A 57,671-nucleotide genomic window follows, 5' to 3' on the forward strand; every position below is an offset into this window, starting at 1 on the left:
CTGTTTATCGTTACCGGGCTCACAAAACGGATCGTGAACATACACGCAGTGCTCATCAAGGTGCGTAACACACACCCAATGTGGCGATTTTTTACCATCAAAACTGTATGTGCTAATTAATAACAGCACGCTAAAGCCTTTACTTAACCACTGCTCAATATGCTCAAGCTCTACATCTTTATGTGTAAGGGGTATATTTGCCTGTGCAATACTATCTACAAATTGCTGATGCACTGTGGCAAGTACCACTTTTTTATTTTCGTTGCGTACGCCATCTAAAAATAAAGGCTCGGTGGTATTAACCATTACCTCGCTTTTAAAACCACGCTTATTAGCCGCAAGTGCCAAACCAAATGGATGGCACCCTCCATGACCCGATGTCATAAAAATGGTGGTACCTTCACGCCAAAGTGCCAGCTCATGTGATTGGCTAAGCTCAGTAGTAGGCTCAAGTGCGCCCATTGCCATTAATAGTGCAGCAGGTCCGCACGTAAACTCGGTAGTTTGCTGATACCACGGCGTTAAACGCGCCACTTTTAACTCACTCGTTTGTCGAATGTTTTTTTGCATTCGTAGTGCGTCACTGTGGTCGTCGTAATAATCGCTATATTGACCAAATACTCTGTAGCCTAAGCTTTTATAAAGCCCAATCGCACCTTCGTTATTTACAGCCACTTCTAAACGAAGGTAAATACGCCCGCGCTCATACGTTTCTTTTTCTAGACTAGTAAGCAATGCTTTTGCAATGCCCTTACCTTGCATTGTGGGTTTTACAGCAAGCGAATATAAACGCGCTAAGCGAGTGCCTTTATGGCACCACACTAGCCCATAGCCGCATATTTGCTCGCCACTTTCTGCAACGAGTAAAATACCGTGTTTTGCACTAAGCCAGCGTTTTAGACTGCGCGGGCTCAATTTATCGTTATTAAAGCAGGCGTTTTCAACGTCAATCAGTGCGTTTAAATCACTGCTAAGCGCCTTTCGAATAACAAGGTTGCTCATGTTATTACCCACGGCCTCGTGCTTCTAAGCGTTGTTTAAACTCATCCATAATGATCATGTATAGCTCATCGCCTAAATAGCCGTCTTCTACTTTGTGATCAATACTTGGGTTATCGTTTACTTCAAGCACGTATGCTTTGCCTTGATGCTCTTTAACATCTACGCCATATAAACCCCTACCCACTGTTTTACATGCTTTTAATGCTGCATCTAACACCGCTTTTGGTAACTCAAAGGTTGGTAATGTTTCAAAGCCACCAGAGAAAAACCGTTTAGCGTCGTGGTTATAAATTTGCCAATGGTTACGCGCCATTAAATAGCGGCATGCATAAATTGCACGGCCATTTAACACACCCACTCGCCAATCGTATTCGGTATACATGTACTCTTGTGCAAGCACTAATGCGCTAAACTCAAACAGCTCTGTAAGCTTAGCGGCAAGCTCATCACGGTTTGAAACTTTAAACACACCTTTTGAGAACGACCCTTCAGGCATTTTTAAAACAAGCGGGTATGTAAACGCTTCTTCTAATTGCTCAAGCGTTTCACTTGCTTGATCAGCCACTACAACCGTTTTTAAACTTGGCACTTTTTGATAATTAAACGCATCGTGTAAATACACTTTATTACAACAACGTAAAATAGACTCTGCATCGTCAATAACCACTAAACCCAGGCTTTGCGCTTTGCTTGCAAGGCGATACGTTGGATGGTCAATCGCTGTAGTTTGGCGAATAAATAACGCATCAAACTGGGCAATGTTATCAATTTCGTCAAAGCTTAATGCTTGTGCATTAATACCGTGTTTAGCCGCTGCTTTAATAAAACGTGCAATGGCGTCTTTATCACTCGGTGGTACTTTTTCGTTATGATCAACAAGTATTGCCATGTCCCATCTAAAACGACGTTGCACCGAACTAATACGCCACTGCGTTTTAGTAAAGTTATCTAGCTTGGCTACAAATTCGCTGTACTGCTGATCGTTTAAAGACGACATCGAGCCTTGTTGTAATAAGCCTTGTTCATCAACAAATAAAATAGGCGCTGGGTATTGTTTAAATACCGACTTTGCTGCTTTTGATTGTAAATCATTTTGGGCATTGCCAAAGTAAAGTGTGCCATCTATTTGGCCCACATTTAACATAGGTGCTTGGCCACTACGAAGAGCATTAATGGTTTTTACACTGGGTAAAACTTGGTGCTTGCGCGCCTCTGCAAGTAACGAGCAATAGTAACCTTTGCTCAAGTATTGGCTTGAGTCGCACAGATTAATAATGCGTGTTTTTGGTTCGTTATGTTTTGGGTAATCACGTAAGTAGGTATTAAACGTAATTACATTTTCGAACGATTGAGCAAGCGTTTGCTCGTTGTTATCAACCACAATTAAGGTTTTAAACACGACTTTTCCTAGTTAAGTCAAAATATAAAAAGCATGCTTAGTAAAATACTAAGCATTATAAATAGAAACACCCATCGTACTAAGTGGGCATTGCGCGAATCACTTAATATGATGGGTGCTTTAACAGGTACCTACTGTACGAGTTAGCGCTTAAATTGCTTAAGCGACATGTGCTTTATATGCCCTTTTTTAAAAACGCACAAACGAGATATTTTTAGCGTGAAGATAAAAAATATTGATTAACTAATAACGCAGATTAAAATACGCAAAACAATACCTTATGAGAGTTAAAAATGTCGCTGCCTGCTTGCCAAAAATGCCAATGTGAATATGTTTACGAGGACCAACAATTGCTTGTTTGCCCCGAGTGCGCCCATGAGTGGAACCCTAATAATACAAGCGATGAAGACGCAATTTTAGTTAAAGATGCCAATGGCACTGTGCTAAGTGATGGCGACAAAGTGACAGTAGCCAAAGATTTAAAAATTAAAGGCAGCTCGCAAGTAATTAAAATTGGCACCAAAGCGGTAGTTAGAAGAGTACTTGATAAAAAAGATCACGAACTTGATTGTAAAGTAGAAGGCATTGGCGAAATGATGGTAACAGCAAAGTTTGTGAAAAAAGCCACCTAAAATTAGATATTTAAAATATAAGGATGTTAGATGAAAAATCATAAAAATAAATTCATCCAAGCCTTATGGTCTGTTATTGAAGCTTATTATTAGTGCGTGTAATAGATTTTGTTTAACTGCTATTAGTTGGTGTATATCTAAAGGTCCACCTACATTTAATAAGGTGAATTATCGCTTAGGTGTGTTTAAGCATTTAACCTCCTCACCTTAATGAGGAGGTATCTCTTGAACTGATCAGTTTACATTTCAGTTAAAGTGCTTTTTAAGCTTCGATTACCCAGTAAAGAAATCAAATACGTTACCAAGTGTTGATGATGAACCTTTATAAAATTCAGTAAAACTATATCGACTGCATGTCACAGCGGTGTACTTTTTATTTTGAACATCAAAAATTCTGGACCAAAAGCCACCCGAAACTCTTATTTCACCGGTATCAAATTCGTTATTATTACACTTAGAGCAAGACCAATTGTTATGTCTCATATTTCAACCTCCATATTATTTATGTACGGTATATTAAACACTTAAGGAACGTGTGTAGCAATTTTTTTAATAAACAAACTATAATTTAGTTCTTATATTGGTTAAGTTGGAATTTTGATAGATGTTTGGATGGCTTTTTAATAATTGCTTTTTATAATAATTAGTATGGGGGTCATACTAATTTCACTCAGAGATTATCTACTTGTTAGCTGTATATTGCGTTAGCAACAAAAATTTTCGTAAGTCTCGTTCTTGTCTCATCACGTGCAAAATATATACTTTATCGTTATCTTTTTTGTAAAATATACGACAAGGATTCACGACCAGTTCAAGAGAATTTAGGTTAGCTAACTCAATTGGTTTTTTACCTGATTCAGGAAAGAGTTCGAGACGTTCAACTTTTTCAAATATTTTGGAAACCAATTTTTTCGCTGACTGCAAATTGCTTAATGCGATATATTCAGCGATATCGTTAAGATCATCCAAAGCTGGATTAGTCCAAATTATTTCAGCCATTTATTCATTTTATCTTTAGCTTCAACATTCGAGATGGTTTCACCACGACTTATTGCCTGCTCTGCTTTTGCAAGAGACTCAAGAATTTGCATACGCTTTTGCATAAATTCATAATCATCAACATCTACTAAGTATGCAGATGGTTGTCCATGTTCAGTTATCAACACAGGTTCTTTAGAGGAATGAAGTTCAGATAATATCTTCGTTGCTTGACGCTTCAATGTTGTTACTAGTTCTACTCTCATAATAATCCCCAAACAAATGTATCACTATAGTAGCACCGAGTAGCCAACTTGGGAAATACAACTAACGAGGCTATAAACCACTAAAATCAATTAAAAAGGGAGCACCTAACGTCAACCCTGATCATTTTTAAACTATTAGGTACCTCTCATTATATGCCTTTGTACAAATTGAAGTACACACCACGTTACGCTATAAAAGCATTGCTTTAGGTTGGATAAATGGTGAAGCCATGCCATCCGACAATTAATTTATGAATATAAATAAGCGTTTATTTCGTTAGTATAGCTCTGCCAGCAAACGCTTCTCTTAAAAACCAAAGCTTTATAAGATCTCTACCACCACATACTCGTGGACTTTACTTGCAATTTTTAACGTAATTTCATCGTCAATTTGTTTATTTAATAACTGCTTACCCATTGGTGCGCCGGGTGTTACAACAGCAATTGCGTGCAGTTTAACGTTTACCGTTAAACCACCAGCTGCAGGGCCTAAATAAAACCATTTTTGGGCTGCGTTATCATCTTCTAAACATACCAGCGAACCGATAGCTATTTTGTCGGTTGGTTTTTCGTTAAAGGCAGGTTCGAACAATTCAATGCTTTTATAGCAATCGTTTACGCGCTGGGCTTGGCCTTGTGCTAAATAAGCGGCTTCGAGCCCGAGGGTATCGTATTTGTTTTCGGCTATGTTTTCTTCATGTGTGGCGGTGTCGTGCGCGGTTTTTGCCGCTATTTTTGCTGTTGTAAGCTGTGCTTCTAACGCAAAGCGAAGATGTTCGATAACGTGGGTTTTATTCATGGGGATTAGTACAATACAGGCTGTAAAAATAAGGCAGCTAGCTTAACATTTTTGCGGGGCTTAAAACCATTGTTTTAAACCCCGCAAGCTTGGTGGGAATACTAGCGGGGCTTGAATTTGCATTAAACAAGCAAAGAGCGGTTGGTTGATGCTACTCTTTGCTTGTGCTTTATTAAAAACCTTATGGCATATCTAATAATGTTTGCGTGTGGGCATCTACTTTAACTTCGTAGTTTTTAGCGCTTAAGCCCAATAGCTCCGGCAAGGTTGCCGCTATACAAATAGACGAGAACGTACCCACTACAATGCCGGTAAATAATGCAATAGCAAAGCCTTGCAGTGGTGCGCCTGCAAGTAACCAAACGCTGGCAACCGTTGCAAGTGTGGTACCCGACGTTATTAAGGTACGTGTTAGTGTACTTTTAATCGCATTATTAATAATAGTCGCTGGGCTAAGTACATTGTTTGATTGAACACGTAAAAGCTCACGTACTCTATCCCCTACTATTATTGAGTCGTTAAGTGAGTAACCAATAATAGCCAGTAAACTTGCCAGTACGGTTAGGTTAAACTCAATTTGTAATAGTGAAAATAACCCAAGTACGAGTATTAAATCGTGCACTAGCGCTACCACAGAGCCAACGGCTAAGCGCCATTCAAAACGCACTGCAAGGTAAATCATTACCGCAATCATTGCAGCAAACATTGCTAAACAGCCTTGATCAAATAACTCATCGCCCACTTGTGAGCCAATATAAGCTGACGATAATACCTGTGCGTTTATATCATCGTTTTGTGTAACAGCGCTTTGCCAATCAAGGCTATTAGCTGTTGTTGATGTAGTTGATGCACTTGGCGCTTCTCTTAATTGAAAATGACTATTACCTTGCGCGGTTAGCTCAAACTCACCGTTGTGATTTTTAGCAATAAACGATTGAAGCTCTTTTAGTTCAACACTTTGACTGGTTGTAAACTCAGTTAAATAACCGCCGGTAAAATCTAGGCCAAAATTTAGACCTTTTTGCGTAAGCGTAAATACCGATAGCAGCACTAAGATGGCGCTTAAAAGCATGCCCATAAAACGTAAACGTGTACCCTTTTCACCTTTCAAAAAATAATTAAGCATGTGCTTTTACTCCTGCTTTTTTACCCATTTTTAAATACAACGTTTGGCTTAATACTTTTGATACGTACACACCTGTAAATACAGATGTTAAAAGCCCCAGTGCGAGTGTAATGGCAAAACCTTTAACTGGCCCATAGCCTATGCCGTATAAAATAAGTGCGGTGATCATGGTGGTTATATTGGCATCAAATATTGTATTTGCGGCTTGTTTATACCCCTCTTGAATAGCTTGGTATGGTGCACGGCCTTGGCGCCGTTCTTCTTTAATACGTTCAAATATTATTACGTTGGTGTCTACCGCCATACCTATGGTTAGCACCAGGCCTGCAATACCCGGCAGCGTTAACACAACCCCTGGTAATAATGACATTAAGCCCACAAGCGACGTTAAATTTAATATAAGTGCTACGTTTGCAATAAGGCCTAAACGGCGATACCAAAGCGCCATAAATGCAAGCGTAATACCCATGCCTAACATAAGCGCGGCTAAGCCATTACTAATATTTTCGCTGCCGAGGCTTGGCCCTATTGTTTGTTCGTGCACAATTGTAACGGGCGCTGTAAGCGAGCCTGCACGTAGTAATAATGCCAGATCGGCTGCAGCTTGTTGGCTTTTCATATTGGTAATACTAAAACGCGAACTTAAATGCTGAGCAATATTGGCAACATTAATAACTTCGCTTTTTTTAACTACTTCGCCTTTAGCGTTTTGAGAATACTCAGAGTAAACTGTCGCCATTGGCTTACCAATGTTGGCTTTTGAAAACGCCGACATTGCATCGCCACCTTGGCCGTCGAGGCTTAGTTGTACTAGTGGTTTACCCCAATCGTCGCGGCCTATGTTTGCATTATTAATATGGTCCCCTGTAAAAATTGGCACAGGATCGAGCTTTATGGTTCCGCCCGATTGCATATTAAATGTTTGCCCGCCAATTTCTTTTAATTGATAAAAACCAAGCGATGCGGTTGCACCAATAATACGCTTGGCTTCGGTTGGATCTTGCACGCCAGGAAGCTCTATACGAATGCGATGTTTGCCTTGTTGCTGTGTTACCGCTTCGGTAATGCCTAACTCTTCAATACGTGAACGAAGGGTTGTAAGTGTTTGCCCCATTACTTCTTTATCAAAGCTGCTGCGGCCTTGCTCTGAATAACTAAATTTGGCAGTTTTAACGCTGCCGTTATTGCTTGTTACAACGGCTAAATTAGCAAATCGGCTTTGTAGCTCTTCAATAACTGGGGTTAACTTGTCGGTTGCATTAGGCAATGCGTTTATTTCAAACCCGTGCTGAGTTTGCTGCGCTTTTACGCCATGTGCTTTTTGCTTAATAATAATTGATTTAGCTTGTTGATATGCACTGACTAACTGCTCATCAACGGCTTTATCTAAATCTACGTCTAGTACAAATAGCACACCGCCATTTAAATCAAGGCCCAGCTTTATTGGTGATAAACCAAAATCTTGTAACCATGAGGGGCTGGTGGCATGCTCAACAATTTTAACTTGCATGTTTGGGTACTGTGCTTTTATAGCCGCTTGCGCCTGAGCGCTTTTAGTTGGCTCGTTTAAAAGTATATTAATAGTGGGTTGCTTATCTAAACCCTGCTCAACCTCTAGCCCTTGTTTATTTAAAAAAGTAACTAGCGTTTTAGTGCTCGGTAAAGATTGCGTTTCGCTGTGCGGAGCAGCACTGATGTGCAACCACGATTTATTTGGGTATAAATTTGGTAATGCGCTGATAGCTAATAAAACCAATACTATCAGCATGGCTATATAGCTTAATTTGAACTTAGCCGTAGACGGCTTTTTATCTTTTTTAAAACTTAACATGTTGAATCCTTATTGCCAGCAAAGCTAGCAACGTACTTTTTAAAAGCACAATTAATCTGCAGGCTAAAACTTTAAAAGTTAAAACCTAATAAAATTAAATAAGGAAAATTAAGCGTGGTAGGTAGTTACAGCTTTGTAGAGTAAATTAACGTCTTTCCAGCCACTTAAGCGCGACTTTTTACTATTAGTTACAAGTGTATACCAAGGCTGTATAGGATTAATCGCTCTTGGTCGTAAGAATATATGCCTAACAAGATTTTGAGCAAAAAATTCAAAAACCACATCGTATTCTGGTTCACTTTGAACAGTGTGCAAAAACAGTGATGAATTATTGGCAGTTAACCGTGGTTGGTGCGCGTCAAAATCGGTTTGATGCGTTTTTTTATGCTGCGCAGTATCTACAGACTTACTAATAGGCTGTATTTTAGTTAAATCGCCAATATCAATAAGCGAAACCTGCGTACTAATATTGATATTTAAATTTTGTGAGGCGCCCATAGCATTGCTCTGCACACTAAAAAGTGCAGCAAGTAGCAAAAAAGCAGTTAAAAACACTCTAAATTTAAACATTCACGTTTTAAAACTAAAATAAGGGATGCACAGTATATTAGGGCTAGTATTTGAAATACAATAGCCTGCTATGTATTTAGTTTAACTTTCCCCATAGCTTTACTTTCGCCTCAGAGCGCTAAAGTTACTTTAGGTCGAGCGAATTATTTAAATTTTCTTTTGAAAATCTAATTTACAAAATATGTTACGTTTAAATCTACTACTTCGGCAACATACCTTCCCCTTACCTAATGAAAACCGAGTAATGATTTAGGCTTGCTAAACTTCTAATATTTGCAGTTTTATTATTCATTTAACATTCATTTAGTGGTTTTTTTTGGTAAAATAACAGATAACCTATGATGCTTCGTACTATTAAATGCGTAAGTTGCAGCGGATATACGAAATTAGTATAATTAAATGTAAACAAATAGCTAAATTTTGATTTTCTTAATTATGTTATGGATAGTAAATAAGGCAGGGAAAGTCATTATGAAAAAAAACATATTTAGTAAAATTGTCGCAAAATTTTACAATAAAAGCTTAAAGCTAATAAATACCCTAAGTAATGACACTGACCTAAAAAAGCTAATAGACAACAGTGAAATAGTCTCTTTCGATATTTTCGATACAGTGATCCTCAGAAAAGTCCTCGAACCAGCTGATATTTTTACAATAGTTGAAAATTTATATAATGATGAACATAAAAAGCTAGACATAGATTTTAAAAGTGTCCGAAGTAAAGCAGAACCAGAAGCGACAAAGATACTAACTGAGCTGAATGGTACTCAATCCATAGGTTTGGATGAAATATATGCACACATACAAAAAACACAAGATCTAGATAGCAAAACAATAAATACATTGAAAGCGCTAGAAATCGAAATAGAATTAAAATTTTGTGTTAAAAATGAATATATGCACTCTTTTTATCAATACTGTATTGATAATGATAAAAAGGTAATTTTCACCTCAGACATGTACTTACCAGAATATGTGATAAAAAAAATTCTTTACGATAATGGTTATACAAAATTCCATCAATTATTTTTATCTTCTGTAATCCGTAAATCAAAGTCTAAAGGTGGATTATATCCACATATACTTAAAGAACTATCCTGTAAACCATCTAAGCTATTACATATTGGCGATTATTACTTCGCCGATGTAATTAATGCGATGAAAGAAGGCATCAAACCTTACTATTACAAAAAAACCAGTGAATATGCGCTTAGCCATCATTCATTTAAAAGGCTAAGGGAGCTATATCCTTCGAAACTCTCTATAGAAGAATCTATTTATTTTGCGACTATCATCAACAAAACGTTTACCCAAAGAAATAATAACAATGAAAATATTTGGTACGACTTCGGTTATGTTTATTGTGGAATAATATATTTTGGCTTAACTCGCTGGCTTACTAGTCAGGTAATACATCAAGAAATAGAACATATATTTTTCCTTGCGCGCGACGGCTATATAATGCATAAAGTGTATAGCCTTATGAATCAAGGAATTAAAACCCCTGTTAGTAAATATATGTATGCATCAAGGCGAGCTATAAACATCCCCACTATATACAATGGCATCGATGAATATTCGATAAAGGTACTTTGTCATTTTGTTCCTAATTTGAGCGTCGTAAACTACCTTGATAGAGTTGATATAGAAGCGGAAAAACATATTGAAAAAATAAAAAAAGTAGGCTTTTCTGATCAAAATCATACAATAGAAACAGATAGCGATAAGGATAAATTAGCAAAACTCTTTCATTTATTAGTTGATGATATATGTAGTAATGCAGCGGTCGAAAGAGAGAACCTATTAACTTACCTAGATCAAATTGGGTTTATGGATACCAAAAAAGTCGCGATTGTTGACATTGGATGGCAAGGGACAATCCAGAATTCACTGAATAAGCTAATGCTATTAGAAAATAATGAAATAGATATTCATGGTTATTACCTAGGCACATTTCAAACTGCAATGAAGTTTTCTGAAAAAGGGTTTCCGATGTCTGGCTATATGTGTAACTTTTCAGAACCTAAAAATAATTTTCAAGTGTTATCGGAAGGTGTGCATATGCTCGAATTTATTTTTTCGGCACCTCACGGCTCTGTAATTAAATTCGATAAAAAAAATGATGACATAGTAGCTATATTCGAACCTAATGACTTTTCTAATGATAAGCTAAATACAATAAACGAATTTCAAAAAGGGGCTATGGACTTTATTTCTGATTTTATGGCTATTGAGAGGGACTATAAAAAAATAAATATCGCTCCTGAAACGGCTATAAAACCTATATCTCGACTATTAAAAACCCCTACTTATAGCGAATCCGTAAACTTTGGTAATCTAAAACACTCTGAGTATGTCGGAGCAAATAACCATGAAAGTTATTTTGCTAAAACGTCCGATCCATTAAAAATGTTTCTTAACCCGATTAAGTTTAAGCAAACCTATAGCAAATCATTATGGAAAGCTGGTTTCAGAAAACGTTATATGCGATATATTCTACCGGAAAATATATACTGCTATTTTAGAAAGCATTAAGTTGGTAACTCCATTTTAACGCTTATAAATTAATATTCAAAAAAACTTAAAAATATCTTCCCTTGTTTCAATTTACTGCGTTTACTTAACTTATAAGTGATTTTATCTACCCACATATCAATTCTGAGATACTGAATGCGCCCCAGACAAAGCACAGAAAAACGACCAGACGCCATGAACCTACGCCAAAGTGTAAAAACGCTTTGGCCCTACCTTACAAAATTTAAAGGCCGTGTTTTTATTGCACTTATGGCTCTTATAGGCGCAAAAGGTGCCACGCTTTTAATGCCTTGGGCACTAAAAGAAATAATAGACTCTGTAGATAAGTCAATTAACCCACTGTTAGTTATTCCAGCTTTATTATTGTTGATGTACGGTGCACTGCGTTTTGCTAGCGTATTTTTTGGTGAAATAAGAGATGCTGTATTTTCTCGTGTAACCGAGCACGCCATGCGTGATATTGGTTTAAAAGTATTTAAGCATTTGCACTCACTTGAGCTGGCTTTTCATTTAGATAGGCAAACCGGTGGCATTAGCCGCGATATAGAACGCGGTACGAGCGGGTTAAGCTTTTTAATGCGCTTTTTAATGTTTAATATTGTGCCTACTTTGTTTGAAATACTGACCGTTGCGATTATTTTTGGCACGTTGTTTTCTGTTTGGTTTGCGCTTATTACATTACTGGCAGTCGCTATTTATATTACCTTTACTGTGGTGGTTACCCAGTGGAGAAACCGCTTTATTAGAGAAGCAAATGCTGCCGACAATCAAAGTAATACCCGCGCAATAGACAGCTTGCTTAATTATGAAACTGTAAAGTATTTTAATAACGAACAGTTTGAAGCAAAAACGTACGACACCTTTTTAGCAAACTGGGAAAAAGCCCGTTTAAAAAATAGAATGTCGCTGCTCGCCCTTAATTCAGGCCAAGCACTTATTATTGCTTGTGCTATTACCGCGTTAATGTGGTTGGGCTCAACCGAGGTAGTTGCAGGTACGCTTTCTATTGGTGAACTTGTGATGATTAATGCTTATATGATTCAGCTATTTTTACCGCTCAATTTTTTAGGTTTTGTGTACCGCGAAATAAGGCGCGCCCTAACCGATCTTGAAAACATGCTTGGGCTACTTAACAAAAAGCCACAAATAACCGATGCACTTAATGCTAAAGAGCTCAATATTAGCCAAGGTGAAATAACATTTAACAATGTAAGTTTTAGTTACGATGCGCACCGCCCGATCCTTAATAACCTTAGCTTTAGTGTTAAAGCTGGCAGCAAAGTAGCCATTGTTGGTGCCAGTGGTGCTGGTAAAAGCTCATTAGCCCGACTGCTTTATCGTTTTTATGATGTAAGCGCTGGTGAAATTAGTATCGATAATCAAGCAATAAACTCAGTAACACTTAATAGTTTACGAAAAGCCATTGCAATAGTCCCGCAAGACACCGTGTTGTTTAACACCACTATTCGTGAAAATATCGCTTACGGTAGACCATCAGCAAGCGATACAGAAATTGATGAAGCCATTGCTATGGCGCATTTAAAAGACTTTATAGCGACACTTGATAAAGGCGATAAAACACTGGTTGGCGAACGCGGTTTAAAAGTATCAGGCGGCGAAAAACAGCGTATTGCCATTGCCCGCGCTATTTTGAAAAAGTCCCCTATTTTAATTTTTGATGAAGCAACTTCTGCACTCGATTCTCATTCTGAGCAAGCAATACTCGCAGCAATGCGTGAAGTTGCCAGTAACCATACGAGTATTGTTATTGCTCATCGCCTTTCTACTATTACCGATGCAGACACCATTATTGTGCTCAAATCCGGACAAATTATTGAGCAAGGTAAGCACGATGAGTTACTCACACTCGCCGGAGAATATGCCCGTATGTGGGAACTACAGCATACAAAATAAAGAGTGTGTAACCCCTCTTAGCTCGGATACTTTTAAGCATTCGAGCTAAATAAAGCTTTTATAGCGCCTATCGACCTTTCTCTTTTCTTCTATATTAGTTTTATCGAGCACTGTGGTGATTCACCTCAAATGGTTTGTTTGTATGATTAATATCAATAACAATCGATAAGTTAAATATTCGTAACAATAAATGATTCACTCCTATTTGAATCAAAAAGCTCCTCAGGGGAACATAATGAAAAAGAGTTTAATTGCAGCAGCTTTAGCTGCCACATTTATTACCGGTTGTTCAGAGCCGCAAACAACAAAAACAGACGAGCAACAACCTAAAATAGCCACTGCAGCAGTGACAAAAAAAGCAGAGTTAGGTAGTTTTGGTGTTGACCTAACAGCGCGTAACGAAGCCGTTAAACCAGGCGATGACTTTTTTATGTATGCCAGTGGCACGTGGTATGACAACTACGTAATGCCTGCAGATAAAACCCGCTACGGTGCATTTTCAGGATTAGCAGAGCGCAGCGAAGACGATGTTAAAGCTATTTTTGAAGAAATAGCCGCACGTAAAGATTTAAACGCAGAAGAAAAACTAGTTGCTGATTTTTACAATGCGTATATGGATACCGAAACACTTAATAAACTAGGTGTAGCGCCTATTAAGCCATTGTTAAGTGAAATTAGTGATATAGCGTCAACTGACGATCTAGCTGAAATGTTTGGTAAGTCTTGGTTAACCGGTAATAAAGCCCCTTTTGGCGGCGGCATGTGGTTTAACCGCTTAGACCCTAACAAATATGAAATGTCCCTCGGTGCTGGTGGTTTAGGCTTACCCGATCGCTCTTACTACCTTGAAGACGCTGAGCGCTTTGTTAAAACACGTACAGCTTATGTTGCTCACATTGCTGAAATGCTTGAGTTTGCAGGCACTGAAAATACCGCTGAGCGCGCTCAAGCTATTCTTGACCTTGAAACCAAAATTGCACAAGGTCACTGGCCACGTGAAAAGCGTCGTAATCGCGATTTAACCCTAAACCAAGTTGAACGTGCCGATTTAAGCACTGCTTACCCTGGCTTTAACTGGGATTTATACTTTGCGCAAACAGGTTATAAAGTACCTCAGTTAAATGTGTCTCAGCCTGAACCAATAAAAGCGATGATTGAGCTAATCAATCAAGAAGATATTGCAGTATGGAAAGACTACCTAACGTATCACGCTATTAGCGGTAACGCAGGTTTACTATCAGAAGACGTATTTAATACTAACTTTGCTTTTTTTGGTAAAGAACTAAACGGACAGCAAGAGCCTCGCCCTCGTTGGAAACGTGCAATAAGTGAAATGTCGGGCACAAGTTCGCTTGGTTTTGCTATTGGTAAAATATACGTAGCGCGTTACTTCCCTGAGTCATCAAAACAACAAATGTCAGAGCTGGTTGAAAACCTTCGAACAGCCCTTGGTGAACGTATTGATAATCTAGAATGGATGGGTGATGCAACTAAAGTAAATGCGCGCGCTAAGCTTGCTGCATTTGTACCTAAAATTGGTTACCCTGATGTATGGCAGTCTTATGATGGTTTGAGCATTACTAAAAACGATTTAATCGGTAATGTGAAAAACATGCGTGAGTTTTTCCACGCAGAAAGTGTTGAAAAAGAGCTACAAAAAACAGACCGTAACCGCTGGGGCATGACGCCACAACGCGTAAACGCTTACTACAATAGCTCGTTTAATGAAATTGTATTTCCGGCTGCGATATTACAACCGCCGTTTTTCGATCCAAATGCCGATCCGGCTGTAAACTATGGCGGTATTGGCGCTGTAATTGGTCATGAAATGGGTCATGGGTTTGACGATCAAGGTTCAAAATCAGACGAAAACGGTGTGCAACGTAATTGGTGGACTGATGCTGACCGCGCTGCATTTGACAAAAAAGCCGATCAACTGGCTGCGCAGTACAGTAAATACGAGCCAATTGAAGGTAATTTTGTTAATGGTCGCAACAGCCTTGGTGAAAACATTGGTGATGTGGGTGGTTTATCAATGGCTTACCACGCTTACAAGCTAAGTTTAAACGGCAAAGAAGCACCTGTTATTGACGGTGTTACTGGCGATCAACGTTTCTTCCTTGCGTGGGCACAAGTATGGAAAGAAAAACGTACTGAGCAAAGCATGCTTAACCAACTTCGTGGTGGCACACATGCCCCAGGTCGCTTTAGAGCACAAGCGCCACGTAACCACGATGCATGGTACAAAGCGTTTGATGTAAAACCAGGCGATGAGTTATACCTTCCTGAAGATGAACGTGTACGTATTTGGTAAGTAATATATGAGGCTATTAGTTTGCCTCGTTTAATTTTATTACTCAATGTAGGCAACTCATTAAATGAGTTGCCTTTTTATTGGGTTTTATTTGCTCTGAAAACCACCTTTAAGCCCCCCTAAAATCCCTTAATAAAATGCACTTTAGATGGCTTTTAAACGCGACAGTTTTAATCTACTCTAATACTTACTAGCCCTTGAATGCATTTACCTTTAGAATACGCATTATAATTTTATTCTATTATTTACATATATTAAGGCGAAACGCAGATGGGAAGAGCTTACCAAAACAAAAAAGATTCAATGGCTAAGACTGCGGGTGCTAAAACTAAAGTTTATTCTAAGTACGGCAAAGAAATATATATTTGCGCTAAAAACGGCGGTGTAGATCCAGATGGTAACTTATCATTACGTCGTTTGATTGAACGCGCTAAAAAAGACCAAGTGCCAGCACACGTTATTGACCGCGCAATAGATAAAGCAAAAGGCGGCGGCGGCGAAGACTACTCAGCAACACGTTATGAAGGTTACGGCCCAGGTAACTGTATGATTATTGTTGATTGTTTAACAGATAACAACAAACGTACCTTTGCTGATGTACGTGTTTGTTTTACTAAAGCAAATGCTAAAATTGGCGCTCAAAACTCTGTTTCACATTTATTTGATCACCTTGCTATTTTTGTATTTGACGGTGATGACGACGAAGCAGTACTTGAAGCACTAATGATGGCTGACGTTGATGTAACTGACGTAGAAGTTGATGACGGTAAAGTCACTGTTTTTGCTCCTCACACAGAGTACAACAACACACGTACAGCGCTTGAAGAAATGGGCGTGACTGAATTTGACGAAGACCTAATTAGCTTTGTGCCACAAATTGAAACGCCTATTGAAGGCGAAGACGTAGAAGTTATGGAACGCTTTTTAGCCATGCTAGAAGATTGCGACGATGTACAAAACGTTTACCATAACGCGCAATTCTAAAATTAGTTAACTAAGTTAGAACGACTTTAAGCCAGCAGCTATGTTGGCTTTTTCATTTTTAGAACGTGGTATAAATATATGAATAATCTTACGGAGCTTAAAAGTGGCAAACTTGTTGGTGCTACTCGCCTGCAATTAGTAGAAGAGCTAAACACATTCCCTGAAGAAATTTTTAGTTTAGCTGACACGCTTGAAGTACTCGATTTATCAAATAATAATTTATCAACACTACCTGATGAATTTGCCTGTTTAACACGCCTTAAGCGTGTATTTTTATCGTTTAATCAGTTTAAGCATATTCCTGCGGTTTTAGCTAAATGCCCTGCTCTGATAATGGTTGCATTTAAAGGCTGTAAAATAACTGAGTTTAGTGATTATTGTTTACCAAAAAATATTGAATGGCTCATACTCACCGACAATAATATTACTGAGCTTCCACAAAGTTTTGGCCAATTTACGAAGCTCAAAAAGCTCGCGCTTGCGGGCAATCAACTTAAGCAGCTGCCAAATAGTATGTCGCAGTGCAAAAGCCTTGAGCTTGTTAGGCTCTCTGCTAATAACTTAACACACGTAGACGACTGGCTGTTTGAATTGCCTAAACTTGCTTGGCTTGCGTTTGCCGGTAACGATTTTAATAAAGCTCAGTGCCTTACAAAATGCAGCCTAGAAAATAAACCTCTCAACGATTACACACTTAGTCATGTTATTGGCCAAGGTGCATCGGGCGTTATTCATTTAGCACAAGCTGCTGACAGCGCTGTAGCGATTAAATTATTTAAAGGTGCAATTACCAGCGACGGCTACCCGCTTGATGAAGTAAATTGCTGCTTACAAGCAGGCGATCACGCTAATTTAATTAAAGTACTTGCCTACATAGAACAAAGTGATCAGTTAGGTTTAGTGATGGAGCTAATAGATAAAAGCTTTGCTAATTTAGGCCTACCTCCAAGCCTTGAAACCTGTACGCGTGATACCTTTAATAATGATTGCCATTACTCAACTGAAGCTATTTTAAAAATTGCACAGCAAATGGTAAGCACCTTACGCCACTTGCATGTTCGTAAAGTAAGTCACGGCGACATTTATGCGCATAACACTATGGTTAACCAAACCCATAACGTTCTGTTTGGTGACTTTGGTGCTGCAACTAATTTAACAATGCTAAGTGAGTATCAGCAAAAGCAACTAGAGTTGATAGAAGTAAGCGCTTTGGGCTGTTTAATTGAAGACTTATTAAGCACGGTAACCGGCGATGATAGACAAAGCGAGCTATTTTTTAAAATGTCCGATATGGCAAAACGTGCTATTCGACCTATATTAAATCAAAGGCCTACATTTATTGAGTTATTAGAAGAGCTAAATGTATAACTCAGTATTAATTAAATAAATTCTAAAAGGGTGCAACGTGTAACACGTTGCTCCCTGTTAGTTTGTATTGTGTATTTATTCGATCATTCGAATTTATTTAGTGCGCTTAAACGGATAAACCTGTTGTTTTAGCATACCTATCGGCATGTAATCCCCGACTACACCATATGCTTCTGGCCACTCTTTTTGGCCTTTAACTGCTGTACCAAACGCATAATCTAAAAACGAAAAATGCGCAGCGTAATTACGGTCAATCGCGGCTTTATCTGACGCATGATGCCAATGGTGAAACTGCGGTGTAACCATAAAATATTTTAGCCAACCAAATCTAACACGTACATTTGCATGATTAAACACAGCCTGCAAACCCACAATTATTACGTATAAACTAATTATTTGCTGTGAAAATCCAAGTACAAATATGGGCGTGAGCACTAAGCTGCGAGTAACCAGTATTTCAAGAATATGTTGGCGAGAGCCCGCTAACCAATCCATTTCTTTAGCGCTGTGATGTACGCCATGAAAACGCCATAACAAAGGAATTTCGTGATAAGCACGATGCACCCAATACTGCATTAAATCGGCCACAAGTATTATTAAAAACAACTGCACTACAAAGGGTGTTTGCTCTATATAACCTTGTACTGTAGATGATACAGCCCAACCAAAACCATAATGTACAAAATGGTTAGTAACAAGTAATACAAAACCAATAATTAAATGATTTACAAAAAAGTGGTTTAAATCACCTCGCCACTCACTACGCAATATTTTTTGCTCTTTCCGATGCGGTAGCAGCTTTTCAATAACAATAAATATGAGTGTTGAGCCGAGTAAGTCTAAAATAAACCAATCGAGCCCTATGTAAGGTGTGTCGCTGGCAAACTCGTTTACTTCAACGTTTGGTCCGCCAAACATAATAGCCAATATAATAAAAAACCACGCTGTAGCTCCTAAGCGCTTATTGGTATTACGTACAAAGTTAAGTAGTCCTAAACTGCCCGAGACCAATAATGATGCGAACATAAGCTGACGTAAAAAGTCGACGCTGTAGCTTTTTCTCAGTTCTGGTGTGGTTAAGTATTCAGGAAAGTGAAACGCTAATACGCCTAAGCAACTCAGTATTGCTAAAAAGCAGGCTATGTAGCCACTTATGTTGCCCTCACCTATCTGAAGGTGGTTTGTGCGAAATACCTTTCGTGATAAAGCTCTGATCATTTTTGTTATCCCTTGCTTCGTTGAGTTAATTAAATACAACGAAATTCCATTGATTTACACACCCACATATTAACAAAATTTAGGGTATAAAAAATACAAATAGTTCCCTCCATAGTCTGAGTTGCAAATATACAGATAAACCAAACGCAAAAAAGCCACGCAATGCGTGGCTTGGTTGGATAAAGCTAAAACTTTACATCATTAGGGCTGTATTATAAAAACGCACCTAATGCTTTAACTTGGTCTAACATGCGGTTTGAGAAACCCCATTCGTTGTCGTACCAAGCCATTACTTTAACTAGATTGCCATCGGCTTTAGTTTGCGTTGCATCAAAGATAGATGACGCTGGGTTATGGTTAAAGTCGATAGAAACAAGCGGAAGCTCATTATATTGTAAAATATCTTTCATTGAACCCGTTGACGCTTCTTTCATGATTGCATTGATTTCTTCTGCAGTCGTATCGCGCTTAGTAATAAACGTAAAATCAACTAAAGATACGTTGATTGTTGGTACACGTACCGACATACCGTCTAATTTACCAGCAAGTTCTGGTAATACTAAACCAACAGCTGCCGCAGCACCTGTTTTAGTTGGGATCATAGATTGAGTTGCACTACGAGCACGGTATAGATCTGGGTGGTATACGTCAGATAGGTTTTGATCATTCGTATAAGAATGAATCGTTGTCATACTACCTTTTTCAATACCTACTGTGTCATTAATTGCTTTTGCAAGTGGTGCTAAACAGTTAGTAGTACACGATGCATTTGAAATAATTTGGCTATCAGCGTTAATTACATCGCTGTTTACACCATGAACCACTGTTGCATCCATATCTTTACCTGGAGCAGAAACGATTACTTTTTTAGCGCCTGCTGTAATGTGCTTAGCAGCGTCATCACGTTTAGTGAAAAAACCAGTACATTCTAAAACGATATCTACGTTTAGTGCTTTCCACGGTAAATTTGCAGGGTCGCGTTCTTGCGTTAACGTAATTACGTCGTCATCAATTAACATGGTGTTATTTTCAAGTGTTACTTTTTTAGAAAATTGACCATGAACTGAGTCATACTGCGTTAAATGTGCATTAACGTTAGCAGGTGCTAAATCGTTAATTGCTACAATTTTAATTTCGCTGTTTTGAGCTGACTCATAAAGTGCACGTAAAACATTTCTACCGATACGGCCGTAACCGTTAATTGCTACATTAATCATTTTAGACTCCTATTTAAGTTCACTTGCTTGGCGAGCAAGCGCTTCAATTGCTTGCCAGTCTTTATTTTCAATTAGTTGTTTATCTAGCATCCACGTACCACCAACACAAATAACATTGTTAAGCGCTAAATAGTTCGGTGCAGTTGCTAGGCTAATGCCGCCAGTTGGGCAAAAAGTAATATGTGGTAATGGGCCACCGATTGATTTAAGCATTGATGTTCCGCCTGCAGCTTCTGCAGGGAAGAATTTTAAATACTTAAAACCATGCGACGCAAGTTGCATAACTTCACTTGCAGTTGCAGCGCCTGGTAAAAATGGTATATCTGATGTTTTAGCCAAAGCAATAAGCTCATCGCTAACACCTGGACTCACCATAAAATCTGCACCTGCGGCAACCGAAAGATCAAAGCTTGCTTTATCTACTACCGTACCAGTACCTACATAGGCTTCAGGTACTTCTGCTTTCATCAGCTTTACAGCTTCTGCAGCAATAGGTGTACGTAGTGTTATTTCTAAGGCTTTTAAGCCACCGTTATATAACGCTCTTGCAAGTGGTGCTGCATCTTCTAATTTTTCGATTACAACCACTGGCACTACGGGTGCCGATGCTAAGATTTTTTCAATACTCATTACTTGTTCCTCATTACCCAGTATGGCTAATATTTATTCAAGTCCAAAAGCACTCGCGCCTAAATCGGCACTGCTTACGATATTTCTAAATCCAGTAAATAATTCACGACCTGTACCAAATGTTGCACTTGGCAGGCTAAGTTCTGCTTCACGTTTAGCAAGTTCTTCGTCACTAACGTGTACTTTTAATATTCCGTTTGGCGCATCAAGTGTCACTAAATCACCTTCTCGGATTTTAGCAATAACGCCGCCTTCGACTGCCTCTGGTGCTAAGTGAATAGCTGCTGGTACTTTACCTGATGCACCCGACATACGACCGTCAGTAACAATGGCTACTTTAAAGCCTTCATCTTGAAGCGTTGCCATTACTGGCGTTAATTTATGTAGCTCTGGCATACCTTTCGCTTTAGGGCCTTGCTCTTTTAGCACGGCAATAAAGTCTTGGTTTAATTCGCCACGCGTGTATGCGTCTTGCAGAGCACTTTGTGAGCTAAATACTTTCGCAGGAGCAGTAACAACCTGATGTTCAATAGCAACAGCTGACACTTTAATAACAGCTTTACCTAGGTTACCCGTTAGGAGTTGCAGACCACCTTGCTTACTAAAAGGGTTACTCACTGGGCGAAGTACTTCTTCATCGTGTGAATTTGCTGGGCAATCTACCCATTTTACTTTAGTTGGGCCGGTTGAGTTGCTCATGATCAGGCTATCGTCTTTATCTAAACGAGGCTCTGTCATGTAAGGTGCTAAACCATCGCCTAGCATTGTTTTAACGTCTGTGTGTAAGTAACCAGCGCTTGCTAGCTCTCGCATTAAGAAACCCATACCGCCAGCTGCTTGGAAGTGGTTTACATCAGCTGAGCCGTTAGGGTAAATACGTGTAAGTAGTGGTACAACTTCTGATAAATCAGACATGTCTTTCCACGTAACCTGAATGCCCGCCGCTTTTGCTATCGCAACAATATGAATAGCATGGTTCGTAGAACCACCAGTAGAAAGCAAGCCGACTAAACCGTTTATGATCGTTTTTTCGCTGATCACATCGGCTAAACACGGGCTTTCTTTATCATCTGTAAGCTGCTTAAGCATGGTTTCTACAGCATTACCTGTAAGACCATCGCGAAGCTCAGTGTAAGGATTAATAAACGAGCTACCAGGAAGGTGTAAGCCCATTATTTCCATTAACATTTGATTTGAGTTTGCAGTACCGTAGAACGTACAAGTACCTGCGCTGTGATAAGACGCGCTTTCAGCCTCTAATAAGTCTTCGCGACTTACTAAACCTTGTGCAAATTTTTGACGAATACGTGCTTTTTCTTTATTAGGAATACCTGACTGCATTGGACCTGCTGGTAAAAAAAACACAGGTAAATGACCAAACGACAAAGCACCAATTAATAAACCCGGGACGATTTTGTCGCAAACGCCTAAACAAAAAACGCCATCAAACACATCGTGCGAAAGGGAAATTGCCGTAGACATAGCAATTACATCACGAGAAAAAAGCGAAAGTTCCATGCCGTCACGCCCTTGCGTAACACCATCACACATTGCAGGAACGCCACCAGCAACTTGTGCTGTAGCATCGTATTTAGTAGCAATGTCTTTAATTAAATCTGGGTAATCTTTGTATGGCACATGAGCCGATAACATATCGTTATATGAGTTGATAATAGCAAGATTTGGCTGCTCATCAGCCTTTAAGCGCGCTTTGTCATCACTGCTACATGCAGCCATAACATGGGCTATATTTCCGCAACCTAAACCGGCACGAACTCTTGTTTGTTTTTTTGCGTGCGAAATACGTTCTAAATAATCTTGACGGGTATTTTTACTGCGTTCGATAACGCGCTGGGTAACTTCTTGAATACGAGGATGTAACATAATTTAACTCATCTCTATTAGTTAGAGGATAAAGGCTCAGTAGCAACTACAGACTCCACGTAAATAACTGTACTGAGCATCTTTGATTTACCCGTTCAAAGGTACGCTACCAGGGAGCCTCTCACAACAGCCCTGACACCGGTGTCACTGTATTAACGCATAGCAATGACACCGGTGTCAACCCCGGGTAACAAAAATAGTTTAATATTTTAACATGACCGAATAATGACCTAATTGATTTTTAGGCACAAAGTATATTTTAGCAAGTTCAGAGCAAAAAAAAGCCCGAATAAGCGTCACTCATATTCGGGCTACTGTGAAAGTGTTTTTAACTCACTATTTTATCGCAGAGGTAGACTCGCGTGTAATCAAGCGTGACTCAAGCGTTACCTGATACGGCTGTTCTTGCGGTTGAGCTATGTGTGAAATAAGTTGAGTTACGGCTTGTTTAGTCATTTCTTCAACAGGCTGTGCAATAGTCGTTAAACCAGGCCAAATATGACGTGCAATGGGTGCATTATCAAAGCCGGCTATTGAAATGTCATCAGGCACTTTTAATTGGCGCTGGGTAGCTAATTTTAATACCGCTGCCGCCATGTAATCGTTTGATGCAAATACAGCTGTTGGCCTAGGAGACAAATCTAAAATACTGCGTGCACTATCTACACCTGAGTGATAACTAAAGTTACCCTCCTCTACTAAGCGCTCATCAAACTCTATTCCATGGCTTGCAAGTGAACGCCTGTAGCCTTTAAAGCGTTGTTGCGTGGCACTGTGATCCGGGTGTCCTTTAATAAACGCTATAGATTTATGCCCAAGGCTAATTAGATGCTCAGTAATTTCAAATGCGCCTTGTTCATCATTACTACGAACTGAAATAGAATCATCTTGAAGTAAAGCTGACGCAACTCTTGCGTAAGGAATTTTTTTAGATTTTAAAAAAGCAACAAGCTCAGCAAAATCACCAAAAGGAGGTGTTAGCACTATGCCATCTAATCGAGAAGTCTGTAGTAATTGCTCAATATTATTTATAAGGGCTTCACCACGAAACTCACAAGGATGTATCAATAAATTATAGTTATTTTCTTTACATGCTTCTAAAGCACCCGTTTGCACGCGAGTAATGTAGCTTTTACTTGGGTTATCGTAAAGACACCCAATAATAAAGCTACGATTTTGTGCGAGGCCTCGTGCAATTGGATTTGGGGTGTAATCGAGTTCTTTAAATACCGCAAGCACCTTTTCTCGGGTTGCAGCACTAACATTAGGCTCGTTATTTAAAACGCGTGATACGGTTTTTTTAGAAACACCAGCATGACTTGCCACACTGTTTATTGTTACTTTTTTCATCACTCTATTTTTCCAAATGCGAACAAGGAAAGCTCCTTATTTGCTGTTGTGCAAACACGCTGCGGCACCAATTAGTGGAATATTATCTTGTGTTACAAGTATTACAGGAATTTGCCCTGCGTACTGCGACATAATACCCTTTTGCGAAAATCGTTCAACAAAACGACTCTCTAGAAGTCTTGCTTGCATACGAGGCAGTATTCCACCGCCAATAAATAGTCCGCCTAAAGCACCGTAAACAACGGCTAGATCGCCAGCTACACTGCCGATCCAATCACAAAATTGATTAAGCGTTGCATCGCACACAGCACATTCACCGCTATTTGCTAGACTACTTATTTGCGCAGCATCTAAATTTTTAGCTGTTACACACTTAACCGCAGACATCGCTTTGTATAAATGCGTTATGCCAGGGCCTGAAAATACAGTTTCAATAGAAACATGGGGATGATCTTTACGTAACTCATTTAATAGTAAAGTATCGAGTTCATTAACTGGTGCAAGCGATATATGCCCCCCTTCTGAACTTAAAACAGCGGTAGATTGCGACGTTCTAACTAAGCACGCGGCACCAAAACCAGTACCTGGACCTATAACACCAATGTTAGCATTGTCATCAGCTTGGCCTGATTTAACAATGACATTTTGTTTAGGATCTAAGTAAGGAGCCGCATATGCAAAGGCAGCAAAATCGTTAATGACTTCTAGTTGCTGTAAATCAAAATGAGTTTTAAATTCACTAACACTAAAATGCCAACCTAAATTGGTTAAATGTACCTGCCCAGCTTTTATTGGACCTGCAACGGCTAAACATGCGCGTTTAGGTGTAATATGCGAGACTGTTTGTAAATATTGCTCAAGCGCACTTTCAAGTGAACCAAAATTAGCACTAGGAAAAATATTAATGTGCTCTATTACAAATTGGTTAGTATGTTCATTAAAAGCAGTTATTAAAGCAAAGCGGGCATTAGTGCCGCCAACATCAGCAACTAAGATGGGATCAAATTGGGCAGAAGAGTTTAGGCTCATAGTATTATCTCTTTTGTTAAGCGACTCGTGCTTATTATTTTACAATGGTATACCATTGTTATTTATACTTTGAGCTATCACCTCAAAGTAGCTATCACAGTAAAAAATGCTGCCTATAAAATATATAAACAGCGAATACGTTTTGACAACAAAATGATAAAACATTTATATTATGACACCGGTGTCAGCCGTTTATCAATAAAAATATACGTTAATTCACAAAAAGCTTGAAATTATTCATTAATAACCGAAAATGGCACAATTATTTATCAAATTAATTAAGTTGTAACAATGAAAGGTAAAGCCACCTCTTTTGATATTGCCCACTATGCAGGGGTATCTCAATCAACTGTATCTCGCGCTTTACGTAACAGCCATCTTGTTAATGAAGAAACACGTAAACGTGTTTTCGATATAGCTAAAAAGCTTAATTATAAAGTTGATAAAAATGCCAGCAACTTGCGTACACAACAAAGCAGCACACTTGCATTACTTCTTTTCGAAGACCCTACCTCTGATGAGTCACAAATTAATCCTTTCTTTTTAGCCATGCTTGGCAGCATTACCCGTGCTTGCGCTAAAGAAGGTTACGATTTATTAGTATCATTTCAATCAGCCAGTGCTGATTGGCAAGCAGACTATGAAGACAGTCACAGAGCCGATGGTATTATTTTACTCGGTTATGGCGATTACATTGATTACCAACCAAAATTTAACACCTTACTTGAACAAAACACTAAGTTTGTTTGTTGGGGTGCAACGGTTGATAATCGCCCAGATTTAACTGTTTGTTGTGATAACTACGGTGGCGGTAAGCTCGCCGCTGAGCACTTTATTGCTCACAGCAGAACTGATTGCGCTTTTATTGGTGATGCATCTGATCATAGCCCTGAATTCTTTAGTCGCTTTCAGGGTTTTAAAGATGAGCTACTGGCTAATAACGTAAAAATAAACGAACGTAAAATGGCTAATGCTATATCAACTGAAGAATCTGGGTATCACGCCACTCGTTCGCTTATCGCTAATAATATTAAATTTAACGCCTTATTTGCTGCAAGCGACTTAATTGCTATTGGCGCTATACGTGCACTTAAAGAAGCAAATATCAACGTACCAAAAGATGTTGCGGTAGTCGGCTTTGATAATATAGCCATTGCAAGTTATGTAAATCCACCACTGACGACTATAGAGCAAAACACCACTGTTGCTGGGCAAATGCTCGTAGAGAACTTATTAAAACTGATACGTGGTGAAGAAGTGCAAAGTACCCTACTTCCACCTGTATTAATTTCTCGAAAAAGTAGCAGTTAAACTTCAAATATCCTGATAGGACTTCAACATAATAAAAACGCTTCTAAATTTATTTAGAAGCCTTTTTTAATAACTACAGCATGCTTTATATTAGTTTTTTAGAGACTCGGCAACTACAGGATAGTAATCCCAAACTTGTTTATCACTGAGTGAGCGTACAAGCTTAATGTATTCTGCGTGTGTCCAAGCTAGAGGTGTTGCTGAGTTTGTACCCTCGCCTAACTCATAACCTGCTTTATTTACGCCTACGCCATCCCATACTTGCTCCGGTAGCATCATGCCGCTATTAGCAAACTGCTCTAAACCTTTTACGTAACTATTTTTAATGTCCGCTTGTTTTGCATCATCAAGCGCATTATTTGCATTTGCAGCTGCTATTTCATAATGCCCGCGCTCACCTGTAAAAAATGGCCATACACGACCACGTTGGCCTGGCGTGTTGCTCCCGCTTTCGGCGTAATTAGTACCTGTGGTTTCATCTTCGCCGTAACCGTCGTTACCATAACGGCGATAGCCTGCAAATGTGCCGCTACCATCGGTAAAGTTAAAGCTGTATTTAACTTGTAAGTTATCTTCAAGCGTTTCGTCGTCATATTCAGGTAAGGTTTTAACTATACTTGCATCCTTGGCACTTCTTACTCCGTAGCGGACTAATTCTAAAAACCCACCGTCTAAAATCTGCTTTTTGTTAAAACCTTCACGGCCATTGTTGGCGTTAATTTTAGTATTAGAGTTAGCGTCGGTGTCTTGACCTATACGAATAAAATACTCGCCATCGGTGCTATCACCTTTTAAATTACCTTGGGTGGTAAACATTTGCGATTCTATATTACTGTTGTACTTTTTAGCCGTTGCTAAATAACGATCAGCATTTTGAGTATCACCACTGAGTGTTGCTATGTCACTGGCTGTTATAAGGCCAGCAACAACGGCAGCCGTTGTAGAGGGAGAATAACCACTTTGCTCTTCCCAGCGCTCTTGTTGTGTTGCAGGTGGAGTGATTTGCATGTCGTTCCATAAAATTTTAGCTCTTCCGCCATTAACTAAAAAGTCAGCTGCCGGTTTTAGCATGCGTGCGTACCAATCTTTAAGTTCGTTATCACTTAGTACGTTTGCTTGATGTAACTTCCACGCGAGCATAATTGGCATAGCCGTTTGATCTAGCTGTACCCCTACCCATTCAAGTTCACCGTCAACATGTGTTTTTTGTAAAAACCAGCCAGTGTCGCCATTGTTACCGGGAGTTTTGCTAGTAACTTGTACTTTTTCAAGGTATTCGAAGGCCGTTTTTGCAGTGGCTGTATCGCCTAAGGCCATAAACGCCATAGCTACTTGATAAAAGTCACGAACCCATACCGCTTTGTAACCTGTAGAACCCTCTTTGGCTGAAACAGTTTCACCCCAAGGATTAGAAAGTGAAGCAATGAGCGCACCCGCATTGGTTTTGTCCTCTTGTGCCTTTAGCACCATTGCACTGGTATAAAGTAGCTTACCGTCATCGGCTGTTTGATTAACCATGGCGTTTAATGGCTCAAGGCTTTGTAAATAATCTTCCCAGCCTAGCGCTTCACCTTTACCGTTGTAGGCATCAAGCACATTTTGATAACCTTTAGATAAGCTCTGTGCACCTTGTTGATGGCTTTGCTGCTGGGTTTTACCAAAGCTTAGTGCTAAATCAAATGTGGTATTACTATCGATATTACCAAGCTCTGCCAGCAGAGTGACGTTACCTGCCTTATCGCCAGTGTTTGAATATTGTTTGCTTAGTGTGTGTTGTTTTTTAAGTGAGGTGATGCCATCGCTCACACCTGTAAAGCCTACACTTTGCATTTTGAATGGCGTAGATGATTGCAACGTTAAAAAGTTATCGTCTTCCCAGGCAACTAAGCCTTGCTCAGTGGTTTTTGCAAAATCACCTAAGCCGTTGTTGTTTATATAAGGGTTAACAGCAACATACGCTCTCACGCCTTTAAGTGATGTATTAAAAATACTGCGTACAAACAATGTTTGTCCGCCTGGATCGGTGAATATGTGTTTTTCGAGGGTAAAACGCCCTTGCTTATCTGTGCTTGTTACTTTGTAAGCAAGCGATAGTGGTCTACCTTTATCGTCTTTATGTAAGTAATCAATTGTAACGTCTAAGTCGTCAGCTTCAGTGACTGTGAAGTCTTTACCGGTTACTACAAACTGCATATCTTTAATTTGTGCTTGGTGAATGAGTCCAAACATAGTTTCGGTGATCATACCTTTAGCAATTGAAAACCATACCTTTGATACTTCACCTGTCGCAGCGTTGTTATTATATTGGCCGTTTTGGTATTGCTCAAAAGAAGTACCAATTCCGGTTTTACCCGCGTAAGCCCAAAATGGTTCAGCACCTGGTGCGCCAGGAGCGCCAGAAGCGGCTGAAACTGTAGCGTCAATATTTTCGTTATTCTTATTTTGTGCACCACAGGCTGTTAAACCCAAAGTTAAAATAGCAGTGGTAATAAGGTTATATTTTTTCATTGTGTGACCCTTAGTTTGAATTTTTAACGCGCATTACAGCAATTGCAGCAACAACGAATGATGCAGCACCAATTAATAATGCGTAAATAGGCTGATTAGAAAATACGTGTCGTAAAATAAGCCCTAAAATACTAGCGGCAAGCAATTGCGGTATAACAATAAAGAAGTTAAAAATACCCATATACACGCCCATTTTGTTACTCGGTAGTGCATTACTTAACATTGCATAAGGAAGCGATAAAATAGAAGCCCATGCAAAGCCAACGCCTATCATTGGAATAAGGAGCATTTTTGGATCTGTTATAAACATAAAGCTCGTAAGGCCCAATGCGCCTAGTAATAAGTTAAAGCAATGCGCGCCTTTTAATCCCATTTTTTTAACTAAAAACGGAATACACATAGCAGCAATAGCCGCAAAGCCATTGTAAGCTGCAAATAAAATGCCGACCCAATCAGCCCCATCGTTAAAGGCTTTACTTGTTGCATCACTGCTGCCGTAATGAAAGCTTGTTACTGCGGCTGTGGTGTATATCCACATAGCAAATAACGTAAACCAGCTAAAAAACTGCACCCAAGCAAGCTGCTTCATTGCCTCTGGCATGGTAAATACATCTTGTACTACTTGGTAAAAACCGCCTTGTATTTTGTTAGCAGCCTTTAATGCGCTTGCTATCCACTGCACAATACCAAACGCTAGTAAGCCACCAGCAAGTAGGTATAACTCTTTTTCAAGCGATAAACCCATTACTAAAGCAAGTGTTGCTAAACCTAACACCACAAAAATAATGGCACCTTTATTGAATTTGATATCTACTAATGCGGTGTTAGTCGGTTTGGCAGTGTGGTTTTCAAAAGCAGCTAATTGCTCAGGGCTATATTCTTTAGTTCGCATAACTGTCCAGAGAACTGCAACTAGCAATACAACCCCACCCCAATAAAATGAATATTTAACAGATTCAGGGATTTGCCCTGGCGCAGCGGTATTACTAACGTCAAACCAATTGGTCATCATCCATGGTAGTGCTGAGGCTAATACCGCACCAATACCAATAAAAAAGCTTTGCAAGCCATAGCCCGTAGCACGTTGTTTTTCTGGCAGGTTATCGCCTACAAGCGCTCTAAAAGGTTCCATAGTGACGTTGATTGATGCATCCATAATCCACAACATACCTGCAGCAATCCAAAGGGTTGGTGAATGCGGCATGATAAAGAGTGAGATAGTAGTAAGTACTGCCCCAATGAAAAAGAATGGACGTCGACGACCAAAACGCCCCCATGTTTTATCACTCCAATAACCAATTATTGGTTGCACTATTAAACCTGTTAGTGGTGCTGCAACCCATAAAATAGGAATATCATCAACTTGTGCGCCTAGGGTTTGAAAAATACGGCTCACATTGCCGTTTTGTAGTGCAAAACCAAATTGAATGCCTAAAAAGCCAAAGCACATATTCCATATTTGCCAAAAACTTAGATTTGGTTTGTTGCTGTCATAATTATTATTTTGATTATTCATGATTAGCCTTATTAGTTAAAACTGCGCTACTAAATGCATCTAGCGAAAGCATAAGCTTTGTAATTTCTTTGTCAGTGATGATCTTTACCGTATTTTGTTCAAGTAAGTCGTGTAGCGGTTTATTTCGCTCAAAGGTCTTTACTTGCTCTGGTGTTAAATTAATTAATACCGTTTGTGGCTCCCCACTAAAATTACTAAAAACATAAATAGATTGCTGTCCCAGCGTGCGTACAAAACCAACAACACGCTCGCTACCACTAACCGAAAGCGCTGTCATGGTTCCACCTACAACAGCGGGTAAACTATTAAGAGCCATTATTGCTTTATAATAATCACGAAGTGATGCTTGTTCGCTCGTTAAGTTAGCGCCGTCGAATTTGCCTTTATTCATCCATGCTTGATGCGCTGGTACACCAATATAATCAAAAATGCTGGTGCGAGTAGGTGTTCCAAAACCTGCTTTTTCAGATCCGTCCTCTCCCACATCTTGCGCAAAATATAATAAAGTGGGTGCGCGACTAATTAAGCTAGAAACTACCATTGCTGGTTTCCCCCAGCGTGCATCACCTGCAAAATCAGGGCTAGCAATGCGTTGTTCGTCGTGATTTTCTAAAAAGTGCAGCATGTGCGCTTCAATATCAGTAACTTGGCTTTGGGCTGCAAAAATAGTATTGGCAGCTTGCTTATTCTGCATAATGGCTTTTAATGTGTCGTAAAAGCCGACTTTGTCATACAAGTAATTCATTTTTCCTTGCTGAATATACGCTCTGTACATTTGTGGGTTGTAAACTTCAGCCAATAAGAACGCATCGGGCTTTTGCATTTTTATTGATGAATTTAAAAAGCTCCAAAATTCAACCGGTACCATCTCGGCCATATCGTACCTAAAGCCATCAACGCCTTTATCGAGCCAGTACAAAGTGATGTCTCTAAATTTATACCAACTATTAGGAAGCTCTTTATTTTGCCAAAACGCATAATGAGCTCGATAATCTTGGTTTTCTAGCTCTTTAGGTAATGCAGGAAAGTCATAGCTGCCATCAGGCTTAACACCATAATTCACTCTTACGGTTTCGTACCAATCGTTAATATCTGGCTTTGGTGCACGCGCACCATTACCCGTCCATTTTGCTGGGGTTTCATCAAAAAAACCGTCAGCTAAAGGGTGAGTATTACCCCCTAAAACTATATAGCTTTGTGATGTTGGAACCTGAAAAGACTGACCTGGTACATAATAAAAGTTATTATTTTTATCGTACTCTTTGCTGGTGTCGTCTTGTTCACCAAAGTCTTTTATTCCCTTGGGTTTTGCTACTGATTTATAATTACGAGCCACATGGTTAGGTACAATATCTATAACCACTTTCATGCCATGCTTATGAGTGCGTTCAATCAGGTCACTAAACTCACCCATTCTATTGGTCACATTTATGGCTAAATCTGGGTTTACGTCGTAGTAATCTTTTATTGCATAAGGTGAACCTGCACGGCCTTTAACTACATCAGGGTCGTCTTGCGTAATTCCATACTCGGTATAATCGCCCACTAGCGCATGATGTAAAACACCGGTATACCAAACATGGGTCGTACCCAATTCTTTAATACCTTTAAGTGCAGCATCGTTAAAGTCGGAAAATTTACCTACGCCATTTTGCTCTTTTGTACCCCAAGGCACATTCGCGGTCTGTGTGTTGCCAAATAAGCGTGTAAATACTTGGTATACAACGGGCTTTGTTAACTCATTTTGCGCCTGTTTAGGTGCTTGCTGTTGTTCGGTTTCATTATTGTCTGAGCACGCACTTGTTATAAGTGCGCTACACAGTAATGCAGGTACATAAACTGATTTTTTCATTGTGTGTCTTTTTGTCAGTAGTGTTATAGCTTTATACTAAAGATATCTGCAGCAAGCATACAGTTGCTGCATACGTATTCACTTAAACATTCACGGTGTATTAATCACTAATACCGCTGCAGCCATTGGCTTTAAGTTAATACTGTTAGTTAGTTTAAAAGTGTGTTGTGTGAATAATGCCTGCGCATTGGCATTTTTTGGTATAACTTCTTGCATGTAATCAAGATTATGCTTTTGTGTTACTTTGTTTTTATTCATAAAAACTAATACTGTTTGCGTATCACTAACACGAGCATAACTATACACACCATTGTTCGGACTAAAATGAACGAGCTTACCCTTTGTAAGTGCCGGGCTCTGCTTTCTAAAGTTAAGTAGCGTGCTTATAGTCTTGTGCATATCGCGCTGCTCTTTACTTAAACCTATTCCAGTAAACGCATTGGCGTTTTGATTTTTAAACCCGCCTGGAAAATCAATACGTATATCACCATGATCTTTACTCGGCGTGTTATCCAATAATATTTCGGTTCCATAATATATTTGTGCAATGCCGCGCGTTGTTAAAAACAAAGTCATCGCCATTTTAGTTTTAGCTAAGTCTTGCCCAAGCTCCGTATATACACGGCTCATATCGTGGTTATCAGCAAACACCATAATGTTATTGGTGTCTGGGTATAAAAAATCGTTAGCTAATGACTGATATACTTTAACCCAGCCTGTGCTCCAACTTTCATCTTCATTTAAAGCTCGAATTACCGCCTCTTGCAACGAAAAGTCCATCACACTGGGTAAGCTTGACACATACCCATCTTGATTAACTTTACCGCGCTGCCAATACGACGCTATTGCAGGGTTTGAAGTCCACTCTTCGCCAACAATATTAAAGTGTGGATATTCATCCATAATGGCCTTGGTCCAATCACTTAAAAACGCTTTATCTGAATAAGAATAGGTATCTACACGAATACCGCTTAAATCTGCGTATTCAACCCACCAAATTGCATTTTGAATTAAATACTCATTTAATAATGGTTGACGCTGATTTAAATCGGGCATGCTAGCGACAAACCAACCATCGCTAAATTGGCGTTTATCGTAGTTACTTGCGTGTGGATCTTGAATTGTTTGGCGCGCATGGCTTGTGGCATTTTTGCCATTTTCAAACTGCCCATTAAAGTTAATCCAATCTTGAGTTGGTTTATCCTTCATCCACAGGTGCTCAGAACCAAAATGATTAAGCACCATGTCCATAACAAGCCCAATGCCCTGCTCTTTAGCCTTTGTTGACAACGTTTTATACAACTGGTTTGAACCCATACGTGCATCAACGTTGTAAAAGTCTGTGATCGCGTAACCATGATAAGAGTAATCAGGCATGTTGTTTTCAAGCACAGGTGTTAGCCAAAGCTGTGTCACGCCTAGATTATTTAAATACGGCAGCGCATTAATTACACCTTGAATATCACCGCCATGTCGCCCGCCTTTAAAGCTTGTATTTACACTCTCTAACATACCTCTAACTGTATCGTTTTTTTCATCACCATTTACAAAGCGATCTGGGTTAATTAAATATAAAGCATCTGCATTTGTGAAACCTTGGCGTTGCGCGCTATGTTTATCTCGGGTAAGTAAAGGAAATTCAAAGCTATGTACTGGATCGCTACTCTTAAATTGAAGCGTTCCTGCTTTGGCGTTATCGCTAATATTTAAATGTAGAAAAGCATAATTAGGGTTGTCAGTGCGGGTTACGTTATTAAGATTAACCCCTTTATACTTATCTAATTTAAATTCTTCGTTCGCTATATTTTGCTCATGTACGAGTACTGTAATGTTATTTTTATTCATGCCTACCCACCAATTGGCAGGCTCTACATTAAGTGCATAACTAAAGCTTGGTAAGCTACATGCGCTTACTAGTAAAAGTGTGTTTAAAAATCGCATTGTTATACCTTTTTAATGCTGGCTAAAAAATTCTGGTGAGTTGGTAGCTGCGCAACTGTTGAGTTTATCAATGTTTTTAAGGTAGTGAATAAATCACTCAGTTGATCATCACTTAGCGAATCAACAATATTGTTATAGTCATCAGGGATAAGCCCTTGCCCTATCATGACTTGCTGCCAAGCAACTTCAGCGAATAGTTCATCATCTTCCCGCACTACTTTGCCTGTTTGTTTAAATAAACTCAGTTTATGGGTAAGGGAATTTGGTATATCCATTTGCATGCATTGACGCCAAAACGGGGTATCTTCTCGCTCGGTGAGTTTATAATGCAAAATAATAAAATCGCGTATATGCTCTATTTCAATAACGCTTTGTTTATTAAACTGCGTTACTAACGCATCGCTAATGCCATTATGTGGAAATAGTTTAATTAAGCGTGTAACCGCAGTTTGAATTAAATGAATACTGGTTGACTCAAGCGGCTCTAAAAATCCACTTGATAAACCAACCGCGACCACGTTTTTATGCCACTGCTTTAAGCGCCGACCTGTTTTGAATTTTATAATACGGGGCTCTGTAATTGACTCAGCGGGTAAGCTTTTTAGCAGTAACTGCTTAGCATCATCATCTGACAAGTATCTACTGCAATAAACAAGGCCATTGCCAATACGATTTTGCAGTGGTATTTGCCATTGCCAACCAGCACTATGTGCAATAGATCGCGTATAAGGTTTTAGCTCATTGGTACTTTGCGTTTGAACAGCCACTGCACTATCACATGGTAAGTAATGAGACCAATCAATAAACCCTGTATTAAGTGTTTGCTCAATTAACAAGGCACGCAGCCCGGTGCAATCTATAAATAAATCACCACTAATTTGACTATCGTTATTAAGTGTTAGGCTTTTAATATTGCCTGTATCGCATTGTTCAACATGGTCTATTTTTGCATCTATATGTTTAACACCGCGCGATATAGCCAACTTTTTTAGATATTCAGCGTAAAGCGTCGCATCAAAATGATATGCGTAACTCAGCCCAGGTAGTTGAGTATTTGGGATGGTATTTAAAGGGGCAAACCTATGCTGTTTAGCCGCTTGGTAATTGAGCGAAAAATCCCATAGTTCGTCTTCGCAGCCCGTAACTTGGCCTTTTAACCAAAAATTATAAAAATCACAAAAGGGAAAATCTTTACCAAACGAGCCAAACGCATGCATGTAGCTATGCGATTGGGTTTTCCAGTTTTCGAACTCTATACCTAATTTTATTGAAGCATTAGTGGCATTAATAAAATCTTGCTCGTTTATACCCAGCGCGTTATTAAGTTGAATAATAGGCGGTATTGTTGCTTCACCCACTCCTACCGTACCAATAGCTGATGATTCTATTAGTGTGATATTAATTACTTTACCTAACACTTTATTAAGCAGTGCTGCTGTTATCCAGCCTGCGGTACCACCGCCTGCAATTACCACGTGTTTTATTGGTTTCATATTATTATCCACGTTTTATTAAATTTAAGTACGGTTAAAAAGTTAGGTAAACTAGCTATAAAAAAGCCCCTGTAACACAAATTACAAGGGCTTCTACACACAGCTTTTATTATAGCTTGTAGCTAAAGCCTAACAAGTAAGTGCGACCGTAATCTTGGTAATCACGTACTTGTAAAGCATTGTCGCCTGAAAGCGACGTAAACGGTTCTTCGGTTAGGTTTTGTACTTGGAACTGAATTGATAAACCTTCAAGGCTCTCTATACCTGCTTCACTAAAGTCGTAACCCGCTTGAACATCCCAAATAGTTTCACCTAAAATATCAACTTGTTCCGTATCAAAGCCTAAACCATATACATCGCCTTTAAAGGCACTGCGTTTGCGCATACTGGTACGTAACTGCATACCATGCATTTCGTAGTAAACCGTTAAGCTTTGAATTTTATCTGAAAGACCAGGTAGTTCGTAATCGTTACCGTTTTGGTCCTCAATATCAGACTCAATACCAGTATGGCTGGCAATTAAACCAAAACCTTCAAGAGACGGATGGAAAATTTTAAATGGTAATGCCAGTGACAGCTCATAACCATATAAATCGCCACCGCCGCCATTTATTTTACCACTGCCAGTACCCGATGATGTTGCTGGTAATTCTCCGGTAGATGGATCTGCAACACCCGACATATCAATTGCGTAAGTACCGTCAAAAATCCACTGAGTTAAATCTTTATAGAAAAACGCTGCAGAGAAGTAACCCTCATCACTAAAGTAATTCTCGTAAGTAAAATCGTAGCCTGTTGCTTCTTTAGGCTCTAAATTTGGATTACCACCCGATACAGACCAATAGTTACCATTTTCATCTGGCGTTTGATTATATGACGCATTAACTGATGAATTCATTTCATCTAAGCGTGCACGAGAAATTGTTTTAGCAGCACCAAAACGTATCGTTTGTTGCTCATCAATCGCAAGTGACAGGTTTAAGCTAGGTAATACGTGTGAGTAATCATGACTTATGTTTGTAGGTGATGTAACCACCACACCATCAACAGTACTAAATGCATTACCTTGTGATGATTGATCAGTTTGTACATAACGCACGCCCACGTTACCCGTTAATGCAAGACCGCTTACTTCAGCATTAATATTTGCTTGAACAAATGCAGAAGTAATTTCTTCTTTTACAGTCCACGATTTCGTCGCATGACTTGTATTTGTTAAGCTCTCTGCAAGTAAGTCGTAATAACCATCGTTAACTAAGCCATTTACGTCATAAGCAATCATATCGCCCATGCCTATAAAGCCTAGGTCAACACTTCCGTTACGGTACTGTTCTGGCACGCTAAGCATGCCTGGGTTATCAAGCGAAAAGCTAGATAACGTCATAAAGTAACCTTCTGAAACTTTTGTTTTCTCACGTTCTTTGTAAGACATACCAAATTCAATAGAGCTTATGTACTCGTTTTCTAATACCTTTGAAGCCGCTATTTTTAATGTTGATAATTCATCTTCAATGGTCGGTGCATTAATAAAACCATCTTGCGCTTGGTTTTCATACTCAGTGCCAGTCAAACCATATTTATCGTTAAGTGCAGAGCTTGCACCCCACGATAGTGGGCCACCTAATTGTATTAAACCATAATCGCTATAATCTAAATCATGTGAAAAAGTAGCTCCAGTGTTACCACCATTAAATGTGTAACCCAAGTTATCTGCTACACCGCGAGCATCACCACGACCAGTGCCTGAATAGCTTTCAACACTCCATATTTTGCGCTCTACTTGTGAGTAACTTGCATCAAACTCAACTGACCATGAATCGTCAATATCGTATTTAGTATTAAAACCAAAGGCTGTAAGTTCGGCTTCGCGTTCTTCATAATCGTTACGAACTACAACACGCTGACCTTGTGTTACTGCACTTGTTATAAAGCCAGATGCTTCATCAACTACAACACTATTTGGATCAATACTACCTTGTCCCCATGCAAATGGAACTTCAATACCGCGTAGAATTTTTTCATCTGTAAAATCTACATATAACGCATCAAACGTCATATTTAATTTATCTGTGGGCGCCGCTTCTAAAACAAGCATTGCCGAATCACGCTCAAGCGTTGATGAACGTACGTAAGGTTTAGCACCACCTAAAATTGAATAATCGTTACCATTTTCAGTGAATTCTGGATAACCCCATGAGTTCCAACGTTTTTCTTGATTTGGTGAACTCATGGTGTTTAGTGCAAATGCAACACCAATGGTATCGTCTGCAAATTGATCAATGTATGAAATAGTGCCTCGGTAACCGTCGTCGTTGCCGTCAGGGTTTAATTTACTAAAGCTGGTTTGCTCATACTGTCCATTTACTTGTACAACACGTTCGCCTTTGCTTAAAGGACGAACTGTTTGCATATTAATAACACCAGCAATACCCTCAGCATCAATACTTGCATTTGGCGTTTTATAAACAGTTACACCGCTCATTATTTCTGATGGGTAAAGGTCAAACTCTACACCACGGTTATCACCAATCGATACTTGTTCACGACCATTAAACGTTGTGCCACTTTCATTCTCGCCAAAACCACGAATAGAGACACGACTTGCTCGGCCGTCTAAGCGCTGAGCTGTTAAACCGGGTAAACGCGCAATCGATTCAGCAATTGAAGAATCTGGCAATTTGCCAATATCTTCAGCCGATATAGATTCTACAACCTGTGTAGAGAAGCGTTTTGTGTTAATAGACTCAACCACACTGCCACGAAAGCCTTTAACTTCGATAACTTCTACATCATCTTTTTTTATTGTATCTTCTTGAGCAGCCTGTGTAGCAAAGCTCGATAAGCCTGCAGCTGTTAATGCCAAAGTTAATATACTTGGTTTGAACATAGACATAATGTTTTCCCGTTACCCATATTGTGATACCCGCGTTCAATGTTTAAGTGATAGTTAAACAAGGCGAGCTAATTTTGTTGTCAGGATGAATATTAACGCCAGATTTATTTTATTAACAACTTTATGCATACGTATTCAACAATTTCAATGTAGCCTAACATTAACACACATTACACACGTTCACTTTTAACCAATTGATTTTATTCGGAATAATGTAGATAAAAAACACAAGACAAACATCAATAGTCAAATCAATTCTATTGAAACTTAATGGCACTTTTACTTAAATGTAAACAAGGTGAAATTAATTATCACTGTCAAATAACGTTTAAATTATTCCACATTTACCAAGCGTTAAATTGGTCAGACCATTTCATGTAGATCCTGGGATATATTTCCCTTACAGTACAATCTGTTAGATTCAATTTAACTAATAAATCAATGACTGACGTAATTGGTAAACAATAGATACGCAAAATGAACGCTACTAAAGCCACTCTAACCACTTATTTTTAATAAATTTATTGCATTATTTTTAGTGCATACGTATGCAGACTTTTTACAGGATTAAAGGCTTCACGTATGCTTTTTGCAAATAACGTGATTAATCGTAATCACAATAAAGAATAGTCTAAATACTGTGTGGAATGACGGAGAAAAGCATGACCCAAAAGCAGTGGTATAAAGGTGCGGTTATTTATCAAGTTTATCCGCGTAGCTTTCAAGATAGCAACAGCGATGGTATTGGTGATTTAAAAGGGATTATTAATCGTATTGATTACATTAAAAGCTTAGGCGTTGATGCAATTTGGATTTCACCTTTTTTCAAATCGCCAATGAAAGACTTTGGCTACGATATTAGTGACTACCGTGACATTGACCCGCTTTTTGGTGATTTAAACGATTTTGATGAACTTATTAGCCAAGCCCATGATCGCAATATTAAAATTATAATTGACCAAGTACTAAGCCATACATCAGATCAACACCAATGGTTTACAGATAGCCGCGAAAATCAAAATAACGATAAAGCGGATTGGTATGTTTGGGCTGAAGCCAAAGATGACGGCACAGCACCTAATAATTGGCTGTCTATTTTTGGTGGTAGCGCATGGCAGTGGGAACCTCGCCGTGGGCAATATTATTTGCATAACTTTTTAACCGAACAACCCGATTTAAACTTTCATAATCCTGACGTAAGACAAGCTGTACTTGATAACGTAGAGTTTTGGCTTAAAAAAGGCGTAGATGGCTTTAGATTAGATGCTATTAACTTTTGCTATCACGATGCACAACTTCGCGATAACCCAGCTAAACCAAAAGATAAGCGCCAGGGTCGTGGTTTTAGTGAGGATAACCCATACGCATTTCAGTATCATTACTACAACAACACTCAGCCAGAAAATATTGAGTTTATGCAAGACATTCGCACATTACTTAATAAATACCCAGGTACTGTATCGCTTGGCGAAATCTCATCAGAGGATTCATTAGCGACAATGGCGCAGTACACCCAAGGTGGCGATAAGCTGCACATGGGATATAGCTTTGAGCTCTTAACAAATGATTATTCAAGTGAATATATTAGAACTACGGTTCAAACTCTTGAACAACGTATGACTGAGGGTTGGCCGTGTTGGGCATTTAGCAACCATGATGTAGAGCGCGTAGCGAGTCGCTGGAGCGAAAATGGCATAATAAACCCTCAGCAATGTAAAATGCTAACCGCCCTACTTGCTTCCCTTCGTGGCAGTGTATGTATGTACCAAGGTGAAGAACTTGGTTTAGGCGAAGCATCTGTTGCCTTTGAAGACTTACAAGACCCATATGGCATTACATTCTGGCCTAATTTTAAAGGGCGTGATGGCTGTCGAACGCCAATGCCTTGGGAGCAAATTGATTCATCTCATGCTGGTTTTAGTGATGTGAAACCTTGGCTACCCGTTGATGATGCACACAAACAACAATCAGTTGCGATGCAAACAAATGATAGTCACTCAATTTTAAACGCCTACCGTGAATTTATGGCGTGGCGAAAAAAGCAAACAGTTTTACTTGAGGGTGATATTGAGTTTATTGAAACGCCTGAGCCTGTGCTTGCTTTTTATAGAACGCTTGGAACGCAAAAGATGCTTTGCCTATTTAATCTAAGCTCTCAACAAACAAATATTGATATGCCGACATCAATCGTTAAAGAATATAATGAGCTTAGCCACCACAGCGCAAAATTAAGCCAAGACAGACTAACGCTTGAGCCTTTCGCTTGCTTTTATGCAGAGTGTTAATGACATCAATAATTACACTTAATGTTACAGCTAAGCTCTAAACATAAAAAGCCCAAGTAAATTACTTGGGCTTTTTTGTGCATTTAATTGTCTTGTCCTGAAATGTGTTTACACATTTAGGACTTATTTTATGAAAACCACTAAAACTAAAGACGTCAAGCGTACTCAACGAGATTATACATTGGGCTTTAAATTATCCATTGTTGAGCAGGTAGAAAAAGGCGACTTCACGTATAAACAAGCGCAAAGTCATTACGGCATTCAAGGTCGTAGTACCGTTCTGGTATGGCTGCGAAAACATGGTAAATTAGATTGGTCTAAACCAACTTATATAGCCAACATGCCTAAATCGAAAGAAACCCCTGCACAAAAAATTAAACGTTTAGAGCGTGAGATAGAAGACTTACGCCTAAAGGATTTAATCAAAGATGAAATGATTAATATAATGGATGAAGAATACGGAGCGGGCTTGCGAAAAAAGTACATATCCGAGCTATCACGCGCGCAAAAGAAAAACAGCAAGTAAAGCTTACTTCGTTATGCCGTGCATATGGCATAACGCGACAAGGTTACTATCAAGCTATGCGCAGAATAGATGCTCGGAATAAAGCGTTAGAGCCTGTCAAGGAATTAGTGATGTATTGGAGGCAATTCATGCCTCGTATTGGTGGGAAGAAACTTTATCTGATGATCAAACCAGAGCTGCAAGAGCGTGGTATTAAACTAGGCCGTGATTGTTTTTTTAATTATTTGAGAGAGCATGACTTTCTTGTAAAACCAAAGAAAAATTACACTAAAACAACAAACAGTAACCATTGGATGCGCAAGCATCCTAATTTACTAAAAGAGTACAAACCTACTGCGGCCGAGGAAGTCTTCGTTAGTGACATTACCTACGTTAAGTCAGCGCAAGGCGTGCATTACCTGTCGTTAGTCACTGATGCTTATAGTCGAAAAATAATGGGTTATGAGCTCAGTGATGAAATGAAAGCAACCGATGTAGTCAAAGCGTTAGAGATGACGATTAAGCAACGCGTGTATAAACGTGATGCCATTCATCATTCAGATAGAGGTTTACAATATTGCTCTGAAGTATATCAAAATGCGCTATTAAAAGAGGGAATTAGGCCATCTATGACCGATGGATATGACTGCTATCAAAACGCATTAGCTGAGCGTATTAACGGGATATTAAAACAAGAGTTTCTACTGTATAAATGTCGCAATATGGCAGAATTAAAAACAGCTCGTTGAAGAATCGATATTTATATACAATGAAATGCGACCGCACTTGAGTTTGGATATGAAACACCAAATCAAGTGCATAAAAAAGACCTGGCGCTTTCGCACCAAGTCTTTCATTAAAACCGTCAACCTATTTCAGGATGGGACAAATTTTTCTAATGACTTTGGGTTTTACTGTTTAAGTAATCAGTTAAAGCAAATAAAACGCCTGACATTACAAACGTGACATGAATAGTCACTTTCCAAAGTAGCTCATCACTTGGATATGCACCTGAGTTAATAAAAACTTTTAATAACTCAACAGCAGAAATAGCCACTATCGCACTTATTAATTTCATCTTTAGACCTGAAAAACCAACTTTTCCCATCCAAGATGGTCTGTCTTCATGATTATCAATATTAAGCTTAGAAACAAAGTTCTCGTAACCGCTAAATGTAATGATCAGCAATAACCCCGCTAATAATGCCGTATCAACTAAAGTTAGAATACCGACAAGTAACTCTTGATTTGTTGCTGTAAATGTCGCAATACCCATTAAATAAAGCTGCTTAAAAAACTTTATTAACAACAGTACAACTGCAAATAGTAAACCCACAAAAAATGGGGCTAGTAGCCAACGCCCTTTAAAAATAAAAGATTCTAATGCATGCTCTACTTTATTAGCTTGGCGTGGTTTTTTATTAGGGGTGTGTGATGACATTGATTTGTCTTTTAATTAAAAAAGCGACCTTAGCTTATAAACCACTGCAACACAATGCTGCGAAATCCTGACAAGTAAATTACTCATCCTCACGATAAAAAAATTTCGTTATCTTTTATTTCGTTTTCGTTTAAAAATCAGTATACCAACAGAGTTGTTCTGGATTGGGCACTACTGATTTAAACCTAATCTTAAACTGGGTAAATCAGTCATCACACCATTTTTTTAGGAATAAACGAATGAAAAAAGCATTGCTAGCATTAATCGTAGCTCCACTATTTGCAGTATCTGCGACTTACGCGGTAGCAGACGATGCGCCAACAGCTTCAGCCGAAATGGTAAAAGAATACACAGAAATGTGTGTTAACTGGGCTAAAGATGATGACGTAAGCAATGAAGAGCTAAATGCCTACGTATTAAAATGCGTAAATGATGAGCTTGAATCTGAAGGCTATAAAAAAGTATCTTCTGTTAAGATTTAATCATACCAATTGCATTAAATTAGTGATCTATTTTAGCGCTAAGAAAATAGCTCAATAGCAAGTGAAATAGCATGACATATAGTTGTTTTATATGAATGTTTTTTAACGCAGTGAGTGGGTTATTTAGTGCAATATAATGACCATTTTTTAATAAAATTGGTATCTCCAATACGCTTAGTTGAATGTACTGCTAATAAAGCCGTTGCGAAAACATTTAACTAGGCACAAAAAAACCGGAATAGACACAAGCTGTGCATTCCGGTTTTTTTATGGTTTTTTAAAACCTATAAAAAGTTATGAATAAGCGATAACGTGCTTATTCATCTTCTTTTTTAGCTTTCGCTTTAGGTTTTGCTTTAGCTGGTGCCTTTTTTGCAGCAGCTTTCTTTTTAGGTGCTGCCTTTTTCTTCGCTTCTTCTGTCCATTTACCTGCTTCATAATGAGCAGTCCAGCCAGTAGCTTTACCGTCAACTTCAGTCATAACATACTGGGCTTTATTTTTACGGCTGTAGCGTACAACAGCAAGATTACCATCAGGATCTTTAGCAGGTGCATCTGCTAAGTAATAAAACTTAGGCGAGATACGGTCTCTAAAGCGTTTTAACTCTTCTACCTTAGGTGCACGTGTTTCACGAGACTTAGGAAAAGTATTTGCAGCTAAGAATATACCAGCGGCGCCATCACGTAATACGAAATACGCATCTGACTTTTCACACTCTAACTCAGTAATGTGAACAGGATCTTCTTTTGGTGGAGCAGCTTCGCCACTTTTAAGTAGTTTACGTGTGTTTTTACACTCGTCATTATTACAGCCAAAGTACTTACCAAAACGACCCGATTTAAGTTCCATGTCAGAGCCACATTTATCACATTCGATAATTGGTCCGTCATAGCCTTTAATTTTAAAGGTGCCTTCTTCAACAATATGCCCTTTACATGCGGGGTTATTACCACACACATGTAATTTACGGGTTTCGTCGATTAGGTATGAATCCATTGCAGTTTCACAAATAGGACAACGCTTCATCTGCATTAACTTTTCAGTTTCGACATCTTCTACATCAGCTGCAACTGCTTCATCACCCGACACCAAGTTCATTGTTGTAGTACAACGCTCTTTTGGCGGAAGGCTGTAACCAGTACACCCTAGGAAAACACCAGTTGATGCCGTTCGTATACCCATTTTTCGGCTACACGTAGGACACTCAATATCAGTTTCAACCATCTCGTTAAGACGCATACCACCGTTCTCTGGCTCGTCTTTAGCAACAGTTAATTGCGTTGAAAAATCAGCATAAAACTTATCTAGAACTTGAGTCCATACACGCTCGCCTTCAGCGATATCATCTAAACGGCCTTCCATTTTAGCTGTAAAATCAAAGTTCATTAAATCAGTGAAGTTTTCAACCAAGCGATCGGTAACTATTTCACCCATTTTTTCAGCAAAGAAACGGCGGTTTTCTACACGTACATAACCACGATCTTGAATCGTTGATATAATTGACGCATAAGTAGATGGACGACCAATACCGCGTTTTTCAAGCTCTTTTACTAAACTTGCTTCACTAAAGCGCGCTGGCGGTTTAGTAAAATGTTGCTTAGGATCAAGTTCGATTAAAGTAAGGACTTCACCTTCTTTAACAGCCGGTAGTGATTGATCTTCTTCGTTTTTCTTACGTATTGCAGGTTGTACTTTTGTCCAACCATCAAAACGGAGCACACGGCCTTTCGCTTTAAGCTGGAAGTCGTTAGCTGCAACAGTTAGTGTTGTTAAATCGTATTCAGCAGGTACCATTTGGCACGCTACAAACTGACGCCAAATTAGCTCGTACAGCTTTTTAGCATCGGCGTCTACACCTTCAATATGACCAGATAACACGGTAACGCTTGAAGGACGTATTGCCTCATGCGCTTCTTGTGCATTGCCTTTAGAGCTGTAGCTAATTGGATCTTTTGGTAAGTATTTAGCACCAAACTCGTTTGTTAAATACTCACGACACATTTCAACGGCATCTTTCGAAAGATTAGTTGAATCGGTACGCATATACGTAATATAACCGCCTTCATACAAACGCTGAGCAAGCATCATGGTCTTTTTAACGCCATAACCTAAACGTGTACTTGCCGCTTGCTGCATGGTTGAAGTAATTAATGGCGCACTTGGGCGACTTTTACTTGGTTTTTCTTCAACACTAATTACTTTGTATTCTGCATTCTCAAGGCTTTTAACCGCTGCGCTAGCCTGAGCTTCATTTACAGGCTTAAAAGGCTTTCCTGCCTGTTTGGCTACTTCTAAACGTAACTCAGACTCAGTATTTTTAACGTCAGCGTGAATATCCCAAAATTCTTCAGGGATAAACGCCTTAATTTCACGCTCACGCTCTACTAATAAACGTACCGCAACAGACTGAACTCGTCCTGCAGAAAGTCCGCGGGCCACTTTAGCCCACAATAGAGGTGAAACCATAAAGCCAACAACACGGTCTAAAAAGCGACGTGTTTGCTGAGCATAAACCATATCAGTATTAAGCTCGCCAGGTGTTTCAAACGCTTGCTGTATTGCGTTTTTAGTAATTTCGTTAAAAACTACGCGCTTATACTTTGAAGGTTCTCCACCAATGATTTCTTGAAGGTGCCAAGCAATTGCTTCCCCTTCTCTATCCAAATCCGTTGCGAGATATATTTGGTCTGCATTTTCAGCCAGCTTTTGTAATTCTTGAACAACTTTTTCTTTACCAGGCAGTATTTCGTAATGCGGATCCCAGCCTTGGTTTGGGTCAATACCCATACGCGCGACTAAGTTTGTATAATCTCGTTGCTTTTTATACGCTGCTTTCTCTTCAGGTTCCATTTTACGAACTTCTGCTGGCGTTTTAGTTGCCGGCACTTTAGCTTTGCTCGAACCTGAAGTAGGTAAATCTCGTACATGTCCAATACTGGACTTTACGATGAAGTCATTACCTAAATATTTATTAATTGTTTTAGCCTTAGCAGGAGACTCTACAATTACTAGCGATTTGCCCATAGTTGCCTATTTCTAACCAAATATTAAAAATGTGTTTTGCCGACATAAGCGGCGCGAATATTTATAGGTATATCTACAAACACTAGTTGTTACAAGCTTTTAATACAAACTTTTCAGTATTTACTGAATAAACGAACAATTTTTGTCGTTAAATTAAACAAACAGGTGTTTTTAGATTAATTGATGTGGAATATATAGAACAGAAACAAAAATGCCAACCTAAAGGTTGGCATTTTTTAAAACATCATAAAATTATAGCTTAGCGTCATCAGTAACTACAATTGAAGTTGACGTAATAAGACCCGATGTAGCTTCAACACTAATTGTTAAAAAACCATCAGTTATATCATTTCTTCCATCGGCTGGCTCTCTTGTTATACCAAACGAAATACCTACAGGCACAAAACTTGTTGTATTAGGAAAGATATAACTGTTAGTGCCCGTTAGAATACCATTTTCTGAGGCAATAGTTACCTCACTCCCAACGGGTAAAGGGTTATTATAGACATCAGCTATGAATACTGTTAAACCAACACTATTAGTTCCTGTTGCTTCTGTTAAGTCTATTGAATTAACTCCACACATTCGTTGGCCTGTTGAACTAAGCACTAAAGGGCTTGTGGGGTCACTATTTACACGTACCTCAGTCGCTGTTACGCCTGTAATAGCAGAGCAATCATCAGCATAGGTTACTAACCTAAAGAAAGCTGCATCACCCGACATAACAATCTCTTGGTTTTGAAATACATTAACCAATTGACGGCTACATAGTCCTGCGGTTTCGTCTTCTTCACGACACAATAAGCCATTATATAAACTGTTTTGTTCAGTCCAAGTGCCATTACCATCAAAATCTACGAACTCTTCAAACTCATCACCAGTTGAATTGTCACGAGAACATGGGGCTGTTCCATCACTACAATCTTTACCGCCAAAAGTGCCATCTTCATTGTTATCAATAAAAGCTTCTGGGATATCAAATAAATCATCAAAGAAGTCTTCGCTATCAAAGTAACCATTACCATTTAAGTCTGAAAAAGTCTCTTCACCAATTGCATATGCATGAACGGTTGCTCGTCCACCTAATGGACGGTCAACAACTAAATTGTCCAGAGTATCCCCTTCAACAATACCTAATGGACAAGGTAACCCACCATCACATTTTTGTGTAATTGTATTTTCGTACATTGAATCAGTAAAAGGACGCGGGTTACTGCTTGTCCATGTAACACTACATGCTCCATTTGTTGTAGTACAACTTGGCTCAATAACACCACCTTCCGTAATAAAAGTAACGGCCGTACCATCTGGAACGGGGTTATTAAAGTGATCAGCTAAACGCACATTTACTGATACCTCTGTACTATCAACATTCAAACCATGTGCGTTAAATTCAGAGCGTGATAAAGAAAAGCTATTTTGATCAGCTATACCCGTACTAACAACAAGAATATCTGAGGGAGCCGTAACAATGACTGTATTACCTTCAACCTCTTCCTCACTTGATGCAATAACACGTACAGGTGTTGCAATCGAACCAGATAGTACTGATGTTTTCACTTCGCCACTGGCATTAGTAATAGCGCTTGCTGTGCCTAATGTAATGCCACCTACAGCAGTTGAAAGTTCAAAGTTAACCGTTCTTGACGCTAAATCGTTCCCGTTTGAATCGACAAGTTTGAAAGTCACTTCTGAAATTTCAGTGCGGTTAGCACCACCAGTACCTTTTAGTGCAATTACAGGCTCTGTAACATCTATAAACTGTAAAAAACCAATATTTGCAGGTGATACATTAATTGTAGTATTTGCAGAAACCGTATCTCCACCAGTAATAACCGTTGCTGTAATAATATCACCACCCACACAAGTTAAAGGGCGATATGTAGAACGTGCAAATCCACCAATACTAGTCACAGTTTCATCAATTGATGCCTGCCCCGAACTTACACAGCCCGATGTAAATTCAACCGTTAATGGAGTTGTATATAACTCACCATCTTTAGTAATTTCAATAGAAACTAGAGCCGTAGCCCCTGCCGCTAATAGCTCATCATCAGCAATAGAGCTCGAAATAGAAATTTCAATATCTACCGCAGCAATCTGAAATGCCTTAGTCAAGTTACTATCAAGTACAGACACGGTGATTTCACCTGCCCCTACATCCTGCCCAGGAACAATATCGAGTAGTGCGATACCATTTGCATCTGTAATTGCAGTGCCTGTTGAAGGAGTAATAGATCCAATAGTAGTAGTAGCGGTTACTAAAGCTTGAGTTAGTGGTGTTGTAGAGTCTTCATTAGTCACTTCAATAAATAAAATAGCTGAAGAATCACCTGAAATACTTGTTATTTCTTCACATACACTTGCATCTCTAGTTGTTTTAAAATCAGCCGGACAGTTTTGTAAAATTTTAAAATTGATATCCGCAGTGCTTTGATTAGGGTCGATAGCGTCACCACGAGTATAAAACCCTACTGTTTCTGTAATAGCTTCGTACTGTGCTGTAACATTACCGGCTCCTTCAATTGTACCTGGTGTCAAATTTAGAGCGGCAATACCATTAGTATTTGTTAGTGCAGTACCCGAACTCGGTAAAAGGCTGCCTAAAGTAGAGCTAAAAGAAACCACTCCTCCCACTACTGGGTCACCATTTGAATCTAGGACTATAGCTTGCACTAGGCCATTATCGTTAGCACTAATCTCACTTATTTGGTTTCGTGTGGTTGACGATATTAGGCTCAAATCAATTGTGAAATTATCGTCATCACCTTGGGGAGGGTAATCCCCGGCAGTTGTATATGTAAAAGCTTCAGCTGTGTAACTCGTGTTATCGCTATCAATATATTCGGCCGTTATTGAGCCTGCCCCGGCTTCTGTTCCTGCTAATAAATCAACCTTCGCAATCCCCTCCTCATTCGTCAGTGCAGTACCATTAGAAGGATTAATAGTCCCTAAGCCTGATAAATTAAATGCTACTAACTTAAAGGCAGCTGGTTCACCGTTTAATAAGAGTTGCGCCTGGGCAACAGCAGGGTTTAAAAAATCTACATTACGAGTGGTCGAACCATCATTTGCTATTAAGCTCACCGTAATTTCAGCCTTTTCAACAATGATAGATTCAAAGTCAAAGGCTTCCGATGAGTATGTAACCCCATTATTTACGTAAGTTACAGATAATTCTGAAGCACCTTCAATATTTCCAGCTAAAAGCTCAATAGCAGCTATACCATTGCTATTGGTTAAAACACTTCCAGAACTAGGGTTTAAAACACCTATATTACTAGCTAACGAAAAGTTAACACTTTGTGAGCTAACTGGAGTACCGTCATTAAGTAACGTTGCTCTTAATTCAAGTGGCACTAATGAAGTAACCATGTTTGATTGAACTTCCGTTCCATTTGAATACCCTTGCAAAGTTAAACTATAAGCAGGTTGGTTACCTTCTTTACCGTCGGATTGAAACGAGAAACTTGAGGTGTAAGTAACACTATCAATGTTGAAACTTGCTACAACTTGACCAGCGCCTTCAATTGTTCCTGATGTTAATTCTACTTTCGCTTGTCCATTAGTTTGTGTAAGTGCCGAACTTGCATTTAAAGAACCCACATTACCCGATAGAGAAAATGTTATTACCTCACCAGATACTTGACTACCATTATTAGTAAGAGTAGCGATTAAATCGATTGGAGTATCCCCTGAAACTGAATTAGTTTCAGACCCATCCCCTTGAGTAAAGCCTTGTAATTGGATCACGTATTCATTATTTGGATTTAGTCCAGCATCACCTGTTGAGCTAAACGAAAAGCTATCTGTATAGGTTGTGCCATCAACTGTATATGTGGCAGTTACTTCTCCAGCACCTTCGACAGTACCAGCCATTAGTTCAACTTCGGCTTCTCCATCTGCATTTGTAAGTGCAGATGTTTGGCTTAAAGCCCCAACCGTATCAGTTAAAGAAAATGTAATTCGCTGACTACCAACAAAATCACCATCGTTATCAGTGAGTATTGCTCGTAGGTTTAAAGGAGAATCTGCCGCAACAGCGTTTGACTCTGTTGCGTCTGTTTGAGAATATCCCTTCAATGAAACCGAGTATGTAGCAGCCTCTGTAGTGGAATCACCATCACTTATAGAGCCGTCTTTTTCAAGTGACCCACCGCCACCACAGGCTGTGAGTAAAAAACTTAGCAATGAAATGCCGAGCAGTCGCATTAAAGGCATGAACCTCTCCCTAGCGTTGTTATTATAATTAAAATTAATTTACACTTAATATTAACCTATAACTTAGTCTAAAATCACAGTTTTTTATTACTTTTTTGTGCAAAATATTTTTAAATAAATACTAACTTTTTCTGTAGTAAATATTTCCTTGCTGGTAGTCTATGGCAAATTTATAAAATGTAGATCAGGAAATATGTCAAAAATCCGTTCAATGAGTTTAACCACTCGCATCATGATTGGTATGGCGCTTGGGGTTACTGTAGGTTTTATATTTCAGGCTATATTAGCTGGTGAAGACGATTATCTAATACCACTTGGGTTATTCTCTTTGCCAATTAAAGCCTTTTTTGTTGATGGTATTTTCCATGTTGGTGGTCAAATATTCATTGCCAGCTTGAAAATGTTAGTTGTGCCTCTTGTTTTTGTATCGCTTGTTTGTGGTACCTGTAGCTTAAGCGACCCTAAAAAACTAGGCCGCCTAGGTGGTAAATCTATTGGTTTATATTTATTAACTACAGCTATTGCTATAACAGTAGCAATTACGCTTGCCTTATTATTTAGCCCTGGTGAGGGCATCAGCTTGCCATCTAATGCAACTTATGATGCTAAAGAAGCGCCTACTCTTGCCCGTGTAATTATAGATATGTTTCCTACAAACCCTTTTGAAGCAATGGCCAAAGGCAATATGCTTCAAGTTATTGTGTTTGCACTTTTATTTGGTGTAGCAATGGCATTAAGTGGTAAAGCAGGAAAACGTGTTGCTACCGTATTTGAAGATTTAAACACTGTGATTTTAAAACTAGTTACGCTTTTAATGAATATTGCCCCTTATGGCGTGTTCTTTTTAATGGCAAAACTGTTTACAACAATTGAGCTTAACTTAATTGTGAGCTTAGCGAAGTACTTTGGCGTTGTAGTGCTTGCACTGTTATTACATGCTTTTGTAAACTACACATTGCTTTTAAAAATATTAACGGGCTTAAACCCGCTTATTTTCTTAGCAAAAATGAAGCACACATGCTTATTTGCATTTAGTACCTCGAGCTCAAGCGCAACTATGCCTATTACACTTGAAACTGCTACTAAAAAGTTAGGTGCTAATAACTCGGTTGCCTCATTTACTATCCCACTGGGTGCTACCATTAACATGGATGGCACCGCTATCATGCAAGGTGTGGCTACCGTGTTTATTGCACAAGTGTTTAGTGTTGATTTAACAATATCTGATTACCTAATGGTTATATTAACAGCAACACTTGCCTCTGTAGGTACAGCAGGTGTACCTGGTGTTGGTTTAATAATGCTGGCAATGGTACTTAACCAAGTTGGCTTACCTGTAGAAGGGATTGCAATTATTATCGGTGTAGATAGGTTACTTGATATGACACGTACAGCAGTTAACGTAACCGGCGATTGTATGGTTACCTGTGTTGTTGCCAAGTCTGAAGGTGAGCTAGATGAGAGCATCTTTAACGACCCTAATGCAGCCAAAGACTTAGAAGATTATCATAAATCTATTGATTCATAAGCTACATTTATACAGCTATAAAAAAACCTTGATGCAATCCATCAAGGTTTTTTTTTCGAGTAAAAATAATTAAACAGAATCCTGAAAAAGATTCTAATCTAAGGATTTAACGACTTAAACTTAGAAAGTAAGTTTATTCCCACTTTATTTACACCACTACTCAAGCCAAGAGCTAGCTTATCGCTCAACCCTTTTTTAACTTTGTATTTAATCTTATAAATTTGGCGCTCATGTTGCTGCTCTAGCAATGCATCATCACTTGTTTTTATAACATCTACCAAGCCTTTATCAATCGCTTGAGTTGCAAACCAATGCTCACCTGTCGCAACTAAGCTTATATCTAAGCTTGGACGTTGAGTGCTTACAAACGTTTTAAATAAATCATGTGTTTGTTCAATTTCTTCACGAAATTTTTCACGGGCCTTATCTGTGTTTTCACCAAATAAAGTAAGTGTGCGTTTAAATTCACCTGCTGTTATTTGCTCAAATTCAACATCATTTTTCTTTAATATTTTATTAAAGTTAGGTATTTGAGCTATCACACCAATAGATCCAACTATTGCAAAAGGCGCTGCAAGTATCTCGTCCGCGACACACGCCATCATGTAACCACCACTTGCTGCCACTTTATCAATTACAACACTCAGGGGAATACCAGCATTTTTAATACGCTGTAACTGAGATGCAGCAAGTCCATAGCCATGTACAACTCCACCACCACTTTCTAAACGAATAAGTACTTTGTCTTTACTTGGATCGGCAATAGAGATAATGGCCGTTATTTCTTCTCGTAAACTTTCTACTTCGTGAGCATCCATACTACCCACAAAGTCAATTACATATAAACGAGGTTTAGGCTCATCTTTATCTGCTTTTTTACTTTTTGATTTAAGTTGTTTTTGATGCGCTTTAAGCTCTTTTTTGCCCAACGTATTTTGTAAAAAACTCTCTTTAAGTTCAACTAACTGCTCTGATATATCGTCAATTTGTATTTCACCTTTTTTGGCCTTTGGCTTAACCGCAGCGCCAACTATTAGCATTAAAATAACTGCTATAGCGATAACAAAAGTAACTGTTTTGGCAAAAAACAAACCGTATTCGTATAAAAATTCCAACTGGTTTCTCCATTTATAAATTTCAGCTAATTTAGCATGCTTTAAAGCAAAAAAAGCCACTTTTCAGTGGCTTTTAAAGGTTAATTATTTTACTGGTTATTAATCAGTCACAACCTCAGGGTTGGAAACTAATAACATCCGTCCGCGAGCAGCTAAGTAAGTAGCTACTTGCAACTGCATTTCTGCATTAGCGGCAGCACTGCCTTCAACAGTTGCAGCCTGTGCAGCATCTTGAGCTGGTGTTAATATAGAACCATGATGCCCTTTAGTAAATTTAACTAAGTAGCTTGCTGGTGTTTCACTCAATGCTTGCGAAGAACTTACTGTCTCAAGACCCATCAAGTTAGCTAATGGAATTGTGCCAGAAATAGGATTATTAGCTGCCATTGGTGGTATCACTTGGTCAGGCTTGTTATCAACACCATCACCCACAACAACATTAGTATAAACAGGAGTACCTAATGCTTTCACAGTGGCTGCGTAGTTAGTTGGATCACCACTATCTAGCGCTGTTTGCGCCGCAAAAGCAAACTGTGTAAATACACCTTGAATGTTAGTAAGTTTAGTCGTTTCACCCGCAGTGGTAAGTGATGCAATATATTCGTTGTAACCACACGTCAAGTAAGCTTCCATGTCTGGTATTAATGAGCCACAGTTAGAAACTGCATCTCCTTGTAAGTATGCAGTAAATTCATCAGCTTCTGTTGTACCCGCTTGTGAAAGTACTGAACCTTGAATAAATGGACCAAACGCAGCAGATTCAAGTAAGAAGCTTGCTATACCGCCACCACCACTTGCAAGAGCTACCGTGTTTACATTAAATAGCGGATCAAGCGTTTCTGCCATTGGCGTATTAGCTTGAGCAATAAATGCTGGAGCAACAATAGAACCTAGCGAATGCCCAATGTAGGTAACGTCTTTACTATTAATAGTTGTATCGTTAATAAAATTTAAGCCTAAACGAAGGCCTAATAAATCAGCAGCCGATTGACGTAAGCTATCACGTGCAACAAGTAATGAACTTAAGTTCATGTAACTAAGCACAGAACCCGTTGTTGCATTAAAGTCGTCTGTTCCATCACCATCAACATCTATTCCGCGCTCACCATGTCTTGGATGGTCAATAGCAACCGTTGCAAAGCCTTGAATAGAAAGCTGCGCAGTTAAAGCAAGCATACTTTCTTTTTGTGTTGTAATACCGTGCTGCATAATCACAACAGGCCATCCACCTTCAGGCATTGCGATAGGATCTAATTGTAACTGTGCACGGACACCATTAATTATCGGTAAAATAGGTTTAGTAACTTGCACTGGCACATTTGCCATGCTTTGTACTTTTGGAATTGAGTTGTATTTTGTCAAATGACGTGTGCTGTCTAGTCCTAAGTCACGTAATTGTCCGTCACTTAATGCAGAACATAAACCATCATTTTCACTAATAGGATCTGTCGGAAATGCATCGCCTGCAACGGCCTTATAACCAATTATTGCCACCGCGTTATCACACATACCTTGCCAATATGTATCACTTAAATCACTAATATCAGTACCCGTTGGCGTACCTAAATACATCGGTAACATAATGCTACCTTTTTGATATTGCACACCAGAGAAAGCAGCAGAGGCTTCTACACCCTGAGAAGCAAATACTTGTTGTACATTTACCATAGGCTGTTCAGGAACTTGAAGCGCAGGCGTTGGTAACGCAGGCTGTTGCAAGCTTGCAGCTAGCAATTTTTTAATTGTCCCGAGTACCGGGCCTGCTGATTGAATAGTCATCGCACTAGAAAAAATAATATCTTCTTTTGCGATATCTCCTGAACTTACAACTACATTTTCGTAACTGTTAACAGCACCCTGCAAACCAAGTTGAGCTTCTGTAATTAATGGCGCTTCTTGTTTAACCAGCCCATAAGTAGAAGAAGGCTCAATAGAACGCCCTAATGAATCTTTAAGATCAGTAGTTAATACATTGATGTATGAGCTACCTGCCGTAAATGGTTTTAAAGGAATAATTGCAACGCCATCACCTGAAGCTTGAGTTACAAAGTCAACACCAAAAGTAAGCTCACCGATCAATTTACAAGCAGTACCGGCAGCTACAACTGAACATTCTGCATCAGTTAAACTTGCACCCATTACAACTTCAAAAATTCTTACTGTACCAGGGGTCCCAGCAGACGCTTCATCTAAACTCACATTTGGTGGGAATGTTAAATCGATTTTATAAGGAACCTGCGAAGACCAACCATCAAGTGCACCTAGTGCAAGTTGGGGGTTTGCATAAGCTGCGCGCGAAATAGACACATTGTTGTCATCTAATTCACCAGGAATATTAAGTGTACCGTCTTGAGTTCCACTCATTAATAAATCATTAGGTACCGATAAGATACCTGCTGCTGGATCAAATGTAACTGTTGCTGTTGGGATAACTGGTGCTGTGTCGTTTTTGACATCTGTTAACGTTTCTCCACCGCCACAACCTGCTAAAGCAGCTGTAACCGAGAGTGAAAGTAGCATTTTTTTCATATTGTTGGCTCCGCACGTATTTTATTTTTATAGTGTGTTTAATCAGTGTATTAAGTTAAAACAATGTAATCAGGTTATTAATGAGACATTAGACCAGTTAAACTTAACGTAAAGTTTCTATTTTCGCCACCTAATTTTACAATAAATTCGATTACTTCACGTTTCGCTATGTTAAAATCAAAAAAATTATATGAATTGGTACTTTTATGCACACATATCAAGCAGCTGAAAACGCACTTAAAGATAAAGTTATTTTAATAACAGGCGCCGGTGATGGTATTGGCCGAGTTGCAGCAATTACGTATGCAAAATACGGCGCTACAGTTATCTTATTAGGAAAAACAACTAATAAACTTGAATGTGTTTACGATGAAATTGTTAATGCTGGCTACCCTAAACCTGCAATAGTCCCTATGGATTTAAAAGGCGCAACGAAGCAAAACTACCGTGACCTTGCTGCAACAATCGAATATCAGTTTGGACGCCTTGATGGGTTGCTTAATAATGCAGGTATTTTAGGGTCACTCGGTCCGCTTGAACATTTTTGCTCATCTACGTTCGAAAACATAATGAAAGTAAACGTGACTGCACAAGCAATGATCACTAAAGCACTTTTTCCTGTTCTTCGTAAGTCTGATAATGCATCGATAGTATTTACGTCATCAGGTGTAGGCCGCAAAGGTCGTGAATTTTGGGGGCCTTATGCCATCTCAAAATTTGCAGTAGAAGGTATGATGCAAACATGGGCATGTGAAGTAGGTAAAACGAATATTCGTGTAAACTGTATTAACCCAGGCGCTACTCGCACTTCAATGCGAGCTGCTGCATATCCAGGTGAAGATAGAGACGCACTTGCTACACCAGAGGATTTAATGCCTACATATTTATATTTAATGAGTGACGATTCAAGTGAAGTGAATGGCGAATCGTTAGATGCTCAAGTAAAAAAGTAATTTAGAGTTTAAATAGTTTAAACAACACACATTAAAAAAGCCGCAATTAGCGGCTTTTTTGTGTTCAATAAATAACTAATTAATTATTTACGTTTAGTCGGCTTAACACGCTGATTGTGTTTTTTAACTGCTTTACGGATTTGGTTGATTTTAGCGCGTTTATCTTTGCGTTTTTCAGGCATAACAGAAAGCTTAGTTTGTGTTTCGCGGCCTAATTTAACGGTTTTACGCAAGTAGTTAACTGTTTCTAAATCATACTCCATCCAACCACCTTGTGGCACGCGCTTATCAAGCTCTAGTTTACCGTAACGAATACGAATAAGACGAGATACTTCCGCATCTTGAGACTGCCATAAACGACGAACTTCACGGTTACGTCCTTCATTTAACGTTACGTTAAACCATCGGTTAACGCCTTCACCACCCATAGGGGTAACAGTCGTGAATTTAGCTGGACCATCTTCAAGCTCAACACCGCGTAGTAAGTTTTTAACCGTTTCATTGGTTACTTCACCAAATACACGCGCAGAGTATTCACGCTCTACTTCATAGCTTGGGTGCATTAAACGGTTTGCCAGTTCACCATCGTTTGTAAAGAGCATCAAACCTGATGTATTAACGTCTAGTCGACCAACCGCAATCCAGCGATCGCCATCAATACGCGGAAGTCGATCAAATACAGTACGACGTCCTTCAGGATCTTTACGTGTGCTTAACTCACCTTCTGGTTTGTTATACATAATCACACGACAGATTCGGTCTGCTTTTTCTTCAATTTTTACACTGTGTCCGTCAACACGAATCAAATCGGTTTCTTCAACACGGTCACCTAACTTTGCCACTTTACCGTTTACACTAACGCGGTTTGCGTCAATGTATTTTTCCATTTCACGGCGTGAGCCTACGCCTGCACGGGCTAAGACTTTTTGTAACTTTTCACCTTGTATAATACTCATTCGGATGGTTCTCTCACAGAAGGATCGCTCAATAACTGGTTAATTTTACTTTGCTGCTCTGTTGGCAACGC

Annotated in this window: 39 protein-coding genes and 1 pseudogene (2 of these 40 only partly in view); 12 read left to right on the top strand and 28 right to left on the bottom strand. The window is 39.1% G+C overall.

Going from position 1 to position 57,671, the window contains the following annotated elements; genetic code table 11:
• A protein-coding gene (locus GQR39_RS05950) for a GNAT family N-acetyltransferase/peptidase C39 family protein (protein ID WP_165735078.1) crosses the window boundary here: on the bottom strand, positions 1-1,002 show its 5' portion. 111 nt of this gene lie to the left of the window's left edge; only the first 1,002 of its 1,113 coding nucleotides appear in the window; its start codon is at positions 1,000-1,002; its stop codon lies off the left edge, out of view.
• 4 nt (positions 1,003-1,006) lie between these two features.
• Positions 1,007-2,401 (bottom strand): RimK family protein, encoded by a 1,395-nt coding sequence (locus GQR39_RS05955; protein WP_165735079.1) that lies wholly within the window; start codon positions 2,399-2,401, stop codon positions 1,007-1,009.
• Positions 2,402-2,694: 293 nt separating this feature from the next.
• Here GQR39_RS05955 and GQR39_RS05960 point away from each other — a divergent pair, with 293 nt between their 5' ends.
• The gene (locus GQR39_RS05960) at positions 2,695-3,033 is read left to right on the top strand and encodes a zinc ribbon domain-containing protein YjdM (protein ID WP_165735080.1); all 339 of its coding nucleotides are present in this window, start codon (positions 2,695-2,697) and stop codon (positions 3,031-3,033) included.
• Positions 3,034-3,306: 273 nt separating this feature from the next.
• On the opposite strand, the gene GQR39_RS05965 is transcribed toward GQR39_RS05960, so the two are convergent.
• The 7 genes from GQR39_RS05965 to GQR39_RS05995 form a co-directional block, all read right to left on the bottom strand.
• A complete protein-coding gene (locus tag GQR39_RS05965; RefSeq protein WP_165735081.1) occupies positions 3,307-3,516 on the bottom strand; it encodes a zinc ribbon domain-containing protein in 210 nt (69 codons plus the stop codon).
• Positions 3,517-3,714: 198 nt separating this feature from the next.
• Positions 3,715-4,032 carry a type II toxin-antitoxin system RelE/ParE family toxin gene (locus GQR39_RS05970; RefSeq protein ID WP_165735082.1) on the bottom strand — a complete coding sequence of 106 codons (318 nt, stop codon included), beginning with the start codon at positions 4,030-4,032 and terminating at the stop codon, positions 3,715-3,717.
• A complete protein-coding gene (locus GQR39_RS05975; RefSeq protein WP_165735083.1) occupies positions 4,020-4,277 on the bottom strand; it encodes a type II toxin-antitoxin system Phd/YefM family antitoxin in 258 nt (85 codons plus the stop codon). Before GQR39_RS05975 ends, GQR39_RS05970 begins: the two co-directional genes overlap by 13 nt.
• A 322-nt stretch (positions 4,278-4,599) precedes the next feature.
• Positions 4,600-5,076, bottom strand: coding sequence for a GreA/GreB family elongation factor (locus GQR39_RS05980; protein WP_165735084.1), 477 nt, complete (start codon positions 5,074-5,076; stop codon positions 4,600-4,602).
• Positions 5,077-5,257: 181 nt separating this feature from the next.
• Positions 5,258-6,202 carry a protein translocase subunit SecF gene (secF, locus tag GQR39_RS05985; protein WP_024600299.1) on the bottom strand — a complete coding sequence of 315 codons (945 nt, stop codon included), beginning with the start codon at positions 6,200-6,202 and terminating at the stop codon, positions 5,258-5,260.
• On the bottom strand, positions 6,195-8,033 hold the full coding sequence (gene secD / locus GQR39_RS05990) for a protein translocase subunit SecD (protein ID WP_165735085.1): 1,839 nt from the start codon (positions 8,031-8,033) through the stop codon (positions 6,195-6,197). Before secD ends, secF begins: the two co-directional genes overlap by 8 nt.
• A gap of 108 nt (positions 8,034-8,141) precedes the next feature.
• The gene (locus tag GQR39_RS05995) at positions 8,142-8,603 is read right to left on the bottom strand and encodes a hypothetical protein (RefSeq protein ID WP_165735086.1); all 462 of its coding nucleotides are present in this window, start codon (positions 8,601-8,603) and stop codon (positions 8,142-8,144) included.
• Between the two features lie 471 nt (positions 8,604-9,074).
• Here GQR39_RS05995 and GQR39_RS06000 point away from each other — a divergent pair, with 471 nt between their 5' ends.
• The 5 genes from GQR39_RS06000 (at position 9,075) to GQR39_RS06020 (ending at position 17,718) form a co-directional block, all read left to right on the top strand.
• Positions 9,075-11,138 (top strand): hypothetical protein, encoded by a 2,064-nt coding sequence (locus GQR39_RS06000; RefSeq protein ID WP_165735087.1) that lies wholly within the window; start codon positions 9,075-9,077, stop codon positions 11,136-11,138.
• A gap of 135 nt (positions 11,139-11,273) precedes the next feature.
• The gene (locus tag GQR39_RS06005) at positions 11,274-13,052 is read left to right on the top strand and encodes an ABC transporter ATP-binding protein/permease (protein WP_165735088.1); all 1,779 of its coding nucleotides are present in this window, start codon (positions 11,274-11,276) and stop codon (positions 13,050-13,052) included.
• Between the two features lie 235 nt (positions 13,053-13,287).
• Entirely contained in the window at positions 13,288-15,366 is a 2,079-nt protein-coding gene (locus tag GQR39_RS06010) for a M13 family metallopeptidase (protein ID WP_165735089.1), read from the top strand.
• 270 nt (positions 15,367-15,636) lie between these two features.
• Entirely contained in the window at positions 15,637-16,350 is a 714-nt protein-coding gene (locus tag GQR39_RS06015; RefSeq protein ID WP_010555049.1) for a YebC/PmpR family DNA-binding transcriptional regulator, read from the top strand.
• 78 nt (positions 16,351-16,428) lie between these two features.
• Positions 16,429-17,718 (top strand): leucine-rich repeat-containing protein kinase family protein, encoded by a 1,290-nt coding sequence (locus GQR39_RS06020; protein ID WP_165735090.1) that lies wholly within the window; start codon positions 16,429-16,431, stop codon positions 17,716-17,718.
• Between the two features lie 93 nt (positions 17,719-17,811).
• On the opposite strand, the gene GQR39_RS06025 is transcribed toward GQR39_RS06020, so the two are convergent.
• The 6 genes from GQR39_RS06025 to glk all read right to left on the bottom strand — a co-directional run bounded on the left by GQR39_RS06025 (position 17,812) and on the right by glk (position 25,046).
• Positions 17,812-18,936, bottom strand: coding sequence for a sterol desaturase family protein (locus tag GQR39_RS06025; RefSeq protein ID WP_165735091.1), 1,125 nt, complete (start codon positions 18,934-18,936; stop codon positions 17,812-17,814).
• 212 nt (positions 18,937-19,148) lie between these two features.
• Positions 19,149-20,153: a type I glyceraldehyde-3-phosphate dehydrogenase gene (gene gap, locus GQR39_RS06030; protein WP_007582622.1), complete on the bottom strand. Its 1,005-nt coding sequence runs from the start codon at positions 20,151-20,153 to the stop codon at positions 19,149-19,151.
• A gap of 9 nt (positions 20,154-20,162) precedes the next feature.
• Entirely contained in the window at positions 20,163-20,783 is a 621-nt protein-coding gene (gene eda / locus GQR39_RS06035) for a bifunctional 4-hydroxy-2-oxoglutarate aldolase/2-dehydro-3-deoxy-phosphogluconate aldolase (RefSeq protein ID WP_165735092.1), read from the bottom strand.
• A gap of 33 nt (positions 20,784-20,816) precedes the next feature.
• Positions 20,817-22,667 (bottom strand): phosphogluconate dehydratase, encoded by a 1,851-nt coding sequence (gene edd, locus GQR39_RS06040; protein WP_165735093.1) that lies wholly within the window; start codon positions 22,665-22,667, stop codon positions 20,817-20,819.
• A 336-nt stretch (positions 22,668-23,003) separates the two neighbouring features.
• A complete protein-coding gene (locus tag GQR39_RS06045) occupies positions 23,004-24,017 on the bottom strand; it encodes a LacI family DNA-binding transcriptional regulator (RefSeq protein WP_010555045.1) in 1,014 nt (337 codons plus the stop codon).
• Between the two features lie 36 nt (positions 24,018-24,053).
• Entirely contained in the window at positions 24,054-25,046 is a 993-nt protein-coding gene (glk, locus tag GQR39_RS06050) for a glucokinase (RefSeq protein WP_165735094.1), read from the bottom strand.
• A gap of 291 nt (positions 25,047-25,337) precedes the next feature.
• On the opposite strand from glk, the gene GQR39_RS06055 reads away from it, so the two are divergent.
• Positions 25,338-26,357, top strand: a complete 1,020-nt coding sequence (locus GQR39_RS06055) for a LacI family DNA-binding transcriptional regulator (protein ID WP_165735095.1) — start codon at positions 25,338-25,340, stop codon at positions 26,355-26,357.
• A gap of 90 nt (positions 26,358-26,447) precedes the next feature.
• Here the strand turns inward: GQR39_RS06055 and GQR39_RS06060 are convergent, their stop codons facing one another.
• The 6 genes from GQR39_RS06060 to GQR39_RS06085 all read right to left on the bottom strand — a co-directional run bounded on the left by GQR39_RS06060 (position 26,448) and on the right by GQR39_RS06085 (position 38,560).
• Entirely contained in the window at positions 26,448-28,865 is a 2,418-nt protein-coding gene (locus GQR39_RS06060; protein ID WP_165735096.1) for a glucan 1,4-alpha-glucosidase, read from the bottom strand.
• A 10-nt stretch (positions 28,866-28,875) separates the two neighbouring features.
• Positions 28,876-30,381 (bottom strand): MFS transporter, encoded by a 1,506-nt coding sequence (locus tag GQR39_RS06065; protein WP_165735097.1) that lies wholly within the window; start codon positions 30,379-30,381, stop codon positions 28,876-28,878.
• Positions 30,374-32,233, bottom strand: a complete 1,860-nt coding sequence (locus GQR39_RS06070; protein WP_165735098.1) for an alpha-amylase family glycosyl hydrolase — start codon at positions 32,231-32,233, stop codon at positions 30,374-30,376. Before GQR39_RS06070 ends, GQR39_RS06065 begins: the two co-directional genes overlap by 8 nt.
• Before the next feature lie 90 nt (positions 32,234-32,323).
• Positions 32,324-34,174, bottom strand: a complete 1,851-nt coding sequence (locus GQR39_RS06075) for a glycoside hydrolase family 13 protein (RefSeq protein WP_165735099.1) — start codon at positions 34,172-34,174, stop codon at positions 32,324-32,326.
• 2 nt (positions 34,175-34,176) lie between these two features.
• On the bottom strand, positions 34,177-35,667 hold the full coding sequence (locus GQR39_RS06080; protein ID WP_165735100.1) for a tryptophan halogenase family protein: 1,491 nt from the start codon (positions 35,665-35,667) through the stop codon (positions 34,177-34,179).
• 109 nt (positions 35,668-35,776) lie between these two features.
• Positions 35,777-38,560 carry a TonB-dependent receptor gene (locus GQR39_RS06085; protein WP_165735101.1) on the bottom strand — a complete coding sequence of 928 codons (2,784 nt, stop codon included), beginning with the start codon at positions 38,558-38,560 and terminating at the stop codon, positions 35,777-35,779.
• Between the two features lie 662 nt (positions 38,561-39,222).
• On the opposite strand from GQR39_RS06085, the gene GQR39_RS06090 reads away from it, so the two are divergent.
• Together GQR39_RS06090 and GQR39_RS06095 are read left to right on the top strand one after the other, a co-directional pair.
• Positions 39,223-40,845, top strand: coding sequence for an alpha-glucosidase family protein (locus tag GQR39_RS06090; RefSeq protein WP_165735102.1), 1,623 nt, complete (start codon positions 39,223-39,225; stop codon positions 40,843-40,845).
• 130 nt (positions 40,846-40,975) lie between these two features.
• Positions 40,976-42,210: pseudogene (locus tag GQR39_RS06095) on the top strand (IS3 family transposase).
• A 35-nt stretch (positions 42,211-42,245) separates the two neighbouring features.
• Here GQR39_RS06095 and GQR39_RS06100 read toward each other — a convergent pair.
• Positions 42,246-42,791, bottom strand: coding sequence for a TIGR00645 family protein (locus tag GQR39_RS06100; protein WP_007582598.1), 546 nt, complete (start codon positions 42,789-42,791; stop codon positions 42,246-42,248).
• Between the two features lie 239 nt (positions 42,792-43,030).
• On the opposite strand from GQR39_RS06100, the gene GQR39_RS06105 reads away from it, so the two are divergent.
• On the top strand, positions 43,031-43,273 hold the full coding sequence (locus tag GQR39_RS06105) for a hypothetical protein (protein WP_007582596.1): 243 nt from the start codon (positions 43,031-43,033) through the stop codon (positions 43,271-43,273).
• Between the two features lie 316 nt (positions 43,274-43,589).
• Here GQR39_RS06105 and topA read toward each other — a convergent pair whose 3' ends face one another.
• Both topA and GQR39_RS06115 read right to left on the bottom strand, forming a co-directional pair.
• Complete coding sequence (gene topA / locus GQR39_RS06110) at positions 43,590-46,298, bottom strand: type I DNA topoisomerase (RefSeq protein ID WP_165735103.1); 2,709 nt, start codon at positions 46,296-46,298, stop codon at positions 43,590-43,592.
• A 252-nt stretch (positions 46,299-46,550) separates the two neighbouring features.
• Positions 46,551-50,519, bottom strand: coding sequence for an Ig-like domain-containing protein (locus tag GQR39_RS06115; protein WP_165735104.1), 3,969 nt, complete (start codon positions 50,517-50,519; stop codon positions 46,551-46,553).
• Positions 50,520-50,712: 193 nt separating this feature from the next.
• Between GQR39_RS06115 and GQR39_RS06120 the strand changes: the two genes are divergently transcribed.
• Complete coding sequence (locus GQR39_RS06120; protein WP_007582590.1) at positions 50,713-52,047, top strand: dicarboxylate/amino acid:cation symporter; 1,335 nt, start codon at positions 50,713-50,715, stop codon at positions 52,045-52,047.
• Positions 52,048-52,145: 98 nt separating this feature from the next.
• Here the strand turns inward: GQR39_RS06120 and sohB are convergent, their stop codons facing one another.
• Positions 52,146-53,162 carry a protease SohB gene (sohB, locus tag GQR39_RS06125; protein WP_165735105.1) on the bottom strand — a complete coding sequence of 339 codons (1,017 nt, stop codon included), beginning with the start codon at positions 53,160-53,162 and terminating at the stop codon, positions 52,146-52,148.
• Positions 53,163-53,261: 99 nt separating this feature from the next.
• On the bottom strand, positions 53,262-55,691 hold the full coding sequence (locus GQR39_RS06130) for a VolA/Pla-1 family phospholipase (RefSeq protein ID WP_165735106.1): 2,430 nt from the start codon (positions 55,689-55,691) through the stop codon (positions 53,262-53,264).
• A 206-nt stretch (positions 55,692-55,897) separates the two neighbouring features.
• Here GQR39_RS06130 and GQR39_RS06135 point away from each other — a divergent pair, with 206 nt between their 5' ends.
• Positions 55,898-56,644 (top strand): YciK family oxidoreductase, encoded by a 747-nt coding sequence (locus GQR39_RS06135; RefSeq protein WP_007375386.1) that lies wholly within the window; start codon positions 55,898-55,900, stop codon positions 56,642-56,644.
• A gap of 83 nt (positions 56,645-56,727) precedes the next feature.
• On the opposite strand, the gene rluB is transcribed toward GQR39_RS06135, so the two are convergent.
• Together rluB and scpB are read right to left on the bottom strand one after the other, a co-directional pair.
• Positions 56,728-57,600, bottom strand: a complete 873-nt coding sequence (rluB, locus tag GQR39_RS06140) for a 23S rRNA pseudouridine(2605) synthase RluB (RefSeq protein ID WP_007582584.1) — start codon at positions 57,598-57,600, stop codon at positions 56,728-56,730.
• Positions 57,597-57,671 carry the end of an SMC-Scp complex subunit ScpB gene (gene scpB, locus GQR39_RS06145; RefSeq protein ID WP_024590449.1) on the bottom strand. Its footprint extends 516 nt past the window's final position, so 75 of the gene's 591 nt are visible here — the last part of the coding sequence; its start codon lies off the right edge, out of view — the gene reads right to left on this strand; its stop codon occupies positions 57,597-57,599. Before scpB ends, rluB begins: the two co-directional genes overlap by 4 nt.

The organism is Pseudoalteromonas sp. C8, from assembly GCF_011378685.1.
Taxonomy (GTDB): domain Bacteria; phylum Pseudomonadota; class Gammaproteobacteria; order Enterobacterales; family Alteromonadaceae; genus Pseudoalteromonas; species Pseudoalteromonas arctica.

Excerpts from the sequence above, each read along its gene's own strand:
- GQR39_RS05960 (WP_165735080.1), top strand. The coding sequence starts at position 2,695 with ATGTCGCTGCCTGCTTGCCAAAAATGCCAATGTGAATATGTTTACGAG.
- GQR39_RS05965 (WP_165735081.1), bottom strand. The coding sequence starts at position 3,516 with ATGAGACATAACAATTGGTCTTGCTCTAAGTGTAATAATAACGAATTT.
- GQR39_RS05970 (WP_165735082.1), bottom strand. The coding sequence starts at position 4,032 with ATGGCTGAAATAATTTGGACTAATCCAGCTTTGGATGATCTTAACGAT.
- GQR39_RS05975 (WP_165735083.1), bottom strand. The coding sequence starts at position 4,277 with ATGAGAGTAGAACTAGTAACAACATTGAAGCGTCAAGCAACGAAGATA.
- GQR39_RS05980 (WP_165735084.1), bottom strand. The coding sequence starts at position 5,076 with ATGAATAAAACCCACGTTATCGAACATCTTCGCTTTGCGTTAGAAGCA.
- secF (WP_024600299.1), bottom strand. The coding sequence starts at position 6,202 with ATGCTTAATTATTTTTTGAAAGGTGAAAAGGGTACACGTTTACGTTTT.
- secD (WP_165735085.1), bottom strand. The coding sequence starts at position 8,033 with ATGTTAAGTTTTAAAAAAGATAAAAAGCCGTCTACGGCTAAGTTCAAA.
- GQR39_RS05995 (WP_165735086.1), bottom strand. The coding sequence starts at position 8,603 with ATGTTTAAATTTAGAGTGTTTTTAACTGCTTTTTTGCTACTTGCTGCA.
- GQR39_RS06000 (WP_165735087.1), top strand. The coding sequence starts at position 9,075 with ATGAAAAAAAACATATTTAGTAAAATTGTCGCAAAATTTTACAATAAA.
- GQR39_RS06005 (WP_165735088.1), top strand. The coding sequence starts at position 11,274 with ATGCGCCCCAGACAAAGCACAGAAAAACGACCAGACGCCATGAACCTA.
- GQR39_RS06010 (WP_165735089.1), top strand. The coding sequence starts at position 13,288 with ATGAAAAAGAGTTTAATTGCAGCAGCTTTAGCTGCCACATTTATTACC.
- GQR39_RS06015 (WP_010555049.1), top strand. The coding sequence starts at position 15,637 with ATGGGAAGAGCTTACCAAAACAAAAAAGATTCAATGGCTAAGACTGCG.
- GQR39_RS06020 (WP_165735090.1), top strand. The coding sequence starts at position 16,429 with ATGAATAATCTTACGGAGCTTAAAAGTGGCAAACTTGTTGGTGCTACT.
- GQR39_RS06025 (WP_165735091.1), bottom strand. The coding sequence starts at position 18,936 with ATGATCAGAGCTTTATCACGAAAGGTATTTCGCACAAACCACCTTCAG.
- gap (WP_007582622.1), bottom strand. The coding sequence starts at position 20,153 with ATGATTAATGTAGCAATTAACGGTTACGGCCGTATCGGTAGAAATGTT.
- eda (WP_165735092.1), bottom strand. The coding sequence starts at position 20,783 with ATGAGTATTGAAAAAATCTTAGCATCGGCACCCGTAGTGCCAGTGGTT.
- edd (WP_165735093.1), bottom strand. The coding sequence starts at position 22,667 with ATGTTACATCCTCGTATTCAAGAAGTTACCCAGCGCGTTATCGAACGC.
- GQR39_RS06045 (WP_010555045.1), bottom strand. The coding sequence starts at position 24,017 with ATGAAAAAAGTAACAATAAACAGTGTGGCAAGTCATGCTGGTGTTTCT.
- glk (WP_165735094.1), bottom strand. The coding sequence starts at position 25,046 with ATGAGCCTAAACTCTTCTGCCCAATTTGATCCCATCTTAGTTGCTGAT.
- GQR39_RS06055 (WP_165735095.1), top strand. The coding sequence starts at position 25,338 with ATGAAAGGTAAAGCCACCTCTTTTGATATTGCCCACTATGCAGGGGTA.
- GQR39_RS06060 (WP_165735096.1), bottom strand. The coding sequence starts at position 28,865 with ATGAAAAAATATAACCTTATTACCACTGCTATTTTAACTTTGGGTTTA.
- GQR39_RS06065 (WP_165735097.1), bottom strand. The coding sequence starts at position 30,381 with ATGAATAATCAAAATAATAATTATGACAGCAACAAACCAAATCTAAGT.
- GQR39_RS06070 (WP_165735098.1), bottom strand. The coding sequence starts at position 32,233 with ATGAAAAAATCAGTTTATGTACCTGCATTACTGTGTAGCGCACTTATA.
- GQR39_RS06075 (WP_165735099.1), bottom strand. The coding sequence starts at position 34,174 with ATGCGATTTTTAAACACACTTTTACTAGTAAGCGCATGTAGCTTACCA.
- GQR39_RS06080 (WP_165735100.1), bottom strand. The coding sequence starts at position 35,667 with ATGAAACCAATAAAACACGTGGTAATTGCAGGCGGTGGTACCGCAGGC.
- GQR39_RS06085 (WP_165735101.1), bottom strand. The coding sequence starts at position 38,560 with ATGTCTATGTTCAAACCAAGTATATTAACTTTGGCATTAACAGCTGCA.
- GQR39_RS06090 (WP_165735102.1), top strand. The coding sequence starts at position 39,223 with ATGACCCAAAAGCAGTGGTATAAAGGTGCGGTTATTTATCAAGTTTAT.
- GQR39_RS06100 (WP_007582598.1), bottom strand. The coding sequence starts at position 42,791 with ATGTCATCACACACCCCTAATAAAAAACCACGCCAAGCTAATAAAGTA.
- GQR39_RS06105 (WP_007582596.1), top strand. The coding sequence starts at position 43,031 with ATGAAAAAAGCATTGCTAGCATTAATCGTAGCTCCACTATTTGCAGTA.
- topA (WP_165735103.1), bottom strand. The coding sequence starts at position 46,298 with ATGGGCAAATCGCTAGTAATTGTAGAGTCTCCTGCTAAGGCTAAAACA.
- GQR39_RS06115 (WP_165735104.1), bottom strand. The coding sequence starts at position 50,519 with ATGCCTTTAATGCGACTGCTCGGCATTTCATTGCTAAGTTTTTTACTC.
- GQR39_RS06120 (WP_007582590.1), top strand. The coding sequence starts at position 50,713 with ATGTCAAAAATCCGTTCAATGAGTTTAACCACTCGCATCATGATTGGT.
- GQR39_RS06130 (WP_165735106.1), bottom strand. The coding sequence starts at position 55,691 with ATGAAAAAAATGCTACTTTCACTCTCGGTTACAGCTGCTTTAGCAGGT.
- GQR39_RS06135 (WP_007375386.1), top strand. The coding sequence starts at position 55,898 with ATGCACACATATCAAGCAGCTGAAAACGCACTTAAAGATAAAGTTATT.
- rluB (WP_007582584.1), bottom strand. The coding sequence starts at position 57,600 with ATGAGTATTATACAAGGTGAAAAGTTACAAAAAGTCTTAGCCCGTGCA.